Origin of the sequence: Blastococcus sp. CT_GayMR16, from assembly GCF_004570875.1 — a bacterium.
Lineage (GTDB): Bacteria > Actinomycetota > Actinomycetes > Mycobacteriales > Geodermatophilaceae > Blastococcus_B.
In genome coordinates this window covers 55,411-112,270 of the sequence record NZ_SPQK01000013.1, presented here as the reverse complement: position 1 = coordinate 112,270, position 56,860 = coordinate 55,411, and the positions used below count along the sequence as shown (strand labels likewise).

The window sequence follows — 56,860 nt, the reverse complement described above, 5'->3', positions numbered from 1 at the left end:
CCGAAGACGGGCTTGAGGGTGGCGAGCTTCTCCACCGTCGAGTCCGGCCGCAGGTTCTGGTCGCGGGTGAGCCCGAGGTACGGCGTCACCAGGTCGTCGAAGAAGCCGCGGTCGTAGGCGGCGGCCATGTTCTGGTGCGAGCGAACCGTGAGCTCGTCCTGGTCCTCGCGGCTGATCTCCCACTCCTTGGCGGTGATCGCCGCGTGGTCGCCCATCGCCAGGCCGGTGCGAGGCTCTGCGTTGCGCGGGATCTCCGGCACCAGCTGTCCGGGTCGGATCCTGGCCAGCGCCTTGAGCCGGTCCTGCAGCGTCTTGGCGTTGTTCAGGCTGATCAGCACGCGGCGCAGGTCGTCGCCCACGGCGAGCGGGGCGTCCGACGTGGTGTCGACGCCGCCGGCGATGCCGGACTCGATCTGCCCCAGCGCGATCTTGTTGGCGACGAGGATCGCGGCCTCGAGGCCGGTGCCGCAGGCCTGCTGGACGTCGTAGGCCGGCGTGGTCGCCGAGAGCTTGGAGCCCAGGACGCTCTCGCGGGTCAGGTTGAAGTCACGCGAGTGCTTGAGGACGGCGCCGGCGACGACCTCCCCCAACTGCGCGCCCTGCAGGCCGAAGCGGGCGACGAGCCCGTCGAGCGTCGCCGTCAGCATGTCCTGGTTGGACGCCTGGGCGTACGTGGAGTTGGAGCGCGCGAACGGGATCCGGTTCCCGCCGACGATCGCAGCCTTGCGGGTCTCGGGCTTCGGGCTGTTCGCCATCGGAACCTCCGGGGTCGATGAGTAGCCGGGTTGGCCGGTACTCAGAGTACGCGGTACTGTCGTTCACATGAAAGCCGAGGTGGTGAGACCTCCGTCGCACAAGATCGCTGAAACGCGCGATCGCCGCGACTCGAGATGGGACGAACACCGGCGCGTGCGCCGGGAACAACTCGTCGAGGCGACCCTCCTCGCGGTCGGCAAGCACGGCGCCGGCGTCGGCATGGACGAGATCGCCGCCGAGGCCGGCACCAGCAAGACCGTCGTCTACCGGCACTTCAGCGACCGCACCGAGCTCTACGTCGCGGTCTGCACCCGGGTGGCCGCGCAGCTGCTGCCGAAGCTCCGGGACGCGATCGAGAGCAGCGACCAGCCCCGGCAGATGGTGGCCGCAGCCATCGAGACCTACCTGGCCTTCCTCGAGGCCGATCCCGAGCTCTACCGGTTCGTCGTCCACCAGCAGGTTCTCGACCGCCCCGCCGACCGCGACCCGATCAGCAACCTCTCCGACCTCGTCGGCGACCAGGCGGCGGCGATCGTAGGTCTGGCGCTCGAGCGCGCCGGTCACGATCAGCAGGCCGCGGCCCCCTGGGGGCACGGCATCGTGGGGATGGTCCGTTCGGCCGCCGACTGGTGGCTGCGCGCCGATCGCCCCATGCTCCGCACGGAACTCGCAGCTCACCTGACCGATCTCGCCTGGGCCGGACTGTCCGGCGTCGTGACAACCGCACCCCCCAAGAGCATGGAGGAACTGTGACAACGAGCCTGCCCGCCTCCGTCGACCCGAAGGCGATCCAGGAGGTCCTGGACGGGCGATGGGCCCACGTCCGTCGCGACGCCCGCGAGAACCTGAACGACCCCGACTTCCTGCCGGTCTACGGGGAGAACGTGCAGGAGGCCCGCGAGCGGGTGACCCGCGCGGCCAAGAAGCTGGCCGACTCCGGCCGGGTCGGCTTCGGCTTTCCCAAGGAGTACGGCGGCGAGGACGACTCCGGCGGCTCGGTGACCTCGATCGAGATGCTCGCGTTCGGCGACCTGTCGCTCATGGTCAAGGCCGGCGTCCAGTGGGGGCTGTTCGGCGGCGCCCTGCAGCTGCTCGGTACCAAGCGGCAGCACGACAAGTACCTGCGCGACGTCATGAGCTTCGACCTGCCCGGCTGCTTCGCGATGACCGAGACCGGGCACGGCTCCGACGTCCAGCAGCTGCGGACGACGTGCACCTACGACCCCGCCACCGAGACCTTCGACATGCACACCCCGCACCAGGCCGCCCGCAAGGACTACATCGGCAACGCGGCCAAGGACGGCCGGATGGCGGTCGTCTTCGCCCAGCTGATCACCCAGGACAAGAACCACGGGGTGCACGCCTGGCTGGTGCCCATCAGGAACGCCGACGGCACGCCATGCACGGGCGTCACCATCGGGGACGACGGCCCGAAGGCCGGGCTCAACGGCGTGGACAACGGCCGGCTGACCTTCGACCACGTGACCGTCCCCCGCGACATGCTGCTCGACCGCTACGGCCAGGTCGCGGCCGACGGCACCTACACCAGCTCGATCGAGAACGAGACCCGCCGCTTCTTCACGATGCTCGGCACGCTGGTGCGCGGGCGGGTCAGCGTCGGCGGCTCGGCGGCTTCGGCGACCAAGCTCGCCCTCGACATCGCCGTCCGGTACGGCAACGTCCGCCGGCAGTTCGCCGCCCCCGGCGAGGAGCGCGAGATCGTCATCAACGACTACCTGGTCCACCAGCGCAAACTGCTGCCGGCGCTGGCCACGACCTATGGACTGCACTTCGCGCAGGGCGAGCTGGTCGGCACGATGCACGACGTCCAGAGCGCCGCGGAACTCGACGAGGAGGCCCAGCGCGAGCTGGAGTCCCGCGCCGCCGGGCTCAAGGTCGCCCAGACCTGGCACGCCACCAGCACGATCCAGATGTGCCGCGAGGCCTGCGGCGGCGCCGGCTACCTGCAGGAGAACCGGCTGCCGCACCTGAAGGCCGACACCGACGTCTTCACCACCTTCGAGGGCGACAACACCGTCCTGCTGCAGCTGGTCGCGAAGGGCCTGCTGACCGGCTACCGCGACACGTTCGGCTCCCTCGAGGGCTGGGGCAAGGTCGGTTTCATCGCCGACATGGTCCGCGAGACGGTCCTGGAGCGGACGGCGGCACGCGCGCTCATCGCCCGGCTGATCGACGCCGTTCCCGGCCGGGACGACGAGGTGCCGATGCTCGACCGCGGCTGGCAGCTGAAGATGTTCGAGTTTCGCGAGAAGCACAGCCTCGAGGGCGCCATCCGGCGGCTGCGCAAGAACTCGACGACCGAGGGCATGGCGCCGTTCGACATGTTCAACGACGTCCAGGACCACGTCCTGAAGACGGCGCAGACGCACATCGAGCGGGTGGTGCTGGAGGCTTTCGTGGCCGGCGTCGACCGCACGACCGACAGCGCCGCCAAGGAGCTGCTGGACAGGCTCTGCGACCTGTACGCGCTCTCGGCCATCGAGGCCGACAAGGCGTGGTTTCTCGAGCACGGACAGCTGACGCCCGCGCGCGCCAAGCTGCTGACCAGCACGGTGAACCAGCTGCACCGTGAGCTGCGGCCGCACGTCATCACGCTCGTCGACGCGTTCGCCATCCCCGCAGGATGGAAGGCGGCCCAGATCCTCGAGGAGGAGCCCGACCGCCAGGAGGCCATGGCCGCCCGCGACGCCGAGGTGCGCGGCGAGGCCGAGGGCGACCAGACGTCCGGCGAGAGCGCCACCGACCTGGAGGTCGCGCCCGCACAGTGAGACAGGTGCTCGGCGTGCCCCTCAGAAGTTGATCATCGTCTGCCTGCACTGAACACGGGCGGTCACGACTGGACACGCCGCCGCGGCGGCCACGCAGGCGATGATCAACTTCGCGGCACCGGAGAATGGGCGCCCGTGGAGATCCTCGCCGCGGCGGAGGCGCTGCCGATCCCGGCGGCCGTCGACCTCGCCGCCATCGTCATCGGCGCCCTCACCGGCGGCCTGCTCGCCGCCCGTGAGGGGTTCGCCGTCTCAGGCGTCCTGCTGCTGGCGGTGAGCGGCGGGCTCGGGGGCGGGCTCATCCGCGACGTGCTGCTGGCCGACGGCCCACCGGTGGCCCTCACCAATCAGGCGTATCTGCCGACGGTGGCCATCACCGCGGCGGTCACGTTCTTCTTCTCCGGCTGGCTGTCCCGGCTCACCGGGCTGCTCGTCGTCCTGGACGCCGCCACGCTCGGCCTGTTCACGGTCATCGGCGCCCAGAAGGCCCAGTTGGCCGGCCTGCCGAGTGCCTCGGTGGTCTTCATCGGCACGCTCACCGCCGTCGGCGGGGCGGTGATCCGCGACGTCCTGCTCGCCCAGCGCGCCGACATCGTGCAGCCCGGCCCCTACAACGCCGTGGCGGCGCTGATCGGCGCCGCGGCACTCACCCTCCTCGCCGGCCCGCTGGGGCTGGACCCGCTCCCGGTCGCCGCCATCGTGATCGTGCTCGTGGCCGGATTACGGGTGCTGTCGGTCTGGCGCGGCTGGGAGGCGCCCGTCGCTGTCGACCTGCCGCTGCGCGCACGCAACCGACTCGTCAGCCGCCGGACCCGCAAGCGGCCCTGACGTCAGGCCTCCGAGCCCGCCTCGGCGATGACCGCGGGCGTGGGCTCGATGTTCGGCGGAACCACCTGGGGCCCGGCCTCCGGCGGCCGCGGCCGGTCCTGCGGGTGCAGCCGGAGGCCGAGCATGGCCACGTCGTCCTGCGCGTCGGGCAGGAACAGCCGCTCGAGCACCTCGTCGCACAGGTCGTCGAGCGACAGGTCGGCGCACCCACGGAGCACCTCGAGCAGCTCGGCCGTGCCGGCGTCGAGGTCGCGGTCGCGGCGCTCGACCAGACCGTCGGTGTAGAGCAGCACCGTCGAGCCCACGTCGAGCACCGTCACGTGCTCACGCCGCTCCGTGTTCGGCGCGACCCCCAGGAGCAGCTCGGACTGCTCGTCGTCCAGCAGCATGGCCTTGCCGTCGGGCGTGAGCACCGCGGGCGGGGGATGACCGGCGCTCGACCAGCGGAGCCGGACCTGGCCGGCTCGCAGGTCCTCCTCGTCCTGCTCGAGGCGCGCAACCAGGGCGGTCGCCATGGTGTCGAGCGCCAGGCCCTCGATCGCCCGGTCGAGCTCGGTCAGCACCTCGGCCGGCGAGCCGCCGCTGGAGTACCCGATGCCGCGCAGCAGCCCCCGCACCTGGCCCATCGCCGCGGCGGCGCGGGTGTCGTGTCCGACGACGTCGCCGATCGCGATGACCGTGGCGCCGCTGGGCTGCAGGAAGGCGTCATACCAGTCGCCGCCGACCTCCGCCCCCGCGGCGGCCGGCACGTACCGGACCACGATCTGCGAGTGGTTCGGCTCCGGCGGCTCGGTGAGCATGCTGCGCTGCAACGCATCGGCGAGGTCGCGCTGTTGACCGAACAGTCGCGCGTGGTGCAGCGCCAGACCGGCCCGGAGGCCGATCTCGACGGCGGTGTCGACCTCGGCCGGGCTGAGCGGGCCCCGCTCCTCCCGGTTGAACAGGCCGAGGGCGCCGAGGGTCTGGCCCCGCGCGACCAGGGGGACGACGGACCCCGATCCGACGCCGAGCCGGGCCAGCGCCTCTCGCACACTCGCGTCCGGGAGCACGCGTTCCACGCGCGCCCAGTCGACCGTCGTCACGGTCATCGGCCTGCCGGTGGTGGTCACGACCCGCGCGGCGGCCTCGTCGGTCATCACGCTGACCATGCCCCGCACGAAGGCCGCGACCTCGTCGCGCCGGGACGGGTCCCGGTGGGCGCTGGCCATGTCGTACAGCCGGCCCTGCTCGTCGGTGACGATCAGCCAGCACCAGTCGGCAAGGTCCGGGACGACGAGCTCGGCCAGCTCGCGAACCTGCTGGTCGATCTCCAGGCTTCCGGACAGGATCCGGCCGGCCTCGGCGAGCACCTGCAGCCGCTGATTGGCCTCCCGCATCGCGGCGACCGCTGTGGCGCGCTCCGCGTCGGCCTGAAGTCGCGAGACGCTCAGCGCGATCTGTGCGGCGAGCGCCTCCAGGACCTCGACGTCGTCAGCAGGGAACGGGTGCTCGATCGCCCAGAGCGGGACGAACGCGCCGAGGATGCGACCCTCCACGCGAAGCGGCAGGGCGGCGATCGCGTTGATGCCGAGGACGTCCAGGCCCTCGCGCGTGGCCGGGAACCGGGCGAGAGCCTCCTCGCGGTCGGCGAGCAGCACGCGCCTGCCATGGATCGCGGCGTACTGGGTCGGTTGCGCCTCGTCCAGCTCGATCTCGATGCCGGCCACGGGGTCCTCGACGTGGGCCTGGACCTCATCGGTGAGCTGGTTGGTCATGTGCAGCCGCAGCGGTCCGTCGTCCGGGTCGAAGATGGCGAGCGCGCTCGACTGCGCACCCAGCACCTGGGCGCCGCGCTGGACGATCTCGGGCAGGTCCTCCATCTTCGCGGCGTTGGCCAGCTCGGCCGCGACCTCGGCGATCGCCGTCGCGCGCTGCATGGCCGACAGCCGCTGGGCGGACTGCCGCCGGGCATCGGTGACGTCGAGGATCGTGCCCAACAGGCGCACCGGCTCGCCCCGGGAGTCCGTCACGAGACGCCCCCGGGCGACCATCCAGCGCACACCCCCGCCGACCGGCAGCGCCCGGAACTCGGCGGTGAACTGGCCGTTCTCTGCCATCGCCTGCTGCATGGCCTCCTGCATGGGGGCGACGTCGTCCGGGTGGACGAAGCGCGACTCCATGGCGGTGGCCGACTCGAACTGGGTGCTGCCGTCGAGCCCGAACAGCGCGGCGCAGCGCTCGTCCCAGTCGATGACCCCGGTCTGCACGTCGCTCTCCCACGTGCCGATCGAGCTGGCCTCCAGCGCCACGTTCAGCCGGGCGAGGGAGGTGCCCACCGCGGATCGGGCGGCGGACAGCTCGAGCTCCGCCACGACCGATGCCGCCAGTTGCCGGAGCAGCTCCGTCTCGTCATGGGTCCACTGGCGCGGCTCGGGGTCGTAGACGGTGAGCGCGCCGACGACATGACCGGACGCCGCGACGAGGGGGGAGCCGAGGTAGGCGCGGACCTGGCCCGACGTCACTGCCGGCAGGTCGGCCACCCGGGGGTCGTCCCGGGCATCGGGCATGCCCAGCGGGGCGCCCTGGCGGACGACGATGGCCGAGAGCGCTCCGGTCAGCAGCGCCGGGCCGCCGATCACGCCGGGGGGCAGGCCGAATCCGCCCACCACGGTGTCCTGGTCGGTGAAGATGGTGACCTTGGCGTGCCCGATGTCGAGCAACCTGGCGGCGAGTCCGGACAGCCGGTCGAACGCGGCGGGCCCGTGGACCTCGACGATCAGGCGGCGGGCGGCCGCGATCCGGTGCGGGTCGCGCAGCGGATCGGGCTCATCGGGGACGAGCGCGGGCGAGGTGGACACACGTCCCCCTTCCTCGCCCCACGGCACGACCGGCAGGCCGCGCCTCAGCACAATGCTGACACGTCCGTCGAGACCCACCCGACCGGGTGAGGCAGGACTGGCCGGTTCAAGGACCGGGCCTCGCGGACCGATGGATCACCATGCTCGGCACGCGCACGGCGAGCTTGCCGGACTGCCGTCCGCTGCTCGCCGACCCCGACGACCTGACGCTGGTCTTCCAGCCGATCGTCGACCTGGCCGCCGCCACGGTGGCCGGGTACGAAGCGCTGGCCCGGTTCCCGGGTTCGGCCGGTCCCGATGTCTGGTTCGCCGCCGCTGCCGAGGCGGGTCGGGCCGCCGAACTCGAGGCCCTCGCCATCCACAAGGCGCTCGCCGCCGTGCCCTCGCTGCCCCCGAACACGTTCCTCACGGTCAACGTCAGCCCGCACATCCTGGGCTCGGCCCGTGTCCAGGAGGCCCTGGCGACCCGCCCCGGCCTGCAGCGCGTCGTCGTCGAGCTGACCGAACACACTCCCGTCCACGATCTCGCCACGCTCCGCCGGCAGTGCGACGAGCTGCGGGCCCGCGGGGCGCTGATCGCCCTGGACGACGCCGGCAGCGGCTACTCCGGCCTGCAGCAGCTCGCCGCGCTGCGCCCGCAGGTGGTCAAGCTCGATCGCGCGCTGGTCAGCGACGCCGACACCGACCCCGTGCGGGTGGCCCTGGCCGAGATGCTGGGCGAGTTCGCCGGCCGCATCGACGCGTGGCTGCTCGCGGAGGGGATCGAGACCCAGGCCGAGCTGGCCGCGTTCGCCAAGCTCGGCGTCCCGCTGGCGCAGGGCTGGCTGCTCGGCCGCCCGACCCCCGACTTCGCACCGCTGGCTCCCGAGACCGTCCGTCTCGTCCGCGCCCAGGTGGCCCGCGCCCAGCTGACCGACACCGTGGCCAGCCTGCTGCGTCCGGTACGCCAGTCCCCCCTCGGCGAGGATGCCGGCATCCCGCCCGCGGTCCTCCTCGGCCCTCAGGGAGAGCCGGCGGCGCTACTGCTCGCCGATCCCCGGACGGCGGAGGTCTACACCGCGCCGGTCTCGCTGCGGGTGCACCCCACGACCGGCATCTCCGAGACGCTCCAGCGCGCCCTCACCCGCGCACCGGCGCAGCGCTTCGACCCCGTCGTCTGCACCGACCAGAACGGTGACGTGGTCGGTCTCCTGCGCGTCGAGGACCTCGCGGCCGCAGCGCCGAAGGTTCGCTAGCCCCAGACCCCGGCCGCACCGGCGGCCGGTTGCTCCGCGCCACCCGACGACCGCCACCCGACGACCGCCACCCGACGACCCCGCCCGACGACAAGGAGTCCACCCATGAAGACCTTCGCCTGCGGAGACGTGATCCCCGGCTGCGGCGCCCGCTTCTCGGCTGCCGACGAGGGCGGGATCTTCGCCCAGGTCGCCGGCCACGCGGCCGCCGACCACGGCGTCACCGACATCACCCCGGAGCTGGTCCAGGCCGTCCGCGACCGCATCCAGTCCATCTGACGCGACTCGGCGTCCAGTGCACCAGCCGTCGCCCCTCCGGCGGCGGTTGGTGCACTAGTCGTCGCTGGCGTCGGTCAGCAGCTTCGTCTCCTCGTCGGTCAGGACCAGGTCCTGCATCGGCAGCAGATCGGCAAGCTGGTCGACCGACCGCCCGCTGGCGATCGGCGCGACCACGGTCGGCTGATCCGCCAGCCAGCGCAGCGCCACCGCGGCCCCGGTGACCCCGTGCGCCGAGCCCACCTCGGCCAGCGCGGCGAGCACCCGATCCCCCTTCTCCCCCACGTACCGCGACGCGCGAGCCGCACGCGGGGAGTCGATCCGCTCCCCGGCCCGGTACTTCCCCGTGAGGAAGCCGAGTGCCAGCCCGAAGTAGGGCAGCGTGCCCAGGCCACGAGCGGCCACGACGTCGCGCAGTTCCCCCTCGTACCGCGAGCGCTCCATCAGGTTGTAGTGCGGCTGCAGTGCGACGTACCGGGCGATCCCCAACCGGTCGGAGGTCTCCACGGCCTCCACCAGGCGTTCCGCGGAGTAGTTCGAGGCCGCGATGTGGCGCACCTTGCCCGCCCGCACGAGCTCGTCGAACGCCGTGAGGGTCTCCTCCAGCGGCGTCGTCTCGTCGTCGTAGTGCGCGTAGTAGAGGTCGATCGTGTCGACCCGCAGGTTCCGCAGCGAGCCCTCGGCCGCGGTCCGGATCTCGGCCGCCGACAGCGGGTGTTCCTTCTTGGCCGGGGACGCCTTGGTGGCGACGACGACGCGGTCACGCATCCCGCGCTCGGCCATCCAGGAGCCCAGGATCTTCTCGGAGGCCCCGTCGCCGTAGCTCTCGGCGGTGTCGACGAAGGCGCCCACCGTGCTCGGCGTCGCGTCGAGGAACCGGTCCAGGAGCGCGAAGGACGTCGGCTCGTCCGCCGTCCAGCCGAAGACGTTCCCGCCGAAGCACAGATCGCTGACGTGCAGGTCCGTACCAGTGAGCTGCGGCATGCCCTCACGCTAGGCGCGGACCGCGCTCGCCGCCGTCCCTGCAGTGGGACGGGTGGGGCCGACGTGTCGTCTTTGGGCCCTCCGGATACCCCCCGCTGGCCAGATCCCAGGCGGGCATGGCACGGTGCCCGGAGTCCGGCCGCCGAAAATCGGCCGGATGTGCCCGCGCCGTCCGCGCCCTGTGCGTGGATGCCGGGAGGTCCCCACCGGCTCCTGCCGCGTCCGGGGATGGAGCCGGCCGCCGTGCCGCTCCCTGGCACCAGCCACCACACACGAGAGGAACCTCATGAACAAGGCCGAACTGGTCTCCGCCATCGCCAAGCGCGCCGACGTCGCGGCCTCCACCGTCGACTCGGTGCTCGCCGGCCTCCAGGAGGAGCTCGTCGACGCGATCACCCGCGGCGAGAAGGTCGCCGTCTCCGGCCTGCTGACGGTGGAGCGCACCCAGCGTTCCGCGCGCACCGGCCGCAACCCGCAGACCGGTGAGTCGATCGACATCCCCGCCGCCAACACCGTCAAGGTGACCGCCGGCTCGAACCTCAAGAAGGCTGCGAGCTCCGTCCCCGTCTGAGTAAGGACCCCCTTGCCCCCCACCGCTCGCACGCTCGCGGCGGGACCCTGCAAGGGGGCCGTTCCGCCGTCGGGCGGCTGCCTGACCCGTGCGGTCCGGCCCACAGCGTCGTGGGTCAGGATGCGGGTGCAGGGGCCGTCCGGCGGCGGACGGCGTTTCGGCACCTCGAGCGACGGACAAGGGAGCCCCCGTGGGCAGTGACCTGACGATCAGCACCGACCCCGCGGAGGTCGGCGTCGACGCCGCCCGTCTGGAGCGGCTCGACCGCCGCCTGGCCCGGTGGGTGGACGACGGGCAGCTGCCCGGCTTCCTCGTCACGGTCGCCCGGCACGGCCGGCTGGTGCACGTCGGGAAGTCCGGCTCCCGCAACGTCGAGGCCGGCCTGCCGGTGGAGGACGACACCCGCTGGCGGATCTACTCGATGACCAAGCCGGTCACCTCGGTCGCGGCGATGATGCTGTACGAGGAGGGGGCGTTCGAGCTGAACGACCCGATCTCGAAGTGGCTGCCCGAGTTCGCCGAGACCCGCGTCTACGTGGCCGGGTCGGCGATGAAGCCGGTCACTGCCCCGCAGGTCGAGCCGATCCGGGTGTGGCACCTGCTCACCCACATGTCCGGGCTCACCTACGGGTTCCACCACGCCCACCCGTGCGACGCGATGTACCGGGCGATGGGCCACGAGTGGGGCACCCCGCCCGGCGCGGACTCCGCCGAGGTGGTCCGCCAGTGGGCCTCGGTGCCGCTGGTCTTCCAGCCCGGCAGCTCGTGGAACTACGGCGTCTCCACCGACGTCCTCGGCCGGCTCGTCGAGGTGCTGTCCGGGCAGTCGCTGGACGAGTTCTTCGAGCAGCGGATCTTCGCCCCCCTGGGCATGCGGGACACCTCGTTCGGCCTCCGCGAGTCCGACGACGTCGATTCGCTGGCCCGGCTCTACCTGGCCGCGCCGGGGCAGCCGGGGGGTCCCGCGACCGGGATGATGTTCAGCGAGGCGTTCGACTCCGCCGCGCACGCCAAGCCCGCGTTCCTGTCCGGCGGCGGCGGCCTGGTGTCGACCGCCGGTGACTACCTGCGCTTCGTCGAGCTGCTGCGCCGTGGAGGCGCCTACGACGGCGGCCGGCTGCTCGGGCCGCGGACGATCGCGCACATGGTCCGCAACCACCTGCCGGGGAACCAGGACCTGGAGAGCTTCGGCCGGCCGTTGTTCGCCGAGACGCCGCTGCGCGGCGTGGGTTTCGGGCTCGGGTTCTCGATGATCATCGACCCCGCGCGCTACGGCGTCGTCGCCAGCACGGGCGACTACAGCTGGGGCGGGGCGGCGTCCACGGCGTTCTACGTCGACCCCGTCGAGGACGTGACCGTCACCTTCTACACGCAGCTGCTGCCGTCGAGCACGCTGCCGATCCGCAACTACCTGCGCGCCCTGGTCAACCAGGCCCTCGTCGAGTAAGGACCCCCTGCCCCCCACCGCTCGCACGCTCGCGGCGGGTCCCTGCAGGGGGCCGACGCGGGTTACAGGTAGCGGCGGTAGACGACGGTGGCGACCATCGCCGGCTTGGTGCCGCCCTCGATCTCCATCGTGACGCCCATGTTCATCGCGATCCCGCCCTCGAACGGGGTCGCGGCCTCCAGCGTCGCCCCGGCCCGCACCCGGCCCCCGACCGGCACGGGTGAAGGGAAGCGCACCTTCTCGGTGCCGTAGTTGACCCCCATGCGAAAGCCCTCGATCTCGACGATCTGCGGCAGCAGCGAGGGGATCAGCGACAGCGTCAGGTAGCCGTGGGCGATGGGGCCGCCGAACGGGCTCTCCTTTTTCGCGCGCTCGGGGTCGACGTGGATCCACTGGTGGTCGCCGGTCGCGTCGGCGAACTGGTTCACCTGCTCCTGGGTCACCTGCACCCAGTCGCTGTAGCCGAGGTGTTGCCCGACCAGGCCCTGCACGCCCTCGATGCCCGCGACGGTGGTCTGCGCCATCTGCCCTGTCCCCTTCGACTCGGTCTGGTTGGCTGACTCCACCACACCTGCGTCGTCGAGGAGGGAACGGGTTGCTCCGGATCGGTGCACGGGACGTGCAACCCGGCGAGTTCGTCCTGATGGCGATCGTGAACCGGACACCCGACTCGTTCTACGACCGCGGCGCCACCTACGCCATGGCCGCCGCCGTCGAGCGGGTGGATCAGGTGGTCGCCGACGGTGCGGACATGGTCGACGTCGGCGGGGTCAAGGCCGCCCCCGGGGACGACGTCGACGCCGCCGAGGAGATCCGCCGGACCGTCGACCTGATCGCCGCGATCCGTGCGGCGCATCCCACCCTGCCCATCTCGATCGACACCTGGCGGGCGTCGGTGGCCCGCGAGGCGCTGGCCGCCGGTGCCGACGTCGTCAACGACGCCTGGGGCGGGGTGGACCCGGAGCTCGCGTCGGTCGCGGCCGAGGCGGGGGCCGGGATCGTCTGCACGCACGCCGGCGGGCTCCCGCCCCGCACCCGCCCGCACCGGGTCACCTACGACGACGTCGTCGCCGACATCGTCGCCCGGACGACGGCCCTCGCCGACACCGCCGTGGCTGCGGGCGTCGACCGCGACCGGGTGCTGATCGACCCCGGGCACGACTTCGGCAAGAACACCCGGCACTCGCTGGAGGCCACCCGGCGGCTCACCGAGCTGGTCGAGACCGGGTGGCCGGTGCTCGTGGCGCTGTCGAACAAGGACTTCGTCGGCGAGACCCTCGACGTCCCGCTGGAGGAACGCCTGACCGGCACGCTCGCCGCGACCGCGGTCAGCGCGTGGCTCGGCGCCCGCGTGTTCCGCGCCCACGACGTCGCGGCGACCCGGCAGACGCTGGACATGGTGGCGTCGATCCGCGGCGACCGCCCGCCGGTGCGCACGGTCCGCGGCCTCGCCTAGCCGCGGACCTGTCGCGCCGAAAGTCCACCGCCCGCGCCGTGACGAAGACCCTGGCCGCGCCCTCGCGCCGGGGCCTAGCCTCCCGGCGTCAGCACGGGTGAGCCGGAGAGGCGGGCGCCATGAGCGGTCGGGTCGTGCACTTCGAGATCCCTTACGACGACGGCGACCGCGCCCGTCGCTTCTACGGAGAGACCTTCGGCTGGCAGCTCCAGGAGATGCCGGGGATGGAGTACACGCTGGTCATGTCCGGGCCGAGCAGCGACACCGGCCCGAGCGAGGCCGGGTTCATCAACGGCGGCATGCTGGCACGGGAGGAGAGCGCGGCACCCGGACCGGTCGTGGTCATCGACGTCGACAGCATCGACGCGAAGCTGATCAAGGTCGAGGAGGCGGGCGGGTCCGTGCTCGTCCCGAAGCAGCCGGTCGGCGCGATGGGGTTCACCGCCTACGTGAAGGACCCCGAGGGCAACGTCGTCGGCCTCTGGGAGACCGCCGCGTCGACCTGAGCCACGGCTGCCCGACTCAGAACGTCAGGCCGTGCTGCTCGACGATGCGCCCGGTCCGTTCGGGGTCGACGTCGCACCGGTAGGGGGCGGCCATCTCGGCCAGCACCTCAGGCGTCGGGAACTCCGTCTGCGAGTCGACCCAGCGGAAGAACGTCTCGAGGCCGGCCGGCGAGATCAGCTCGAGCACCGCGGCGGGCTCGTCACCGGCGTTCCACAGGGTGTGCCACTGGTTTCGTGGCTTGAACACCAGGTCGCCGGGCTCGGCGAACACCTCCTCCTCGCCGAGGATTCCGCCGATGCGCCCGGAGAGGACGTAGGTGTACTCGTCCTCCAGGTGATGCAGGTGCACCGGCGCCAGCAGCGCCCTCGGCGGGAACAGGTGTTGCACGAGTGCGAACCGGCCGCCGGCGTCCTCGCCGTCGATCATGAAGCGGTCGCGCACCCCGGCGGGATCCCCCATCGCGTCCCCGTCGCTCGCCCGGAGGATCCGTACGGCCGCCGCAGCGGTCTCTTCGTCATCCATGTCGGCTCCCGACGGCGCAGGTGGGCGAGCAGGCTACCGCCGGTCGGCGCCCGTCCGACCGGGTTCGTGCGCCCACTACCGTCCCGACATGGCCGGCACCGGGTTCCACACCGCCGACGAGCTCAACGCGCTGCTCCCGGGCACGCTCCCGGGCCTGCTCGGGATCACGATCACCGCGCACGAGCCCGGCCGCCTGGACGCCGCCCTCGACGTCCGCCCGGACCTGCTTGCCCCGAACGGCTACCTGCACGCCGCGACGGTGGTGGGGCTGGCCGACACCGCGTGCGGCCTGGCGACGCGCGCGCTGCTGCCCGAGGGCTCGACCGGCTTCACCACGATCGAGCTGAAGTCCAACTTCCTCGGCACGGTCCGGGAGGGGCGGATCGCGGTGGTCGCGACCAATGCCCACGCCGGACGGACGACGCAGGTCTGGGACGGCGTGGTGACCGACACCGGTTCCGGCCGGACGATCGCGCTGTTCCGGTGCACGCAGTCGGTGCTCTGGCCGCGGTAGCCCGAAGGCCCGGCCGGTGCAGGGGCCCGCCGTGAGCGCGCGAGCGGTGGGGGGCCGCGGGGTCCTTACAGAACTCGCGAGTAACCCCCTTGTGGCAGGCGACACGCGGAATGTGAGACTGGCGCCACATCAGAACCGAGGAGGAGCACCCGTGGCACTGGCCAGCCCGTATCCCGACGTCGAGATCCCGAACCTGTCGGTGCCCGAGTTCGTCCTCGCCGCGGGCAAGGAGAAGCCCGACACCCCGGCCCTGATCGACGGCCTCAAGGGCGACACGATCACCCACGGTCAGCTCGCGGCCTACGTCGAACGCGTCGCTGCGAACCTCCACGCCCGAGGCCTCCGCAAGGGCGACACCGTCGCCGTCTTCTGCCCGAACACCCCCTGGTACCCGGTGGTCTTCCACGGCATCGCCGCGGCCGGCTGCGTGATGAGCCCGATCAACTCGCTCTATACGCCCGACGAGATCGCCTTCCAGCTGAAGGACTCCGGCGCGAAGATCCTGATCACGATCTCCCTGTTCATGGATCGCGCCTCGGCGGCCGCCGAGAAGTCGCCCCTGGACGAGATCGTCGTGCTCGACGGCATGGAGGGCCACGCCAACCTCTTCGATCTCCTGGGCGCCGACGCCCCGTCGGTGCAGGTCGACATCGATCCGGCCGAGGACCTCGTCACCCTGCCGTACTCCAGCGGTACCACCGGTCTCCCCAAGGGCGTCATGCTCACCCACCGCAACCTGGTGGCCAACGTGGCGCAGACGCGGGCGCTGATCGACCTGCAGGAGGACGAGAAGATCATCGCCGTCCTGCCGTTCTTCCACATCTACGGCCTGACGGTCCTCATGAACCAGGGCCTCCAGTGGGGCGCGACCGTCGTCACGTTGCCGCGCTTCGACCTGGAGGACTTCCTCCGGACGATCCAGGACTACAAGATCACCCGCGCGTTCGTCGCGCCGCCGATCCTGGTCGCCTTCGCCAAGCACCCGCTGGTCGGCTCCTACGACCTGTCGTCGCTGCGCTCGATCCTGTCCGGCGCCGCGCCGCTGGACGAGCAGCTCGCCCTCGCCGTGGAGCAGCGGCTGCGCAAGGGTGCCGACGACGGCGTGACGGTCGCTCAGGGCTACGGCATGACCGAGCTCTCGCCCGTCTCGCACACCACGCCCGACCCGGGCCACGAGCCGCCCGGCGCCGAGGGCTACGAGGTGCCGAAGGGGTCGGTCGGCTACGCGATCCCCAACACCGAGTGCCGGCTCATCGACCCCGCCACCGGTGAGGACGCCGCCGAGGGCGAGCGGGGCGAGCTGTGGATCCGCGGCCCGCAGGTGATGAAGGGCTACCTGAACAACGAGCAGGCCACCAACGAGACCGTCGACTCCGACGGCTGGCTGCACACCGGCGACGTCGCCATCGTCGACGACCACGGCGTCTACACCGTCGTCGACCGGGTCAAGGAACTGATCAAGTACAAGGGCTACCAGGTGGCCCCGGCCGAGCTCGAGGCCGTGCTGCTCGGTCATCCCGAGATCGCCGACGCCGCGGTCATCGGCGTTCCGGAGAAGGAGAGCGGCGAGGAGCTACCCAAGGCCTTCGTCGTCCGCGCGCCCGGCTCGGAGCTCACCGAGGACGCCGTCAAGGCCTACATGGCCGAGAAGGTGGCCCCGCACAAGAAGATCCGGTTGGTCGAGTTCATCGACACGGTGCCGAAGTCCGCGGCCGGGAAGATCCTGCGCAAGGACCTCAAGGCCCGCGCGTAGGAGTCTGTCGGCGGGGTTCTCAGCCGCGCACCAGGTCGCGACGGCGGACGTAGCGGCCCTCGGTGAGGCGCAGCAGGAGGACCAGCGGCCGGCCCGCCGACGCCAGTAGCTCGGCCCGCTCCTCCGGGGTGCACTGGTCGGCAACCCAGGGCAGCAGGAACGTCAGCTGGCCGATCGAGGTCCCCTTGCGGAACAGCTCCTCGCAGCGGGCGAAGTCCGCCGCCGAGACGTGCTCGCGAATGACCGGGAACACCTCCCGCTCCTCCTCCCCGATGTGCTCGTCGAGCAGGTCGGCCATCTCGGTCAAGACCGCGCCGAGCTCCGCCGCGCCCGTCCGCGGCTCACGGGCGAACGCCGGCAGCGCGCGCTGGGCCCGCCCGATGACGGCGTGCAGCTCGACGTGGTCTTCGGAGAGGTCCGCGAGCTCGACCGTGGTCGCCTCGGCGCCCTCCACCGAGGCCACGATGACCGGCCACAGGACGTCGTCCTCACGCTCGTGGTGCGTGGTGATCTCGTGCAGGACGGCGAGGGCCATCTGCACGAGCGCCCGCTGCCGCTCCCGGCTGCACGGCTGCCCCGCGGCGATGCCGCCGGCGGCGTCGGCCAACTGCCGCGTGCCCGAACGGAGGGCACGGTGGATGAGCGTGAAGCTGAGGAGATCGGCTTCGGGTTCGCCGGCGCGACGCGGGGTCACGGCGAAGGCCGGCCGGGGAGCGGGAGAGGTCGTCGTCATGACAGGAACCGTGCCCGGGCGCACTGGTAGCCCGCTCGCGGCCGACTTGGAGAGCCCGGTCAGCCGGGCGGCGCCTGCGGGGGCGCGCCCGTCCGCGTCTGGGCACCGGGCTGGGCGTCGGCGGCCGTGGTCCGGTCGACCGGCGGCGGAGGCGTCCAGTACGGCTTACCGGCCGGCATCTGGGCACCGGGGTACGGGCCGGAAGCAGCCGGCCGGGGCCGGGCGGCGACCAGGATCAGCACGCAGCCGACCACCAGCAGGACCGCGCCACCGGCGATCAGTCCCCACGCGAGGCCGTCGAGGGCGGGGGCGGTCGCGCCGATCCGGGCATCGATGGCGACACCGGACGATGCATCGTCATTCATGACGACGAACATCCATGCGCCGTCCTCGGGCACCCAGCTCACCTGCTGCGTCCCGGTGCCGCTGCTCTCGGCGACCCAGAACGTCTCGTCGGTCGGCGGACCGGATGGTGCGCCGCCGGGCACGACCGCCTGGGCGGGGTTGTCGAGCCCGAGGTCGTCGACAACGGAGTGCTCGACGCCGTCGAGGTAGCGGGTGCCGTCGGCCAAGGGCGCGATCCCGATGAAGATCGCCTGGTCCGGGTCGGCCGCGGTCACCTCGATGCGGGCGGTCCCCAGTGCGGCCGACAGCGGCACCCAGTCCGCCCCGGTGCTGAGGTCGACCTGCTCGCTGGCCAGGGCGTAGCCGTCGGTGGAGAAGGCGTCCTCCGCGGTGAACAGGAAGCCGTCGTCGTTCCGCTCGACCTTGTCGGCCCAGAGCAGTACCCCGCCTCCCAGCAACAGCCCGAGCGCGGGCAGCAGGAGGAGGACCCCGATCACGAGGGCGATGACCCGTCCCGGGCCCATGCGGGGAGCGGGCGGTGGCGGGTTCCAGGTGGGTTGCGGCGAGGGGGCCATGGCTCATCTCCTGGCGAACGCCGGGCCGCGGATCCCGCGGCGCGTGCCGGCGGACCCCTCGAGCGTGGCACCGTCGGCCGCCCGCACCGGTGGCTCGCTCACCGCGGGCACCGGCGCGCCGCCCGGCCCGGCGCGTCGGGCCAGAGCGTCGCCGTTCCTGTACAAGGACCCCTCCTCCACACGCCTCGCACGCTCGGGGCGGTGCCCTGGAGGGGGCCTTAGGGTCGGGGGATGCGTGCGGTCACGGTGACGGAGCCCGGCGGTCCCGAGGTTCTCGGCTGGGGTGAGGTGCCCGACCCGGTCTGCGGGCCGGGCGAGATGATCGTGGACGTCGCAGCGACCGCCGTGAACCGCGCCGATCTGCTCCAGCGCCAGGGCTTCTACCCGCCTCCGAAGGGCGCCAGCGAGATCCTCGGGCTCGAGTGCAGCGGCGTGATCAGCGAGGTGGGCGACGGCGTCGTCGGCTGGTCGGTGGGCGACGAGGTGTGCGCGCTGCTCTCCGGCGGCGGCTACGCCGAAAGGGTCGCCGTCCCGGCGGGGCAGTTGCTGCCCCGGCCCGCCGGCGTGGAGCTGGCCACGTCCGCCGCGCTCCCCGAGGTCACCAGCACCGTGTGGTCCAACGTGTTCATGCTGGCCGGGCTGCGGCGCGGCGACTGCTTCCTCGTCCACGGCGGCTCCAGCGGTATCGGCACGATGGCCATCCAGCTCGCGGCCCGCTCCGGTGCGCGGGTGTTCACCACCGCGGGGACGGCGGCCAAGCTCGACGTGTGCCGCGAGCTCGGCGCCGAGGTCGGGATCAACTACCGCGACGAGGACTTCGTCGAGCGGGTGAAGGAGGAGACCGACGGCGCCGGCGTCGACGTCGTCCTCGACAACATGGGCGCCAAGTACCTGGCCCGCAACGTCGACGCCCTGGCCGTCGGCGGCCGGCTGGTGTCGATCGGCATGCAGGGCGGCACGAAGGCCGAGCTCGACCTCGGGAAGCTGATGGCCAAGCGGGCCTCGGTGCACGCCACGACGCTGCGGGCCCGGCCGGCCACCGGACACGGCGGCAAGGCCGAGATCGTCGCCGCGGTCCTGCACGACGTCTGGCCGGACGTCGAACGCGGGGTCATCCGCCCGATCGTCGACCGCCGGCTCCCGATGTCCCGGGCCGGCGAGGCGCACGCGCTGATCGAGGCGAGCGAGCACATAGGCAAGGTGCTGCTGCTTCCCGAGGACTGACGCGGCTCAGAACGGCACGCGCACCAGCTCGCGGCCGCCGTCGCCCAGCAGGACGACCTCGGTCAGATCCGCACGCTCGACGTCGGCCCAGCCCCGCCACGTTCCGTCCCCGGCCGGCGATGCGGGCCACGTTCCCGCCGGGTGCAGAGCGCCGGTCGAGTCGACCGCGACCAGGCGGCAGGTCTCGCCCGGGTGCATCCCGGCGACGGTGACGACCAGCGCACTGCCGTCGTCGACGGTGCTAGCGGTCACCGTGGCCCGGACCGCCCCGGCCGACGCCGTGACGCTCTCCTCCCCCGATTCGGTGGCCCACACGGTGACACCGGCCCCGATGCCGAGCACGGCGAGCACGGCCGCCGCGACCAGCGCCATGACGCGCGCCCGGTGTTGCGGTGGTGGCGCGGCGGCCGCCGTCACGCGGGCGAACAGGTCAGGCGACGGCGTCACCGCGACCGGGCGGAGATCGCCCGGCCGCACCCGGTCCAGCACACCCGGCAGCGCCGCGAACTCGGTGAGCTCCCTCGCACAGGACGGGCAGAGCCGCAGGTGCTCGTCCACGCGCCGCCGCTCGTCGGGTTCCAGGGCTCCGAGCACGTAGGCGCCCAGATCGGTCGTGGCGACGGGGCAGGTCACGTCGTCACCCCTCGTTCGGCCAGTGCCAGCTTGAGCGCCCGGAGCGCGTAGTAGCAGCGGGACTTCACGGTTCCGGGCGGGATGCCCAGCACGCCGGCCGCCTCGGCCACGGTGCGGCCGCGGTAGTAGGTCTCGATGATCACCGCGCGATGCTCGTGGGAGAGCGAGTCGAGCGCGTCGGCGATGACGATGCGGTCCAGGGTGCCCTCGACCTGGTCCAGCTCCGGCACGTGGGCCAGCGCGGCGTCCCCCACCTCCGTCGGGCGGGCCCGCCGCGCCCGGTGGGCGTCGATGGCCAGGTGCTGGGCGACCGTGAACAGCCAGGGACGGACCGGTCCGGCGTCCTGGTCGAGGCGGTCGAGATTCCGCCAGGCCCGGAGCAGCGTCTCCTGCACGATGTCCTCGGCCCGGTTCCGGTCGCCGTCGGTCAGCCGCAGCGCGTAGGCCAGCAGCACGGGCGCGTGCTCGTCGTACAGGGCCCGCAGGCGCTCCTCGCGCACAGTTGCGCTCCGGGTCCTCATGGCATCAGTACCCCGGCACCGCTGCCGGTTCCGAGGTCGGTGCGGCGCTGACCTTCGTCCCGTCGGCGGCCACGACCCACCAGATGCCGCCGACTGCCTGTCCGGTCACGTCCCCAGCCTGCGAGTCGCCGGCGTACAAGTACAGAGGCATGCCGCTCAGCGTGACCTGCCGGGATCCGTCGTCCCGGGTGATCGTGCCGATCTCACCGGTCACCCCGTCGACGACAGGATCGTCGGACTCCGCCGGAACGGGCGGCCACTTCGCCAGGCACTCGCCACTGCAGGCGCTCTGCCCCGAGTCCGCCGTGTCCTTGTCGAAGACGTAGACGGTGCGACCGTCGGCGTCGACGACGATCTCCCCGAGGTCGCTGTCCGCGGTGGCGAGCACCGCGTTCGCCACCTCACCGCCGGAACCCTCCCCCGATGCCGTGCCGCTCCCGTCCGAGGAGGATCCGCAGCCGGCCAGCGCGAGCAGTCCCAGGGCGGCCGCAGCAGCCCGGATCTTCGTCGTCCTCACGGCGGAACCTCCTTCGGCGGGCGGGACCGGCTCCACCCGGTCCCCACACCTCCAGCACGGATCGGGTCATGGATCGGTTCAGCCACCGGGCGTTCGGCCGGTCGGTGCCTCGGGGCAGGATGGAGGCATGACTGCACCCGGACACGGCAGCGAGCGCTCCCAGCAGGTCGTCGTCGTCGGCCCCGACGGCCAGCCGGTCGGTGCCCTGGCGATGCCGCAGGGGGACGACGACGGTCAGGGGGGCCCGCTCGCGGACATGGTCGAGCAGCCCGCCAAGGTGATGCGGATCGGCACGATGATCAAGCAGCTGCTCGAGGAGGTGCGCGCCGCGCCCCTGGACGACGCCAGCCGCAATCGGCTGCGCGACATCCACGCGGCATCGATCCGCGAGCTCGAGGAGGGCCTGTCGCCCGAGCTGCGCGACGAGCTGGAGCGGATCACCCTGCCGTTCACCGAGGGCGAGACCCCGTCGGACGCGGAGCTGCGGATCGTCCAGGCCCAGCTCGTGGGCTGGCTCGAGGGTGTCTTCCACGGCATCCAGACCGCACTGTTCGCCCAGCAGATGGCCGCCCGGGCTCAGCTGGAGGAGGTCCGGCGCAAGGCGTTGCCCGGCGGACAGGGCACGCAGCAGCCCGACATGCGCCCCGGCGGCGGCCAGTACCTCTGACGATCCGCATGACCCTGTCGGCCTCCGGCCGACACCGCGGCCAGGTGCCGTCCCCCCGACGCTGAGCCGGATCCCGTGTCCACGGCGGGGACCCTTCGGGCCCACACCGGGTCCACGCGCCTGACCTGCGGTAACCCGGTCAGGTGAAACCGACCCCGCGCGGGCCACGCAGAGCGGGCAGAACGGCCTGGCGATCGCCTCGCTCGTCACCGGCATCGTGGGCGTCGTCTTCGCCGTGCTGTTCGCGATCATCGGGCTCGCGCTCGGCGTGGTGAGTGTCGCCCTGGGCGCCGTCGCCCGCCGCAACGGCACCCGGAGCGGGCAGGCGACCGTCGGCCTGGTCCTCGGCGTCGTGGCGATCATCGTGGCGATCGCGAACATGGTGATCGCCTACAACGTCCTCACCTGAGCCAGAACGCAGACGGCGCCGCCCCCGCTCGGGGACGGCGCCGTCTGCGTCGTCGGGCTAGACGGTGAAGCGGCTGACGGCGTCCTGCAGCTCCCCGCTCATCCGGGCCAGCTCGCCGGCTGCCCGCTGGGCGTCCGCGACCCGCTCGTTCGTCTCCTGCGTGCCGGCGGCCAGACCGGAGATCGCCGCGGCGATGTCCTGCGAGCCGCTGGCCGCCTCGGCGACATTGCGGTTCATCTCGTTCGTCGTCGCGGTCTGCTCCTCGACCGCCGCGGCGATGGTCGCCTGGAAGTCGTTGATCTCGCCGATGACCGTGCTGATCTGACTGATCGCGTCGACGGCACCCGCGGTGTCGGCCTGGATCGCCTCGACCCGCTTGGAGATGTCCTCGGTCGCCCGGGCGGTCTCCTGCGCCAGCTCCTTGACCTCGCTGGCCACGACGGCGAAGCCCTTGCCGGCCTCCCCGGCCCGCGCCGCCTCGATCGTGGCGTTCAGGGCCAGCAGGTTCGTCTGCTCCGCGATGCCGTTGATCAGCTTGATGACCGTGGCGATCTCCTGCGAGGAGTCGCCGAGCTTGCCGACGGTCTTCGTCGTCGTCTCGGCGACGGTCACGGCCTGACCGGCGACCCGGGCGGCCTCGGTGGCGTTGTGCGCGATCTCCCGGATCGCGGACTCCATCTGGGAGGAGCCGGTGGCGACGGTGTCGACGCTGGCCGCCACCGCGCTGGCGGAGGTCACGACCTCGTCGGCCTGCACCGCGGCGGTCTGGGCGTTCACCCGCATGCCCTCCGCAGCGCCGTTGAGCTGCTGCGAGGCCGCGGCGAGGCGGGTCGAGGAGTCGCTCACCAGGAGCAGCACGTCGCCGATGGCGTCGAGCGTGTCGTCCAGCGACTTCGCCATCTCGCCCAGCTCGCCGCCGCCGGTGCGCCCCGCACGGACGGTCAGGTCACCTGCGGCCACCTGGCCGAGGATCTCGCGGATCCGCTGCACGGGACGGGTCACGCCGCGAGCGACGAGCAGCGCCAGGACGACGGAGATCGCCAGCCCCACGGCGATGATGACGAGGGTCAGCGTCCGGCCGGTGGCGTAGGCGTCCTCCGCCTCGGCGGCGGTGGCTCGGGCCGTCACCGACGCAGCCGCAGCGGCCGCGACGAGGGACTCACCGATGGTGGTCTCGTGCGCGTTCATCTGGGTGATGATCGGGCCCATCTGAGCGGGCGTGAGCGTGCCCTGGGCCGAGATCAGCTGACCCAGCAGGGTCAGGTACTGCTCGGTGGCGCCGGCGAACTGCTCGAACGCGGCTCGCGTGTCGTCCGACAGCGGCAGTTCAGCAGTCGTGGCGATGTGCTCGGCCAGGAGCTGGGTGGTCGCGCCGGCCTTCTGCTGGGACGACAGCCGACTGTCCGCCGGAAGCGTGGGGATGTTCGCCCGGGCGGTGTAGGCCGACAGCTCCCACCAGTCGACCTGGAGCTGCTTGAGCGCCTCGACCGGGACCGTGCCGTTGTCGTAGACCTGCTGCGACTGGTCACTGAGCACCGACATCCGCTGGATCCCGAAGGCCCCGACGGCGACAGTGGTCAGGGCGACCACCAGGATCGCGCCGAGCAGCCGGCTGCGCAGACCCCACGACCGTCGTTCCCGGGATGCCGGGGTCTCCCCGGTCGTCTCGTGGTCGGGTTCCTGCGTCGGGTCCATGTGCGGCTTCCTCCTCGTATCGGCACCCGGCGTGCCGGCCGCATGGCCTTTCGGCAGATGCGGCCCGCAGTTGAGCCGGATCCCTCAGAGCGACCGTAGGAAGGCCGCGACCCCGTCGTCGTCGTTGGTGCCGGTGACGTCGGTGGCCACGGCCATCAGATCCGGATGGGCGTCGGCCATCGCCACCGCCCGCCCGCCGGCCCCGCGGACCCACTCGAAAGCCGCGATGTCGTTGGGCATGTCGCCGAAGACGACGACGTCCTCCGGCCCGACGCCGTGCTGTGCCGCCACCTTCGCCAGGCCCGACGCCTTGGTCACCCCGGCGGCAGAGATCTCGGCCAGCGCGTCGCTCGAGGAGTGGGTGACGGTTGCGCGGTCGCCGATGACCTCCTCGACCAGCGCGACGAACTCCTCCGAGGACAGGTCCTCGTGCCGGGCGAGCAGCTTGGCGACAGGCGCGGCCACCATCTCCTCGAGCGTCGCCTCGGCGACCCCGGGGGCGTCGACGTCCCATCGCGGCTTGTAGATCGGCTCGTGCCGGAACTCCAGCCCGTACTCGACCGCGAACCAGGTGCCGGGCTGACGTCGTCGCAGCTCGCTGGTGACCGACTCCAGGATCTCGGGGTGCAGCGGGTCCTCGTCGATCACCTCGAACCGTTCGAGGTCGAGCAGCACCGCACCGTTGCAGCAGACGGCGGTGCCGTGCCCCAGCACCTCCCGGATCCGGACCATCCAGCGCGGCGGCCGGCCGGTGGCCAGCACCAGCGGGACGCCGTCGGCCCGCCACCGTCCGAGCTCGGCGAGCGTGGCCTCGCTGACGGTGTCGTCCCAGCGCAGCAACGTGCCGTCCATGTCGCTGGCGATCAGTCTCGGGCGCCAGTCAGACATTCGTGCGGCCCTCGTCCAAGAAGAGGGCCTCCAGGTAGCTCGCGACGCCGTCGGCGTCGTGGCCGCCGGTCACCCCGGACGTCGCCGCCCGCACCGCGGGGTGCGCGTTGGCCACCGCGACCGCCCGGCCACCCGCCTCGGCGACGGCGGTGATCATCGGGAGGTCGTTGGGCATGTCGCCGAAGACCAGCACGTCCCCGAACCCGACGCCGTACCGCTCCAGCGCGATCGCCAGGCCGCTGGCCTTGGTGATCCCCGGCGGCAGCACCTCGATGAACCCCAGGCCCGCGTGCGTGACCTCCGCCTGCGCGGGGTCGGTGACCTGCCGGGCCAGGGCGAGCAGTTCGTCCTGCCCGAGCGTCGACGAGCGCAGGAAGGCCTTGAGCACGGACCCCTCGGGCAGCACCTCGTGCCGCGGGAGCAGGTGGGCAGGCTCCGGGTAGGGCCAGTTGAAGCCGTGCTGCACACGGAGCGGGCCGGAGATCTCGGTCTGCTCCGCGGCGTCCTCGACGGCGACGATGAGATCGCCGGCGACCTCCTCGATCCGGGCGATCACCGCGGCCGCCTGGTCACGGGGCAGGCCCACGGTGCGCAGCACCTCGTCGCGCTCCAGGTCGACGACGAAGCCGCCCTGCGCGAGGACGGCGATGCCGCGGCCGTCGAGGGCGGCCCGCACGCTGTCGAGCAGCCGGGGTCCGCGACCGGTCACGCCGACGACCGGGATCCCGGCGTCCCAGCAGGCCTCGAGCGCCGTGCGCGTGCGCGGGGTGACCTCGCCGGCAGAGTTGAGCAGCGTGCCGTCGAGGTCCGTGGCGACCAGCTTCGGTCGCCAGGTGCCGAGGTCGCCCAGCTCGACGACCGAGTCGGCGCCGGGGAGGGCCCCGTAGGCCTTGAGTACCTTCGGCGACTGACGGGTCATGCGGGGGGGACCGCGGCCGTCAGGCTCATGCCGGGCGTCAGTTGCTCGACGCCCCCGAGCCACGGGCGGAGCGCCTTGGGCACGTAGACGGCGCCGTCCGGGCGCTGGTGCACCTCGAGCAGGCAGGCGATGGTGCGGGCGATCGCGCACAGGGTGCCGTTGAGGGTCGCCGCCATCTGGGGCTTGCCGTCGCCGTCGCGGTACCGGATGTTCAGCCGGCGGGCCTGGAAGGTGCCGCAGTCCGACGTCGACGTCAGCTCGCGGTAGGCGCCCTGGCTGGGGAACCACGCCTCGATGTCGAACTTGCGCGCCGCGCTGGTGCCGAGGTCGCCGGCCGCGATGTCGACGACGCGGTAGGGCAGCTCCAGCGCCTGGAGGAACTCCTCCTCCCACTGCAGCAGCCGCAGGTGCTCGGCCGTCGTCTCCTCGGGCCGGCAGAAGCTGAACATCTCGACCTTGTCGAACCAGTGCACGCGGATGATGCCGCGGGTGTCCTTGCCGTAGGACCCGGCCTCGCGGCGGAAGCAGGAGGACCAGCCGGCATAGCGCCTGGGGCCGGCGGGGAGGTCGAGGACCTCCTTGGCGTGCATGCCGGCGATCGCCACCTCGGAGGTGCCGACGAGATAGAGGTCATCGCGCTCGATCCGGTAGACCTCCTCGTCGTGCTCGCCGAGGAAACCGGTGCCCTCCATCGCCTCCGGCTTGACCAGCGCGGGTGCGATCACCGGCGTGAAGCCGGCGGTGACGGCCCGGCTGATCGCCAGCTGGGCGAGCGCGAACTCCAGCAACGCCCCCGGGCCGGTGAGGAAGTAGAAGCGGGCCCCGGAGACCTTGGCGCCACGCTCCATGTCGATCGCGCCGAGCGCCTCGCCGATCTCGATGTGGTCACGCACGGGGAAGTCGTAGGCGGGCAGGTCGCCGACGGTGCGCAGCGTCACCGCGTCGTCCTCCCCGCCGGGCGGCACCTCGTCGGCCACGACGTTGGGGATCTTCAGGTGCGCCTCGCGCAGGGCGGCATCGGCCGACCGCTGGGCCTCCTCGGCCTCCTTGACCTCGGCGGCGAGGGCCTTGGCCCGCTCCAGGACGGCGGGGCGCTCGGTGGCCCGGGCCTTCTGCACCGCCTGGGACGCGGCCTTCTGCTCGGCGCGCAGGTTGTCGGCGCGGGAGACGGCCTCGCGGCGGGCTGCATCGGCGGCCAGGAGCTCGTCGACCAGCGACTCGTCGGCACCGCGGGCCCTCTGGCTGGCGCGGACGGTGTCGGGGTGCTCGCGCACGAGTCGAAGGTCGATCACCCCCCGATCGTAGGTGGCGGGTTTCGACGGACTCGCACGATTACGGGACCATGGGTGTCATGCGCTTCATCGGTGGCCGTCGTCCCGACCACGATCTGACCTATGCCGACGTGTTCATGGTGCCGAACCGTTCGGACGTCGGGTCCCGCCTCGAGGTGGATCTGACCACTCCGGACCGGGTGGGGACGACGATCCCCGTCGTCGTGGCCAACATGACCGCGATCTCCGGACGCCGGATGGCCGAGACCGTCGCCCGGCGCGGTGGCCTCGCCGTCCTGCCGCAGGACATCCCGGTCGACGTCGTCAGCGAGGTCGTGTCCTGGATCAAGTCGCGGCACCCGATCTACGACACCCCGATCACGCTCGGCCCGACGTCCACCGTCGGCGAGGCGCTGGCCTTGCTGACCAAGCGCGCGCACGGGATCGTCGTCGTGGTCGACGACGGTGCGCCGATCGGCATCGTCACCGACGGCCAGTGCCAGGGCGTCGACCGGTTCACCCAGCTCTCCCAGGTCATGACCGCCGACCCGCTGACCATCCCGGCCGGCACCGACCTGCCGAAGATCTTCGACGTCCTCTCCGACGCCCGGGTCTCCGCCGCCCCGGTGGTCGAGGGTGACCGGCTGGTCGGCGTGATCACCCGCAAGGGCGCCCTGCGCTCGGCGCTCTACCAGCCGGCCGTCAACGCCGACGGACAGTTGCTGACGTCGGCGGCGGTCGGCATCAACGGCGACGTCGCCGGCAAGGCGGGCGCCTTGCTGGCCTCCGGTGTCGACGTCCTCGTGGTGGACACCGCGCACGGGCACCAGGAGAAGGCGATCGAGGCGCTGCGCGCGGTGCGTTCCGTCGCCGGGTCGGCCCCGGTCGTCGCGGGCAACGTGGTGACCGCCGAGGGCACGCGGGAGCTGATCGAGGCAGGAGCCGACGTCGTCAAGGTGGGCGTCGGGCCGGGCGCCATGTGCACCACCCGGATGATGACCGGCGTCGGCCGCCCGCAGTTCTCGGCCGTCGAGGAGTGCGCGGCCGAGGCCCGGGCGCACGGCAAGCAGGTGTGGGCCGACGGCGGCGTGCGGCACCCGCGTGACATCGCCCTCGCGCTGGCCGCCGGGGCGGCCAACGTGATGGTCGGCTCCTGGTTCGCGGGCACCTTCGAGAGCGCCGGCGACGTGCACGACGACGCCGGCCGGCTCTACAAGGAGTCCTTCGGCATGGCGTCGGCCCGCGCCGTCAAGGCCCGGACAGCGAGCGCCTCGGGCTTCGAGCGGGCGCGGGCGTCGCTGTTCGAGGAGGGCATCAGCTCCTCGCGGATGTACCTCGACCCGGCCCGCCCGGGCGTCGAGGACCTGATCGACCAGATCGTCGCCGGCGTCCGGTCGTCGTGCACCTACGCGGGTGCGCGCACGATCGAGCAGCTCCACGAGCGCGCGGTGCTGGGGGTGCAGAGCGCGGCCGGGTACGAGGAGGGCCGCCCGCTGCCGACGTCCTGGTGAACCCGCTCCCGCTGGACGTCTTCGAGGAGCTGGTCGCCGACGCCCTCGACGAGGTGCCCGAGGAGCTGATGAAGCTGCTCGACAACGTCGTCGTCCTGGTGGAGGACCGCAATCCCGAGGATCCCTCGTTGCTGGGGCTCTACGAGGGGTTCGCGCTGACCGAGCGGGGCTGGCAGTACGGCGGCGAGCTGCCGGACCGGATCATGATCTACCGGGTGGCCATCTGCGACATCTGCGAGACCGAGGAGGACGTGGTCGACGAGGTGACGATCACCGTCGTCCACGAGATCGCGCATCACTTCGGGATCGAGGAGGAGCGGCTGCACGAGCTCGGCTGGGGCTGACTAGCGTTCATCGACGTGCCCGAGAACATCGCTTCCGCGGCGGGGAAGGCCGGCCTCCCGATCAAGATGCTGCACGACCGCCTGCTGGTGTCGCTGCGCAAGGAGGACGGCGACCGGCGCTCCACCGGCGGCATCCTCATCCCCGCCACGGCCCAGGTCGCGAAGCGGCTGGTGTGGGGCGAGGCGCGCGCCGTCGGCGGCAACGTGCGCCAGGTGAAGGTCGGCGACCAGGTGCTCTTCTCCCCTGAGGACCAGCACGAGGTCGAGGTGCACGGCGAGGACCTGATCATCCTGCGCGAGCGCGATGTGCACGCCGTCGCGGCCGAGCGCATCGAGGAATCGACCGGCCTCTACCTCTAGCACCCCACGACTGTGGCAGGCGGTTCGGGGCGGGAGTGGCGCTCGATCGCCCCCGTCATGTCGACCAGGAACCGGCGGACGACGGCCAGTTCGTCGTCCGAGTAGTCCGCCATCGCTGCGGTGAGGTCGCGCTGCAGCCCACCGAAGTGCTCCGCCCCCGCTGCCATCGCGGTGTCGGACATCTCCAGAACGACCCGGCGACGGTCCTCGGCGTCCCGGGTGCGGCGGATGTGCCCGGCCTTCTCCAGCCGGTCCAGCAGCGCGGTCACCGAGGCGGAGCTCAGGTCGACGGCCGCGCCCAGACGCCCCGCGGTCAGCGACTCTCCGCCGCGCGCCGCGTCCATGATCGCCACGAGGGCCCGCACGTCGGTGCGGTTGAGGCCGTGCACCTCGGCGAATCGCTGGCCCACCGCATCCAACTCAACGGTCAGCCGGCGAAGGAGCAGCGCCAGCTCCCGGTGATCGGTCACCTTCGCCTCCTCGCGCTATTCTCTCGACGATCGAGATAATCGACCAGCAAGGAAGATCATGCCTCGCCGCCGTCCGTCCGTCCGCTGGCTCCTGCCGGCGATCCTCGTCCTGCTCTGGCTGGGCGCCGCTGGACCCCTCGGCTCCCTCGGCGGGGGCCTCAGCGACGTGCAGGAGAACGACTCGGCCGCCTTCCTGCCCGACAGCGCCGAGTCCACGCGGGTCACCGAGCTGCAGCGCGGCTTCCAGACCAGCCGTGCGCTGCCGGTGATCCTGCTGTGGGAGGGCGACGGCACGCTCGACCAGCGGCAGCTGACCGAGATCGGCGACCGGATCGAGCAGGCCACGACGCTCGCCGGCAGCGCCCTTGTCGGGGAGGCGTCACCGCCGATCCCCTCCCAGGACGGCGCGGCGGTCCAGGTCGTCCTCCCGATCGAGCCGGATCTCGGCGACGCGCTCCCGGCGCTCGTCGCCGACCTCCGGGGCATCGACGGCGTCGACGGGACGTCGGCCTACGTCACCGGCCCGGGCGCCTCGTTCGCCGATTTCGCCGACGGCTTCTCCGGCATCGACGGCCTGCTGCTGCTCGCGGCGTTCGGCGTCGTCCTGCTGATCCTGCTGGTCGTCTACCGGAGCCCGATCCTGCCGTTCCTCGTCATCGGCACCGCCGGCCTGGCGCTCACGGCGTCGATGGCGGTCTCCTACCTGCTGGCGAAGGCCGGGTGGATCGCGGTCAACGGCCAGAGCCAGGGGATCTCCTCGATCCTGGTCGTGGGCGCCGCCACCGACTACGGCCTGCTGCTCGTCGCCCGGTTCCGCGAGGAACTGCGCGAGGAGCAGTCGAAGTACACGGCCATGGGGATCGCGCTCCGGCAATCGTGGGCGCCGATCGTCGCGAGCGGCGCGACGGTGATCCTCGGCGTCCTCTGCCTGCTGTTCTCCGATCTCGGCTCCAACCGTGGCCTCGGCCCGATCTCCGCGGTCAGCGTCGCGCTGGCCATGCTCGCCGCCCTCACCTTCCTGCCCGCGGTGCTCGTGCTGCTGGGCCGCGCCGCGTTCTGGCCGTTCCGCCCGCAGTACGGCTCCGAGCACCGGCACGGCCGAGGCTGGGAGCGGGTCGCGCAGATCGTCGGCCGCCGGCCGGGGCGGGTGCTGATCTGGAGCCTGGTCGCGCTGTTCGTCGCCGCTGCGTTCGCGCCCGCCTTCTCCGCCGACGGCATCCCGCTGAGCCAGGCGGTGCGCGGGGGCACCGAGTCGGCGGCCGGGCAGGAGGCGCTGGAGCGCCACTTCGACGCCGGCACAGCCGGCCCCGCGGTGATCATCACGCCGGAGGGCGACTGGCCGGCGGTCGCCGAGGCCGCGTCCGCAGTCGACGGCGTCGCTTCGGTCACCCCCTTCACGGGGTCGGGCCGCCCCGGACAACCGGGCGATCCGGTGGTCGTGGACGGACTGGTCCGGCTCGACGCCACCCTCGCCGAGGCGCCCGACTCCGAGCAGGCGCTCGACACCGTCCAGGCCCTTCGGACGGCGGTCAGCAGCGTCGACACCGACGCGCTCGTGGGTGGGACGACGGCGAGCGACCTCGACACCCGCGAGACCGGCGCCCGCGATCTGCGCGTGATCGTGCCCAGCGTGCTGCTGGTCATCACGATCGTCCTGGCCCTGCTGCTGCGCTCGGTCGTGGCCCCGCTGCTGCTGGTCGCGACCGTCGTCCTGAGCGTCGGCGCCACGGTCGGCGTGGCGGGCCTGCTGTTCGAGCACGTCTTCGGTTTCCCCGGCAGCGACCCCGGCATCCTGTTGGTCGGGTTCGTGTTCCTGGTCGCGCTGGGGATCGACTACAACATCTTCCTGATGACCCGCGCCCGCGAGGAGTCCGTCGAGAACGGCACGAAGGACGGCATCCTGCGTGCGCTGGCGGTGACCGGCGGGGTGATCACCAGCGCCGGGCTGGTGCTGGCCGCGACCTTCGGCGCCCTCGCGGTGCTCCCGCTGGTGCTGCTCAGCGAACTCGCGTTCCTGGTCGGCTTCGGCGTCCTGCTCGACACGTTCGTCGTCCGGTCGCTGGTGGTGCCGGCCGCCGTCCACCTGCTCGGCGACCGGGTCTGGTGGCCCAGCCGGCTCGCGAAGCGCGCGTCGGAACCCGAGCGCGAGCTGGAACGCGTCTAGCTCCCAGCACGGACCCTCAGGCCCATCGTGACTGTGCAGCTATCCACGCCTCGGGGGACGAATGAGGTGGATAGGTGCACAACGGTCATGGATCAGCTCGTCGTGCGGCCCGTGCGGATGTTCTCCAGCCAGGACGCGGCCTCGGCGAACGCCTCGTCGCCGGCCATCTCCGGGACCGGCCTGTTGTCCCGACCGTCGGCCCGCGGGTACGAACCGAGGAAGCGGACGTCGTCGCAGACCCGGTGCAGGGCCGCCAGCGCCTCCCCCACCCGCCGGTCGGCGATGTGGCCCTCGCAGTCGAGGGAGAAGGAGTAGACGCCGAGCCGCTCGCGGGTGGGGCGTGACTCGATGCGGGTCAGGGAGATCTCCCGGACGGCGAACTCCCGGAGCAGCTCGAGCAGCGCGCCGGTGCGATCGCCGACGACGGCCACCAGGGAGGTCTTGTCGTTGCCGGTCGGTGCGGTGGGCTGCCCCGGCGGGCTGACCAGGACAAACCGGGTGACCGCCCCGGGACGGTCGGCCAGGTCGCCGACCAGTGACACCAGGCCGTAGCGTTCGGCGGCGATCGGGGCGCAGACGGCCGCGTCGTACGTCCCCGCCGCCACGGCCTCGGCGGCCACCGCGGTCGACGTGAGCGGCAGCGGGCTCACGCCGGGAAGGAGCTCGGCGAGCCGGCCGGCGGTCTGGGCGAGGGCGTGCGGATGACTGGCCACCGAGCGGATGTCGGCGAGCTCGGTACCGGGCCGGACGGCGAGGGCGAACTCCACGTGCAGGAAGACCTCGCGGGTGATCACGAGGGGGTCGCCGTCGGCCAGACCGTCCATCGTGGCGGGCACCGAACCCTCGACGGAGTTCTCCAGCGGGACCAGCGCGGCGTCGGCGTCACCCGATCGAACGGCGGCCAGTGCCGCAGGAACACTCGGCTGGGGGTACCGGGCTCCCTCCGAGGAGGCAACTGCACTGAGGAGCGCCGCCTCGGCGAAGGTACCCTCGGGCCCGAGATAGGCGAACCGCGTCGGAGACGTACTGGGGGGCATCCCGGGCATCCGACGAGGGTAGTGCGGGCGGGTGGGGCCAGGTGCCTCACCCGGGGGAAGCTGCCTCGACTACTGGCAGCTCCGGCCCGCACGGGCCGGTCCATCCGGAAGTGAAGGGAGGCACGTGAGCCCCCGCCCGGCACGCGTCGCTCCCGGCGACCTCTTCGCCGTCCTGTGGCGTCTCCTGACGGCGAGCGCCCGCGAGGACGCCACCGCATTCATCGCCCTGCTGGACGAGGCCGGCGACACGCTCACCGAGAGCAGCGAGCCCCAGTGGATCGCCTGGCGACACGCGCTGACCGCCCGCCGCGCTCTCATCGAGAACGACCCGGACGCCGCCGTGGTCGACGTCGCGGCCGCCCGGGAGGCCCTCGACAAGTGCCTGCCCTCGGCCGACACCGCCCTGGTCATGGCCTTCCTGGCCCACGTCGAGGTGCTCGCCGACCACTTCGACGCCGCCATGCTGCTCGCCGTCGACGCCAGCCTGCTCACCGACGGGAAGGCGGCCGGCGAGCCGTCCCGTGCGCTGCTGCAGGCGCACCGCTGGCTGTCGCTGACCCTCTCCGGCCTGGACCTGGAAGAGCCCGCGGTCTCGCACGCGATGCGCGGCCAGCACGTCGCCGCCGCCCTGCGCGAGCCGGCCGACCAGTGGCGGCTGCGGCTGCTGTCGGCCCAGCAGCACACCGAACTGGCCCAGACGCTGCGCCGCCGCGGCGACCTCGACCGCTCCCGGGAGCTCGCCGTCGAGGCCATCGCCGGCGCCGTCGCCGCCCGCGACCTGGACTGGGAGCCCGAACCGGACGAGAGCGACCTGCTCGACGTCGTCCAGGCGTGGGCCCTGACCTGCGCCGACGACCTGGACGGCGCGCTCGGCCCGCTGCGCCGCGTCCGGCGCCGGGTGGAGGCCGAGGGCGGTCTCTGGCTGCGCGGCTACACCGGCCTGGCGCTCGCCCGCCTGCTCGTCCGGGTGCACGAACGAGACGACGACGTCGAGAGCGGCGACGAGGCGATCGAGCTGCTCGTGGACGCCGCGGGTGCCTTCGCCGCCGCGGGCGACCGCCGCCGCTACCGGCAGTGCCTGCTCGAGCTGGGCCAGCACGCGGCGGACCTGGGCCGCCCCGCGGAGGCGCTGCACTGGCTGGAGGCCTACCGCTCCGACACCGGCCGCGCGCACACCCGCAGCCGGGAGATGTGGGCGGACATGTTCGTGCAGCGCAGCCGCCTGCGCGAGGCCGAGCGTCAGGCGGTGCTGTTGCGCCGGCACGCGCTGGAGGACCCCCTGACCGGGCTCGGCAACCGCCGCAGTGCCGAGCGCAGGCTCGGTGCGATGCGCCTGGGCGAGGAGCCGCTGTCGCTGGCCGTCGTCGACGTCGACCGCTTCAAGGAGGTCAACGACGGCGCGTCGCACACGCACGGGGACGCCGTCCTCCGCCGGGTCGCCGACCTGCTGCGCGAGCACAGCCGCAACGGCGACGAGGTCTACCGCTGGGCCGGGGACGAGTTCCTCGTCGTCCTTCCGACGGCCACGCAGGCCCAGGCCGTCGTGGTGATGGAGCGCCTGCGCTCCGCCGTGGCCGCGGCCGACTGGACCGACCTCGAGGTCCGCGAGCCGGTGACCGTCAGCGTCGGCGTGGCCACCGCGCCCGCCGTCGACGGCGACTCCGTCAGCGTGGGCTGGCGGACGCTGTTCGACACCGCCGACCTCCACCTGTTCTCCGCCAAGCGCGGCGGCCGCAACCGGGTCCGCGCCCCGGGCACCGCATCCGGTGCGGAACCCGAGGGTGACGAAACCGGGGACGACGGCACACCCGGCAAGGCCGACGCGTGAGTTCCTCGGACGCGTGGGACGTATGGGACGGGGGACGGCGCGTTCCCGATGACGTGCTCGACAGTGCAGGGGACGACGTGCACAGTGCGCTCGTGCCACCCGGAGCCCTGCACCATCGGGTGACCGCGGCCCTGGCGAACTGGCAGCTCGACGATGCCGAGGAACTGCTCGCCGGCGTCGATCGGGATCCCTCTCCTTACGTCGCCGCCGATCCGGCCGCCGACGCGCCCGACGGCGCCCCCGTCTCCCTCGGCAAGGCCTGGGCCGACACCCTGCGTGCCGAGCTCCTGGTGCGGCGATTGCGCGTCGCCGGCTTCACCCTCGTCGGCGATCCGGTGACCGCGGACGCCTCGACCGAGCCTGCCCTCGACCTGCACGCCGGGGTGGCCGAGCTGATCGACGGATCCGGTGACGAGACCGACCCGCGCTCGGAGTCCGCGTCGCGGGCGGCCCTCGCCATCGCGCTGGTCCGCTCGGCCAAGGCCGCCTTCGACGCGAGCGACGACGACCTGCAGCGCGCCGCCGGGCTGGCCCGGCACGCCCGTATCGAGCTGCTCTCCCGCCGGATCGACGCGGCGATGGACGAGGCGGTCGAGGCCGCCAGCCTGCTCGACCCGTTGCTCGCCCCCAGCGCGCTGCTCATCGACACCCTCGGCACGCTCTCCGGCGTCCTCGCCGACCTCGAGCTCATGCCGCTGGCGCTGGACTACCAGCGCCGCGCCCACGAGTCGGCGACGGCCGCCGCCGCTGATCCCGGCTCGCTCGGCCCCGACGACGGCGATCCCGACGTGCTGGTCGCGTCGACCGCCACCTGCCTCGGGGAGCTCTGCGCCGAACTCGGGGAGGGACTGCTCGACGACGGCGTCCCGGAGTCCGCCGCCCCCTACTTCGCCGACGCCCGCCGGTTCGCCGAGGAGGCCCTGGCGCTGCTGCCGCCGGAGTCCTCGGGCGTCGTGACCGCGCAGGTCGTCCACGGGTGGGCGCTGGTCGGCCTCGGCGAGCACGCGGCCGCGATCGGCCCCCTGCGGGCTGCCGTCCGGATCACCTCCGCCACCGCCGATCGCGCGCAGCTGGCCTCGGCGCAGCTGGCGCTGGGTCGCGCGCTGCGCCGGCAGGGCGACGGCACGGCCGCCGACGAGCACCTGGTCTCCGCGCTCACCCTGGCCACCGAGCACGGCCTGCCGCGGCTGCGCCGCGCCGCGCTGCGGGAGCTGTGCACCCTGCACGCCGAGCTCGACGACGCCGGGAGCGCGCTCCCCTACCTGCAGGCCTACCTCTCCGACGAGTTGGACCGGGTCGACGAGCGGCGCACCCGCTGGGTCGAGCTGTTCGGCCGCCGCAAGAGCCTGCTGGAGACCGAGCGGGCCGCCGGTCAGCTGCGCCGCCAGGCCTACGAGGACCCGCTCACCCACCTGCCCAACCGGCGCTACGCCGAGGCCCGCCTGGACGGCCTGCTGTCGGCCGGCGCGGCACCGGCGCTGGCCGTCGTCGACGTGGACCGGTTCAAGTCGATCAACGACGCGATCGGCCACCCGGGCGGTGACTCGGTGCTGCGCACGGTCGCCGAACTGCTCATCGCCGGCGTCCGCGACACCGACGAGGTCTGCCGCTGGGCCGGCGACGAGTACGTGATCCTGCTGCCCGACACCACGGCCGAGCAGGCCGAGCGGGCCCTGGAGCGCACCCGCCGCAAGGTCGCGACCTACGACTGGTCGGAGTTCGGGCTCACCGTCCCCGTGACGATCAGCGTGGGCATCGCCTCGGCGGCTCGCGGCGACGACCGGCGGACGCTGTTCGCAGCGGCCGACGGCGTGTTGTACGACGCCAAGCGCAGTGGCCGCGACCGCGTCGTGCGACTGTCGGGTGTGACACAGACGAGGGCACCCGGCACGAGTCCCCTGGACGCCCTGTTCGGCCCACCGCCGTCGGACGCCGACGCCCCCGACGCGACCACGTCGGACTCCCCGGAGGACGACGAGGCCGCGGCTACCGTCGCGACCGTGCAGCCTTCCCCGCCGGACGACGACACCGCCTCGTCCGACGAGGCCGGTGGTTTCGCCCCGCTCCTGGTCGAGCCCGATCCTCCCCTCGGTCTCGGGAGCGCCGCCGAGCCGCTGCTGGGCCCGGTCCTCGACGCGACCGAGCCGATGCCCATCGCGATCGCACCGGTCGGCTCAGTCGAGCCCGAGGTCATCTGGGGCACCGGCCGCAGCACCGAGCAGATCCTCGCCCTCGTCCGCGAGGCCCGGCGCGAGCACCCCGACCGTCCGGCCCTGGTGCTGCGTGCGTCGGCCGAGACCCTCGTCGCGCTGGCCAGCGAGCACGACGCGTACACGACCATGGACGCCGCCGCGATGGCCGCCGCCGTCGGCCCGGTGCCCGACCCGGTGGGGCGCGTCCGCGTGCTCTGCGCCGGTGGCGGCGACACCCCGGTCGCCGCCGAGGCCGCGTTCGTCGCCCGGGTGACCGGCACCGAGGTGGCCCGGGTGGACGACATCGGCGGCAGCCGGATCCGCGGCCTGCTCGCCGACGGCACCCTGCTGGGCGACGTCGACTGCCTGGTGGTCGTCGCCGGCCTGGACGCCTCGCTCGCCACGATGATCGGCGCGATGACCGACGTCCCGGTGGTCGCGGTGCCGACCTCGACCGGCCAGCCCAGCGCGTTCGGCGGCCTCGGCGCACTGATGACGATGCTCAACTCGGCGGCGCCCGGCGTCGTCGTCAGCAACATCGACAACGGTTACAGCGCCGGGGTCTTCGCCGCCCGCGTGGCAAGGCGAAGCGCCCGCGGCTGAGCCCGTCCGCGGTCGATCATCGTCTGCGTGCCCGCCGCGGGGCGTGTCGCGGCGGGACGCTCCGCAGGAGCGTGCACGGAGACGATGATCAACTCTGCTGAGCCCTGAGCGATGATGTCCCGATGATCGGCTGGCTCGACCTCTCGGCGGGGGCTTCCGGCGACATGCTGCTGGGCGCGCTCGTCGATGCCGGGGTGCCCCTCGACGTCCTCGCCGCCGCCGTCGCCGCGCTGCCCGTCGAGGCCATCCGGCTGGAGACCGAGCAGGTCACCCGGCACGGCCTCGGCGCGACCCGAGTGCACGTGCACACAGCTGACTCCCCGCACCACCGCACCTGGCCCGACGTCCGCGCGCTGCTCGTGGACGCCGACCTGCCCTCCTCCGTGCGCGAGGGTGCCCAGGCGGTGTTCGAGCGGCTGGCCGTCGCCGAGGGCCGCGTGCACCGCATCTCCCCCGACGAGGTGCACTTCCACGAGGTGGGCGCGCTGGACGCACTGGCGGACGTCGTCGGGGTGGTCGCCGGCATCGAGCACCTGGGCCTTACCCGGCTGTTCGCCTCGCCGGTCGCGCTCGGCAGCGGCTCGGCCCGCAGCGCCCACGGCGTCGTCCCGATCCCCGGGCCGGCCGTCCTCGAGCTGCTGCGCGGCATCCCCGTCGTCGCGGGGGCCGTGCCCGCCGAGATGTGCACCCCCACCGGCGCCGCGCTCGTGGCGCACCTCGTGGACGAGTGGACGACGCTGCCGCCGATGCGGGTCGACCGCGTGGGCGTGGGCGCCGGTGGGCGTGACCCGGCCGAGCTGCCGAACGTCGTCCGGTTGGTGCTGGGTTCGGCCGACGAGCCGAGCACGCCCGGCCCCGTCGTCCTCCAGAGCCCTGTCGTCCTGGAGAGCCCTGTCGTTCTGGAGACCAATGTCGACGACCTGGACCCGCGGCTGTGGCCCGGCGTCCTCGACGCGCTGTTCGCCGCCGGCGCCTCCGACGCCTGGCTGACCCCGATCCTGATGAAGAAGGGCCGTCCGGCGCACACGCTGTCCGCGCTGTGCCGGCCGGAGGCGGTGCCCGCCGTCCAGGCGGCGATGTTCGCGACGACGTCGACCATCGGGATGCGCATCGTGCCGGTGGGCAAGACCGCCCTGGAGCGGACGTCGGCCTCGGTCGCCGTGCTCGGCGGGCGGGTGGGCGTGAAGGTCGCCGTCCACGACGGCCGGGTGGTCAACGTCAGCGTGGAGTACGAGGACGTCGCCCAGCTCGCGCGCGAGCTGGGCCTGCCGGTCAAGGAGGTGCTGCGGGCCGCCACGGCCGCAGCGGAGCACGCCCACCGCGCGGGCTGACCAGGCCACTGACTCGATTGGCCTGCCGGCGGCGGGCCGGCCGTCAGTCATGCTCGATGCGTGTTCCAGGATCTCCGACGCCCCGGCCGCCGGCTGCCCCACCGGCTGATCCAGCTCTATGCCGGGCTCGCGCTCTACGGCGCCTCGATGGCGCTGATCATCCGCTCGACGCTCGGCAACATGCCGTGGGACGTCCTGCACCAGGGGCTGGCCCACCGGATCGGCTGGTCCATCGGCGCCGTGTCGATCCTCGTCGGCGCCCTCGTGCTGCTCGCCTGGATCCCGCTGCGCCAGCGGCCGGGGCTCGGCACGGTGAGCAACGTCGTGGTCATCGGACTCGCCGTCGACGCCACGCTTGCCGTCGTGACGACCCCGTCGTCCCTCCTGCTGCGCACCGGGCTGCTCGTGGCCGGGGTCCTGCTCAACGCCGTCGCCACCGCGGCCTACATCGGCGTGCACCTCGGCCCGGGACCGCGGGACGGGCTGATGACCGGCCTGGTGCGCCGCACCGGCGGGTCGGTGCGGCTGGTGCGCACGTCGATCGAGGTCGCCGTCGTGGCCACCGGCTGGTTGCTCGGCGGCACGCTGGGCCTCGGCACCGTCCTCTACGCGCTGGCGATCGGCCCGCTGGTGCAGCTCCTGCTGCCCCGGATGTCGGTCACCCTTGCGTCGACGCCCACTCCGACAGCCGGCGCTCCGACTCCTCCGGGCTGACCTCCTCGACCTTGGTCATGACCGCCCAGCGGTGGCCGAACGGGTCGTAGATCGAGGCGAACCGGTCGCCGGTGACGAAGGTGTCGGGCTTCTCGCGGACCGTCGCGCCGCGCTCGACCGCCGTGGCGAAGACGGCGTCCACATCGGCGACGTAGATGCACGTCGAGCCGCTGACCGCATCGCTCGAGCGGTCCGGGACGACCAGGCCGTACTGCTCGTTCGGGTCGCTGAGCTGCAGGCGGCCGTTCCCCAGGTCGAGCTCGGCGTGCATGACGGTGCCGTCGGGGCCGTCCATCCGGCCGACGACGGTCGCGCCGAACACCTCCTCGTAGAAGGTGATCGCGTCGCGCGCGGGCGAGCAGACGAGGAACGGGGTCAGGGTGGTGTAGCCCTCGGGCTTTCCATTCGTGATCGCCATGTCCGTGATCCTGCCTAGGCTGCGACCGTGGCGTCTTGGAAGAACGCGACAGGTGCGCTCGATCGCGCCGCGACGCTGCGCGGCATCCTGCGCCCGACCGAGGTGGCCGAGCAGGCGAACCTGCGCCGCGACGCCCGCGTGGCCGAGCCGCTGCGGCCGTTCATCGAGCGCTACTGGTCCGTGCGATGGGACCTCACCGGACAGCCGCCGTTCCGCTCCGAGGTGCTCAGCCATCCGAGCGTGAACCTGTCGGTGGAGCAGGGCACCCACCCGCGCTTCGGCCACGACCTGCCCGCCGTCCTGCTGCACGGGATCGTCACCCGGCGGTTCACCGTCGACTTGGTCGGCGCGGGCCGGGTGACCGCGGCGAAGTTCCGGCCGGGCGGCTTCGCCGCGCTCACCGGCGTCCTCCCGGGGAACGACAGCGTGACCCGGCTGGGCCCGCAGCTCGGGCTGTCGGCCGACCGGCTGCTCTCCGCCGTCCTGGCCGAGGACGAGGACGACGACCGCTCGGCCGTTCTCGACGCGGCACTGGAACCGCTGGCCCCCGAGCCGCCGGGGCCCTACCTGGATCTGCTCGGGCTGGTCGCGGAGATGATGGACGACCGGGCGCTCGTGCGGGTCGACCAGGTGGCCGCGCTCGGGGCGATGAGCGTCCGGTCGCTGCAGCGGCTGTTCGCGACGTACGTCGGGGTGAATCCGAAGGCGGTCCTGGCGCGGTACCGGCTGCAGGACGCCGCCGCGGCAATCGACGCCGGCGAGGTCGACGACCTGGCCGGGCTGGCCGCCTCACTGGGCTGGTTCGACCAGGCGCACTTCAGCCGCGACTTCCGTTCCGTCGTCGGCGTGACACCGTCGGCCTACCTGCAGCGGTCCCGGGGCTAGACGGTCTCCCGTGTCCGCAGGCCGGCGCGGACGACGGGGACGACCGCCACGACGAGGACGGCGACCGCGACCGGACCGCCGAACGCCCAGGCGGCGAACACCAGGAGCGAGGCCAGCTCGATGCCGAGGCCCGCCACCGAGGTGATCGTGGCCCGGTGCACGCTGGCGATCCGGTCCTGGAGCCGGGCCTCGGCGACGACGAGAACCGCTAGGTAGAGCGCGTAGAACACCGCGACGACCGCGAGCGCGGCCGGCTGGGCCCACAGCGTGGCCGCGGTGAGGCAGCCGGCCGCGACGACCAGCAGTGCGAGCAGTGCCCCTCCACGCAGGTGGTCGGCCCGGCCCCCGAGTGCGGCGCCCGCGGCCCCCGCGAGGGCAATGACGAGGACCGCGAGCGGGACGGCCTCGGTCGCCACACCCCAGTCGCCGGCGAGGACGGGGAAGTACTCCTCGATCGCGTCCAGGCCGCCGATCAGTGCCACGGCGAGCACCAGGACGCGCAGCGCGGGGCTGTGCAGCGCCTCGGAGACGCCCTCCCGCAAGGTGCTGCCCAGCGACTCGTCGTCGTCCGCTGTCCGTGGCGCCTCGGGGAACCGCAGCGCCAGCGCGGCCGCGGCCAGGCAGGCCGCGACGCTGGCCCACCCGACGAGCGCGTAGCCGCCGATGGCGTACAGCGCGCCGGCGGCGAACGCCGTCGGCACCTGGACCAGCAGCTCGGCGGCGGTCATCCAGCCGTTCACCTTGACGTAGCTGTCCGCTGCGCCGACCGCGGCCATCCCGTCGTAGACGAGGGCCTCGCTGGCACCCGAGACCAGCGCGCCCGAGACGCCCCACACCACGAATCCGAGCGCGAAGGCCCACGCCTGCGGAGCCGCCGTCCAGATCACGAAGGCGACCGCCTGCAGGACCCCGGCCAGCACGACGACACCACGCCGCGACCACCGGTCGGCGAGTGCGCCGGAGGGAACCTCGGTGATGAAGCCGGTCACCGACCAGATCGCGAAGAGCGCCGAGATCTGCGCGTCCGAGAGACCGGTGTCGAGGAAGAGCAGCGCGTAGAGCGGGTAGTAGGGAACCAGCTCGGACAGCGCGGCCCAGCCCACCGCCAGGCGGGCGAGCGGCCGGGCAGCGGGCGGAAGCGCGTTCGGGGAAGGGCGTCAACGGAACGGCATGGCCCGGACCGTAGCCGGGATCACCGCCGCCCGCACCGCGTTTGCACAGCGCCGTCGGCTACTCTCGCCGACGAAGGGGAGTAGCCCCCCGTCCGCTGGTCGACATGCTGGCGCGCCTTCACCGGCCGCCCGGTCAGCGGGTCCACGCCTCGGCGTGGATGGGCGAGACCTTCGACTGATGCAGCCTGCGCTGCCGGTCGGAGGCTGCCCGCACCCGCCCGGCACTGCCGAGTGGAAGAGGAATCCTGTGGTCCTGTCGGTCATCGCGGCCGCGTTCATCCTGGTGCTCCCTGTGGAACTGCCGGACAAGACGCTGTTCGCCACGCTCGTGCTCGCCACCCGGTTCAGGCCGCTGCCCGTGTTCGTCGGCGTCGCGACGGCATTCGGGCTGCAGGTGGCGATCGCGGTCACCGCAGGCTCGCTGCTCACACTGCTGCCGGACGCCGTGGTGAGCAGCATCGTCGCGGTGCTGTTCGTCGTCGGCGCGGTCATCCTGTGGCGCAGCGTCCGCAGCGGCGCCGAGGAGGAGGACGACCTCGACGAGACGCCCGCTGACCCGTCGTTCCTCAAGGCGGCGGCCATCTCCTTCGGGGTGCTCTTCGCCGCGGAGTGGGGTGACCTCTCCCAGCTGGCCACGGCCGGCCTCGCCGCCCGCTACGACGACCCGCTGTCGGTGTTCATCGGTTCCTGGGCCGCTCTGCTGGTCGTCTCCGGGCTCGCTGTCTTCCTGGGCCGGAAGCTGGCGGACAAGCTGCCCATCCGGTTGATCCGGCTGGTCGCCGCGATCCTCTTCTCGGTGTTCGCCGTCATCGCAGTCCTCGAGACGATCCGGCTGCTCACGGCCTGAGAAAATCGCCCTTGACCCTGACGTAGCGTCAGGCTGCAATCTCCTCTCCGTCAACGGAAGGGAGGAACCCCGTGAACGTGGGTGAGGTCGCGGCGCTGGCCGGCGTCACGGTGCGCACGCTGCACCACTACGACCGGATCGGGCTGCTGTCGCCGTCCGGACGGACGGCGGCCGGCTACCGGCAGTACGCGCCGGCCGATCTGGACCGGCTGCACCAGGTCTTGCTGTACCGCGAGCTCGGGTTCCCCCTCGAGGAGGTCGCGACCCTGCTGGACGCGCCTGATGCCGACCCCGAGGCGCATCTGCGCCGCCAGCACCGACTGCTGCGGGCCCGGCTCGAGCGCACCCAGGCCATGGTCGCGGCCGTCGAGAAGGAGATGGAGGCACGCAGCATGGGGATCTCACTGACCCCGGAGGAGCGGTTCGAGGTGTTCGGCGAGCACGACCCGGCGCAGTACGAGGCCGAGGTCGAGGAGCGCTGGGGCGAGACCGACGCCTACGCCCAGTCGAAGCGGAAGACCGCCGCGTACACGAAGGACGACTGGGTGCGAATCAAGGCCGAGGGCGCCGACATCGAAGCCCGGTTCGCCGCCGCGATGACGGACGGCGTCCCGGCGGATTCCGACCGCGCGATGGACGTCGCGGAGGAGCACCGGCAGCAGATCTGCCGGAACTTCTACGACTGCCCGGCCGAGATGCACGCCGGGCTCGGCCGGATGTACGTCGAGGACGAGCGGTTCACCGCGCACTACGAAGAGATAGCGCCCGGTCTGGCGCAGTACGTGAGCACCGCCGTCCAGGCCAACGCAGCCCGCCAGGGCTGATCCGGCGTCCCTGCGGGTGCTAGAGGTCGCGCCACGTGCTCGGCAGCGCGGCGATCGCGAGGTCCGGATCCCACCCTGCGGGACGATCCTCGGGATGCCGCCACGCGCGCCCGCGCTCGATCCACTCGCGGCGGCCGCGAGCGACCTGCTGTGCGCTGACGTCGTCCACACCCGACTCGGTGTCGCAGCACCGGCAGATCACGTACTGGGGCACGCCACCGATGAACCGCTCGTCGCCGTCGTCGTAGCCGCAGACCCGGCACGCGCTCTCCACGTCGCCGAGAACCCACAGGTCCACGGCGTTCAGGCGGCGACACAGCGCTTCCAGCTCGGACTCGCTCCGTCGCAACGGCCGCAGCACGCGCTGCACCCAGCTCCGCTGCACTTCGACGGAGACCACACCGGGCGACACCTGCCGCGCTCCAGCGGGCAGCGGTCCAGGAAGCTTCGAACCGAGGTCGAGGACGTCCCACACGACACCCTCGCGCCGCAGGTCTCCGGTCCGTCGGACCCGCACCCCGTCACGCTCGGCCTCCACCTCGAAGAACCACGCGTCGACCGTTCCGCGCACCGCACCATCGGGGCCATCAGGCCAGAGGTCGGCCAGGACCCGGCTGGCAACCTTCGCGCTGCTCCGGACCAGCAGCAACCGCTTGGCCTCGTCCACAGCCCGACCCTCTCGCACCGACCCGACCGGCGTCCGCACGTAGTGAGCTGACGTCCGGCTTCAGGGGCAGGGAAACCGGCGCCAGCGTTCTGCGTTCGGATCGTCGGTCAGATCCGGATGAGCACCTCGCCATGCAACATCCCGAGCCAGCCGTCGTCGGCGTCGCGCCAGCGCAACCACGCGGCGGCGATCTCCTCCAGGTCCGCCGACGTGGCCAGCCCGTAGGCGACCGCCTGCTCCGCGAACGCCGAGGACGTCGCCCGGCCGGCCCACGAGTTGCCCCACCACTCCCGCTCGGCAGACGAGGCGTAGCACCAGGACGACGCCGTGGCCACCACGTCGCGGAACCCCGCCGCGTGCGCCCACGCCACCAGCCGACGCCCGGCCTCCGGCTCGGCACCGTTGCGCCGGTGGACGGCGAAGTACAGCTCCCGCCACCTGTCCAGGCCGTCGTCGGCCGGGTACGTGACGAACGCCCCGTAGTCCACGTCGCGGACGGCGATCACCCCGCCCGGCCGGCACACACGAGCCATCTCCCGCAGCGCCGCTCCCGGATCGGTCAGGTGCTGCAGCACCTGGTGGGCGTGGACGACGTCGAACGAGTCGTCCTCGGCCGCGAGCGCGTAGACGTCGCCGACCTCGAAGGCGACCTCGACACCGGCTCGTTCGGCTGCGGCACGCGCCTCGGGCAACGGGTCCGGCGAGACGTCCAGCCCGACCACTCGGCCGGGCGCGACGCGGGCAGCGAGGTCGACGGTGATCGTCCCGGGACCGCAGCCGACGTCGAGCAGGTCCAGACCGGGCCGCAACGACGGCAGCAGATATGCGGCGGAGTTCTCGGCGGTCCGCCAGCGGTGCGACTGGAGCACCGAATCGGCATGGCCGTGGGTGTAGGTATCCACGCGGCGATCCTGCACCTCTCCTGGTCAGACCCGGCGCCCGGAGCCGGAGCCCAGGGACGGAGCCCCATGCCCCTCGCACTCGACTTCCCCGCCCCGGCCGGTCCGATGACGGCAGTTCCCGCGCTCGACCTCCTGGCCCGGATCACCGAGGAGACCGACCTGGACGACGGCGTCCGCGTCGCGGGCGACCTTGTCGCGGTCCCGCGCGGCCCCGGTCGGCTGATGACCACGGCGCTCGCCGACGCCCTGCACGCGCGCTACTTCCGCGGCATCGCCCGGGCGTCCGGCGCCGAGAGCCCGGGAGGACGACGGGGGGATGCGTTCTGCCGGCGACTCGCCGACGCCCTGCGGCCCGACTTCCTCCGTCGCGACGGCTGGCGGTTCAGCTACCGGACCGCCGCCGGAGTGCCCTCCTTCGTGATCACGGTCGGCGCGGCGGCCCCGGACCGCGCCAGCTGCTTCCTGCACCTGCAACCGAGCACCGCGCCGGAGGTGTTCGCCCGGCTCGTGACCGCGCTCGACGGCTACGGCGTGGGCTTCCGCGCCGAGCTCGCGGGCGATCCGGCCGCCTGCGCCCCCTCCGACACCGCCGTCGTCACCGTGGCCCGGAGCGACGCGTCGGCCCTCGCCCGCGTCGCCCTCCGGGTGCACCAGCGGTCGCCGTTCGTCCTCGCCGCGGCCGTGCCCGGGTTCACCCGGCAGCTCGCTCCCGGCATCGCCCTCGCCGACGAGCCCGGAACGGGCACCCCGTTCGGGCGGCACCGCTGCCGGCTGGTGGCCGCCGGTATCGTCGCCGCCGGCCACGGCGCGGGCCCGGCGGCACGACGGGAGTCCGTCCTCCGGACCCTCAGCGCCGCATGCCTCGACCCGGTCGCGCTGCACCTCAACCCGGGCGCCTGCGACGTCGACCTGAGCCGCTAGAGCTCCTCGGCCAGCACCTGCTCGGCGACGGCGACCGCTCGGGCACGGTCGGCCGGCACCAGGCCGATCCGGGTGCGGCGGTCCAGCAGGTCGGCGACAGTGCGGGCGCCCTCGTGCCGGGCGGCGAACCGCAGCTCCCCCACCGTCTCCAGCCGGCCGGCCACCACCGCGGCCGGCCCCAGCGCCTCGACCACCGGCGCCTCCGTGCCGTACCGGCCCACCAGCCGGGTCGCGGCACGCACGCGGTCCAGTGCCGCGCGCGGCGCCGCCCCCATCAGCGGCAGCCGCCCGGTCAGCGAGCGGAGAGCGCCGCGGCCGAGGCGGGCCACCACGGCGTCCACCGTCTCCTCGGCCATCGCCCGGTAGGTCGTCAGCTTGCCGCCGACCACCGTGAGGACCGGTCCGTCCCACTGGAGCAGGTGCTTGCGGGAGAGGTCCGCGGTGGCGTCGCCGGGGCCGGCTCCGGCGGACGCGGGCAGCACCAGCGGTCGCAGCCCGGCGTAGGCGCCGACCAGATCGGCCCGCGTCAGCGGCTCGGTCAGCACCTGGTTGACCGTGTCCAGGAGCTGCTGCACCTCGGCGTCGCTGGGCACCGGATCGGCGTCGGGCACCGGCCCGTCGACCGGCTCGTCGGTCAGCCCGAGGTAGACCAGCCCGTCGGCCTGCGGCAGCGCGAACACGTAGCGGGACCGCGAGCCCGGCAGCGGCACGGTCAGCGCCGCGGACGGCGACCCGAGCCGGTCACCGCGCACGACCAGGTGCGAGCCCCGCGACGGCTGCAGCCGGATGCCAGGCGCCAGTCGCTGCGCCCAGACCCCGGCGGCGTTGACCACCACCCGGGCCCGGATGGTCACCGCCTCGGAATTGTCGACAATGGCGTGCACGTCGGACCCGTCGACGGCGGTCACCGCGGCCCCGGTCAGGATGCGTGCGCCGTACGCCGCGGCCGTGCGGGCGATCGCGACCACGAGCCGGGCGTCGTCCACCAGCTGCCCGTCCCAGAACACGACGCCACCGCGGCCCGGCCGGACCCCGGGCGTCAGCCGCGCGACGTCGTCCGGGCCCACCCGCCGGGTCGAGGGCAGCGACCCCCGCCCCCCGGGCACGGACAGCCGGACGGCGTCCCCGAGGTGCCCGCCGGCCGCGGCGAGGGCCGTCACGTCCCGCCCGGCCTCGTCGGGCACGAGGAAGGGCAGCTTCCGGACGAGGTGCGGCGCGGTCGACCCCATGAGGACCGCGCGTTCGCGGGCGCTCTCCCGCGCCAGTCCGATCTCTCCGTGCGCGAGGTACCGCAGACCGCCGTGCACGAGCTTCGACGACCACCGGCTGGTGCCGGCGGCGAGGTCCGTGCGCTCGAGCAGGACCACCGACAGGCCCCGGCTGGCCGCGTCGAGCGCGACACCGGCGCCGGTCACACCGCCCCCCACGACGACCACGTCGACCTCGGCCCCGGCGACAGCGGCGAGGTCCTCGGCACGCCGTCCCGGGGAGAGCGTCCCCGGTAGGGAGGTGGTCACCGTGATCGTTCCGAGCGGAGCACCGGCAGACTGTAGCCGTGCCCGAGCAGCCGGAACTGACGATTCAGGGGTGGGGCCCGGCCGGCCCCAGCACCACCGCAGCGCCCGACGACGACCTGAGCAGCGCGCTGCCCAAGGTCGCCCGCCGCTACCTGTCGAAGGAGCTGGGGTGGTCGCCGCGGGCGACGCCGCCGGTCGCCGTCGCGGACATCTCGCTGGCGCCGTCCCGGTTGCCGGAGGAGGCCCGCACCCGGTTCGTGGAGCTGCTCGGCGAGGAGAACGTCCGCACCGACCGGGAGTCGCGGCTGCGCCGGGCCGGCGGCAAGAGTTACCTGGACCTGCTCCGCCGGCGCGAGGGCAATGCCTCCGACGCGCCGGACGCCGTCGTGCTGCCGGGCACCACCGAGGAGACCGCCGCCCTGCTGGCCGCCTGCAGCGAGCTCGCAGTGGTCGTCGTCCCGTTCGGCGGCGGGACGAGCGTCGTCGGCGGCCTCGCGGGCGTGGACCCCGACGACCGCCCGTCGGTCGCACTGGACCTCGGCCGCATGTCGTCGGTGCAGTCGCTCGACATCCCGTCGTCCATGGTCACCGTCGGCCCCGGGATGCGCGGCCCGGCGCTGGAGGAGGAGCTCGCCCGCGACGGCCTCACCTTCGGCCACCTGCCGCAGAGCTGGGAGTTCGCGACCCTCGGCGGGTACGCCGCGACCCGCTCGGCCGGCCAGAACTCGACCGGTGTCGGCCGCTTCGACGAGCTCGTCACCGGGCTGACCCTCGCCACGCCGTCCGGAGTGCTGGAGCTGGGCCACCCACCGGCGACCGCCGCCGGCCCCGACCTGCTCGGCCTCGCCCTGGGCTCCGAGGGCACGCTCGGGGTGATCACCGAACTGACGCTCCGGGTCCGGCCGAAGCCGACGAGCTGCTCCTACGAGGGCTGGTCGTTCCGCTCGTGGCCGGCCGGGCTCGCCGCGCTCCAGCACCTGGCGCGACACGACCTGCTGCCCGACATCGTGCGGCTCTCCGACACCGACGAGACCCGCGCCAACCTGCTCATGGCCTCCGGCACGGGTGCCCGTGCGCTCCGGGGCACCCTGCGGACCCGGGGTCACGGGGACGGGTGCCTGCTCGTGCTGGGCTGGGAGGGGCTGCCGTCCCTGGTCCGGGCCCGGCGGAAGGCTGCCGCATCGCTCCTGCGGGACGGCGGGGCAATCCGGCTGGGCCGCCGCGTGGGCGAGTCGTGGAAGAGCCACCGGTTCGCCGCCCCGTACCTGCGGGACAAGCTGCTGGACGCCGGCCTGCTCGTGGAGACGCTGGAGACGGCGGCGACCTGGTCGAAGCTGCCCACGGTCTACGACGCCGTCCGCCGGGCCCTGCGGGAGACGCTGACCCGCGACGGACGGCGGCCGCTGATCATGAGCCACGTGTCGCACGGCTACCCCACCGGCGCCTCGCTCTACGTGACGGTGCTGGCCGACCGCGACGACGACCTGCCCATCCAGCAGTGGCTGAGCGCCAAGCGGGCGGCCACCGACGCGCTGCTGGGCGCCGGCGGCACGCTCACCCACCACCACGCCGTCGGCGCCGACCACCGGCCCTGGATGGACCGGGAGGTCGGGCCGCTCGGCGTCGAGGTGCTGCGCGCGGTCAAGGAGCGGCTGGACCCGAAGGGCATCTGCAACCCCGGCGTCCTGCTCCCCGAGTAGTTCTCCCAATGATCAGGTCACCTGATCGTTAAGGGTCCTGGCTCACGATCAGCGGTGAGCCAGGACCCCCGTTGATCAGGTCTCCTGATCAACATCTCAGAGCGCGTAGCCGAAGGTGAAGACGCCGCCCGGGTCGACCCCGTGCTTGAGCTCCCTCAGCCGCTGCCGGGTGGCCGGCGGGTAGGCCGCGGCGACCTCGTCCGGCCCGGACACGTCACCAAGGAAGTTGATCATCGACTCCGGCGCCTTCCACGGGGCGAGCGCAGCCAGCACGCCCCTGCCGATGGCCGGCACGACCTGGGCCAGCTCGGGGATCCCCGGGCCGAGGACCAGGACGGAGAAGGCGCCGCTGCGACCGGGGACGGCGTTGGGCACCTTCGCCGGACGACTCAGCGCGCCACCCATGAGGCGGACCTCGGCCATGATCAGCGGAATGTCCAGCTGCGGGCCCGCGGTCGCCAGGAGCACGTCAACGGCGTCCTCGGTCAGTTCGCTGAGCAGCATCCCCTTCTCCCAGCCGGGCATGGGCTCCTTCGGGTCCATGTGGATGCCGTCCATCTCGTCGGTCCGCATCGGGCCGACGAAGCCGAGCAGGATCGTGCCGGCGGCCTTCATCGGCGAGAGCAGGCGCTCGGCCTCGGCGTGGTCGTCGCCCGCGTAGGCGAACCGCAGGTGGACGGCGGTCTGCCCGCGCAGCGGCGGAGGCAGCTCCTCCATGTCGGGGATCCGCAGGATCGCGATCGACGTGCTGACCTCCTCCGGCAGCATGGGCGCCCACTGACGGAACCGGTGCAGCAGCGCGGGGGCGTCGTCGCCGTCGAAGAAGATGCCGCCGCCGAACAGCGAGGTCACCGGGATCAGCTCGAACTCCAGCGCCGTGACGATGCCGAAGTTGCCCTTGCCGCCGCGGACGGCCCAGAACAGCTCGGGCTCGGAGTCGGCGCAGATGCGGTGCATCCGACCGTCGGCGGTGACGATCTCGACGGCGGTCACGTGGTCGGCCGCGAAACCGTGCAGGCGCCCGAGGGAGCCCATGCCACCACCGAGGGTGTAGCCCACGACCCCGACGTCGGACGACGAACCGCACAGCCCGGCCAGCCCGAACTCGGCGGCGGCCTCCATGACGCGGATCCACCGGACGCCTGCCTCGACGCGGGCGATGCGCCGGTCGGGGTCGATGTGCAGGCCCTGCATCCGGCGGGTGGTGATCATCAGGGAGCCGGCGGCGTTGCGGACCGGGCCGTGGCCGGTGGCCTGGACGGCGACTCGAAGGTCGTGGGCGACCGCCCAGGAGACCGCGGCGGCGACGTCGGCAGCGCAGGTGGCCCCGACCGCGACGGCGGGGGTGTGCTGGATGGCGATGTTCCAGGTGTCCACCTCCGTGGCCAGCCCGTCGTCACCGGCGGCGTAAACGGGACCGTGGACCTGGCTGCGGAGGTCGTCGACGTCGGCCGCCGGGATCGCCGGGGCCAAGGTGTCGAGGACGTCGTCCTCGAATGCGACGGAGGTGAACTCAGGCTCGTCGTGGAGCTCGGTGAGGCTCATCAGGGGGCTTCCTCTGGGCGCTGCCGCGGCGGCGCCGCGGGTCTGAACTGGACGGGAGCCAGAGTCGCCGTCCCCCCTTGCCGGATACTTGCAACGCACTAGTAAAAGGACCCCCTGCCCCCCAACGCTCGCAAGCTCGCGCCGGGACCCTGCAGGGGGCCGACGTGAAAGGGGTTCCGTAGCGACGCGCGTCCTGGGAGCATCCGCCGGTGCGCTACCGAGTCCTCGGCCCGCTCGAGGTCACCGGTCCCGACGGGAAGGCCCTCGACGTCGGCGGCGCCAAGCCCCGGGCACTGCTGGCCCTGCTGCTGGCCGACGCCGGCCGCGTGGTCGGCATCGACCGGATCGTCAGCACCCTGTGGGGCGACGACCCGCCGGCGACGGTGACCGGCACTCTGCAGGCCTACGTCTCCCATCTGCGCCGGGTGCTGGAGCCCGAGCGCGGGCCGCGCGAGGCGCCGTCCGTGCTGCTCACCCGCCCGCCGGGCTACCTGCTGCGCGTCGACGCCGCCGACCTGGACCTCTTGCGCTTCGCCGAACTCGTGGAGGAGGGCGACCGGGCGGTGACCTCGGGCGATCCCACCGGAGGGATCGCCCTGCTCGACCGTGCTCTGGACCTGTGGCGGGGTGAACCGCTCGCCGAGCTGGGCGACCTGCCGACGGCGACCACCGACCGGCTCCGGCTGTCCGAGCTCCAGGTCCGGGCGCGCGAGCGGCGCTGCGACGCACTGCTCGCCGTCGGCCGGGCCGACGCGGCCGTCACCGACCTCCAGCACCTGGTGGCCGAGCACCCGCTCCGGGAGCGGCTGTGGGCCCGGCTGGTCACCGCGCTGTACGCCGCCGACCGGCAGGCCGAGGCCCTGGACGCCCTGCGCCGGTGCGCGGAACTGCTGCGCGACGAGCTCGGCATCGATCCCGGCCCGGAGCTCCGAGACCTGGAGCGGGCCGTGCTCCGCCAGGACCCCACGCTGCTCGACCGAATCCCGCGCCCCCGCATGCCGGTCACACCCCCACCGACGCCGTCCCTCGCCCCGGGCACCGAGCTGCTGGTCGGCCGGCGGGCGGAGCTGGCCCACCTGCGGGCGGTGGCCGAGCAGGTGACCGCGGGACGGGCGGCCGTCGTGGTCCTCGAGGGCGAGGCCGGGATCGGCAAGACCCGGCTCGCCGAGGCCGCCGCCGAAGCCGGCCGGGCCGCCGGCTGGTCGGTCGCCTGGAGCCGCTGTGCCGACGACGCCGGCGCACCGGCGCTGTGGCCGTGGACGCAGGTGCTCGAGCAGCTCGGCCAGGAAGAGCTGACCCCCGCGGGTGGGGACGACGCCGACGCCGCGCGCTTCCGGCTCTTCCAGGACCTGCGCGGCCGATTGACGTCCGCCGCCGCCGCGACGCCGGTGCTCGTCGTCCTCGACGACCTGCAGGGCGCCGACACCACGTCGGTGCAGCTGCTGGGTCTGCTGGCCCGGCACCTGCCTCGGGCACCCGTGCTGCTGGTGATCACCGCCCGGACCGTCGGCGAGCAGCTGCCCGAGGCCGTCACCGACTGCCTGGCCCGGCTCGCCCGGGAGCCCAGCGCCACCATCCTGCGGCTCGGCGGACTGGGCAGCGAGGACGTCGCGACCCTGCTCACCGCGCAGCTGGGTTCCCCCGGTGACCGGTCGCTGGCCTCGGCCGTCCACGACCGCACCGGCGGCAACCCGTTCTTCGTCGTCGAGCTGTCGCGCTGGATGGTCGGGGCGCACGACCTGCACCTGGACTCGGTGCCGGTGCCGCCGTCGGTGGGTGAGGTCCTGCGCACGCGTCTCGAGCGGCTGCCGACCCCGACGCGGGCGGTGCTGGAGCTCGCCGCCGTCTCCGGCCGGGAGGTGACGCTGGACCTGCTGGAGGCCGCCGGCACCCCCGCGGAGGACGCGCTGACGGCGCTGGACTCCGCGGTCGCGGTCGGCCTCGTCGTGGAGGGCGCGCAGCCCTGGAGCTGGCGGTTCACGCATGCCCTCGTGCAGGAGGTGCTGGTCAGCGGCCTGTCGGCGCTGGCCCGCGCCCGGCTGCACGCGCGACTCGGCGCGGCTCTGGAGCGGCGCGGCCCCCAGGACGACGCCCTCGTCGAGCGGCTGGCCCACCACTTCGTCGAGGCCCTGCCGGTGGCGGGACCCGTGCCGGCCCGCCGCTACCTGGCCGGGGCCGCCCAGGCGGCGCGGGCACGACTGGCCCACGGAGAGGCGGCCGCGCACACCCGACAGGCCCTCCAGCTGCTCGACCCCGCCGAGCCGGGCGCCCCGCGCACCCGGCACGACCTGCTCACCGCCCTCGGCAACGACCTGCTCCGCAGCGGGCAGCTGATGGAGGCCCGGGAGGTCGTCGGCGAGGCCATCACGGTGGCCCGCCAGCTCGACGACCGCGAGTGCCTGGCCCAGGCCGCCGCGGTCTGGGGCAGCGTGACGGTCTGGAACTGGCGGCCGCACGGCATGGTGGACGACGACATGGTCGCCCTGCTGGAGGACCTGATCGCCGAGCGGTCCGCCGACGACGACGCGGTGACCGCCCGCCTGCTCGGCACCCTGGGCATCGAGCTCGCCTTCGGTCCGGACGACCGCGGTGTGCGCGCCGCCCAGCGGGCCGTCGACATGGCCCGGCGGATCGGCGATCCCGAGTTGCTCGGCCGGACGCTGAACAACTTCAGCATCGCCGTGTGGGGGCGGCCCGGCGCCGCGGAGGTGCGCCTCGCGGCCGCCGACGAGTCGCTGGAGCTGGCCGGCCACGGGCTGCCCCGGCGCACCGAGTTCGTCGCCCACCTGCACCGGGCGGCGCTGCGGCTGCACCTGGGCGACCTATCCGGATTCGAGGCCGACCACGACCAGGCCCGCCGGCTCGCCGTCTCGCTCAGCGGCCCGGAGGTGCGCCCGCACGTGCTGTGGCAGGCCGGCGGGCTCGCCTGGCTGCGGGGGAACGCCGCGCTGGCCGAGGAGCTCACCACCGAGGCGTACGAGCTGTTCCGGAAGGTCACCCCGCACGCGCGGCACGCCTACGCCGCCCACCAGTTCACCCTGCGCCGGGCCGACCACCGGCAGGCCGACGCGATCCCGCTGCTGGTCGAGACCGGCGACGAGGGCAGCCCGCTGCTGCAGGAGATGGCGGTGCTGGCGGCGGCGGAGTCCGGGGACGTCGCCGAGGCACGGCGGCTGCGCGCCCGCTGGGGCAGGACGCTGGTCCGGGACTGGGCGAGTGACGTCGCGCTCTACCTGCAGGCGGAGTCCGCGCTCTGGCTCGGCGAGGAACCGGAGTGGGCCGCGGCCGCGGAGTCGCTGCTGCCCTACCGCGGGCGGCAGGCGGTGCTCGGGACGCCGTCGCTCACGCTGGGCGCCTACGACGAGCTGCTCGGCCGGATCGCCGAACGACGCGGTGACCTGGCCGGCGCGCGTGACCGGTGGCGGTCGGCCCGCGCGCAGGGAGTGCTCGTCGGCTCACCGCACCAGGTCGCGCTCGCCGACTCGCACCTGTCCCGGGTCGCCGCCGCCCGCGTGTGAGGTCGACGTCCCCGAGTTGATCATCGTCCAGGTGCAGGCCCCACCGGCGTGTCCGGCCCCTTCCGACCCTGTCCCGAGCACCGATCCGATGATCAACTTCGCCCGCCAGCCGGTTACCGGGTGGTGGCGATGCCGCCGTCCACGGGGATGACGGCGCCGGTGATGTAGGAGGCGCCCCGGCTCGCGAGGAAGACGACGACGCCGGCCATGTCGTCGGGGCGGCCGATCCGGCCCAGCGGCGAGCGGGCGGCGATCTCCTTGCCGAAGGCGTCGAGGGTGGCGGCCATCATCTTCGACTCGAACGGCCCGGGGGCGACGGCGTTGACCGTGACGTGGCGCGGGCCGAGCTCCTTGGCCAGCACGCGCGTCAGGTGGTGCAGCGCCGCCTTGCTGGTCGAGTACGAGTAGGTGTGCATCGGCGGCACGTGCAGACCGTCGATGCTGCCGACGTTCACGATGCGGGCCGGGTCGTCCTGGGTCCCGGCCTCCTCCAGCAGCGGCAGAAACGCGCGGGTGAGGAAGAACGGCGACTTCAGGTTCAGGTCGAGCACCTTGTCCCACGCCGACTCGGGGAAGGACTCCAGCGGCTCGCCCCAGGTGGCGCCGGCGTTGTTGACCAGGATGTGCAGCTCGTCCTCGCGCTTGCCGACCTCCGCGGCCAGCCGCACGCACTCCTCCTCCAGGGAGAGGTCCGCCGGAACCGAGGTGACCTTTCCGAAGGCGGCCAGCTCGGCGACGGCGGCGTCCCCGGCCTCGGCCTTGCGCGAGCTGATGTACACCCGTGCGCCCGCCTGGAGGAGGCCGCGGGCCATCATCAGGCCGATGCCGCGGGTCCCGCCGGTGACCACGGCCACCTTGCCGGTCAGGTCGAACAGGTCCACGGCGATACCTCCGAGACGTTGGCCCGCCTCGCTGCGGGCCGACGTCGGCAGGGTATCCAGCGGACACGACCCACTGGCGGGCGCGGCTGCGGCACCCTGTGCCAGCCTCTGACCATGATCCCGCCCCTGCCCGACGCCCCCGTGATGGGCGCCACCAGCGAGGTCGGCCCGCTGCGCACCGTGATGCTGCACCGCCCCGGGCCCGAGCTGCGCCGCCTCACGCCGCGCAACAACGACCAGTTGCTCTTCGACGGCGTCCCGTGGGTGGCCCGGGCGCAGGAGGAGCACGACGCGTTCGCCGCGGCCCTCACCGAACGCGGTGTCGAGGTGCTCTACCTGGACCAGCTGCTGACCGAGATCCTGTCCTTCCCGTCGGCGCGGGCCGAGCTGATCGGTGCCGCGGTCGACGACCCTCGGCTCGGCGCGACGCTGCAGCGGGCGGCCACCACCCACCTCGCCTGGCTCTCACCGGAGGACCTCTCGGCGACGCTGATCGCCGGCCTCGCCCACGACGAGCTGCGCGGCGGCCGGGGGCTCGCCTACGAGGTCATGCAGCGCGGCGACTTCGTCGTCCCCCCGTTGCCGAACCTGCTGTTCACCCGCGACTCCTCGGTCTGGGTGGCCGACGAGGTAGCCGTGACCTCCCTCGCCATGCCCGCCCGGCACCGCGAGAGCACGATCACCGCCGCCGTCTACACCCACCACCCGCGGTTCGCCGGAGTCGAGCAGCTCTACAGCGCGCGCCTGGAGCACCTCGAGGGTGGCGACGTCCTGCTGCTGGCCGCCGGTGTGGTGGCGGTCGGGGTCGGCGAACGGACGACGCCCGGCGGGGCGGAAAGGCTCGCGCGGCGGCTGTTCGCCCGCGGCCTGGCGCACACGGTGCTCGTCGTCCCGATCGCGCAGCAGCGGGCGACCATGCACCTGGACACCATCGCGACCATGGTCGACGTCGACGCGATGGTCATGTACCCGGCGGTCGCCGACTCGCTGATGGCCTGGACCGTCACCGCTCCGGAGGGGGTGGACGACGACGCCGACGCCGTCGAGCTGACCGTCACCGGCCCGGAGCCGTTCGTCGTCGCGGCCGCCGCGGCGATGGGGATCGACCGGCTCCGCGTGATCGACACCGGCCTGGACCCCGTGACCGCCGAACGCGAGCAGTGGGACGACGGCAACAACACCCTCGCGCTGGCCCCGCGGCTGGCGGTGGCCTACGAGCGGAACACCGTCACCAACGAAGCGCTGGAAACCGCCGGCATCGAGGTCCTGCGGATCGCCGGGTCGGAACTCGGCAGTGGCCGGGGCGGCCCCCGATGCATGTCCTGCCCGGTGGCCCGCGACCCGCTCTGAACGGCGGACCGCGACGGACCGCAACTCTGCGTGGCGGCGCGCGGCCGCGTGACGAACCGGTTCTCCCCGATACCTGTGAATCGTGGTAGAGCTCACATCCACATTTGCTGTGAGCACCGGGGGATCTTGATGTTGATGCGCTTGCGCTCACCGCTGACAATGTGCGCCGTCGCGGTGCTCCTGTTCTTCGGCCCCGGCGTGGCCGCAGCCGGTGACGGTGAGACGCAAACAGCCGCGGACTCCGCCGGCGACGCAATCGAGGTCGTACCGAGCGCCGGGAAGGTGAT

At 73.2% G+C, this 56,860-nt stretch carries 53 protein-coding genes (2 of these 53 running past the window's edge); 30 read left to right on the top strand and 23 right to left on the bottom strand.

All coding sequences use genetic code 11. The features are described from left to right. Nucleotides 1–755 carry the 5' portion of an acetyl-CoA C-acetyltransferase gene (locus E4P38_RS14845; RefSeq protein ID WP_135132605.1) on the bottom strand. It extends 541 nt beyond the left edge of the window, so the window shows 755 of its 1,296 coding nt (coding positions 1–755); it begins with the start codon at nt 753–755; its stop codon lies off the left edge, out of view. A 154-nt stretch (nt 756–909) separates the two neighbouring features. Here E4P38_RS14845 and E4P38_RS14840 point away from each other — a divergent pair, with 154 nt between their 5' ends. From E4P38_RS14840 to E4P38_RS14830, 3 genes are all read left to right on the top strand, one after another. After that, entirely contained in the window at nt 910–1,509 is a 600-nt protein-coding gene (locus E4P38_RS14840) for a TetR family transcriptional regulator (protein ID WP_245161045.1), read from the top strand. Further along, on the top strand, nt 1,506–3,545 hold the full coding sequence (locus E4P38_RS14835; protein ID WP_135132601.1) for an acyl-CoA dehydrogenase: 2,040 nt from the start codon (nt 1,506–1,508) through the stop codon (nt 3,543–3,545). The genes E4P38_RS14840 and E4P38_RS14835 overlap by 4 nt, the downstream gene beginning before the upstream one ends. A gap of 135 nt (nt 3,546–3,680) precedes the next feature. Then, the gene (locus E4P38_RS14830; RefSeq protein ID WP_135132599.1) at nt 3,681–4,373 is read left to right on the top strand and encodes a TRIC cation channel family protein; all 693 of its coding nucleotides are present in this window, start codon (nt 3,681–3,683) and stop codon (nt 4,371–4,373) included. A 2-nt stretch (nt 4,374–4,375) separates the two neighbouring features. On the opposite strand, the gene E4P38_RS14825 is transcribed toward E4P38_RS14830, so the two are convergent. Next, a complete protein-coding gene (locus E4P38_RS14825; RefSeq protein WP_135132597.1) occupies nt 4,376–7,210 on the bottom strand; it encodes a SpoIIE family protein phosphatase in 2,835 nt (944 codons plus the stop codon). 140 nt (nt 7,211–7,350) lie between these two features. Here E4P38_RS14825 and E4P38_RS14820 point away from each other — a divergent pair, with 140 nt between their 5' ends. Beyond that, nucleotides 7,351–8,445 carry an EAL domain-containing protein gene (locus E4P38_RS14820; RefSeq protein WP_135132596.1) on the top strand — a complete coding sequence of 365 codons (1,095 nt, stop codon included), beginning with the start codon at nt 7,351–7,353 and terminating at the stop codon, nt 8,443–8,445. Nucleotides 8,446–8,550: 105 nt separating this feature from the next. Beyond that, entirely contained in the window at nt 8,551–8,724 is a 174-nt protein-coding gene (locus E4P38_RS14815) for a DUF1059 domain-containing protein (RefSeq protein ID WP_135132594.1), read from the top strand. Between the two features lie 54 nt (nt 8,725–8,778). Here the strand turns inward: E4P38_RS14815 and E4P38_RS14810 are convergent, their stop codons facing one another. After that, entirely contained in the window at nt 8,779–9,705 is a 927-nt protein-coding gene (locus E4P38_RS14810) for an aldo/keto reductase (RefSeq protein ID WP_135132592.1), read from the bottom strand. Between the two features lie 286 nt (nt 9,706–9,991). Here E4P38_RS14810 and E4P38_RS14805 point away from each other — a divergent pair, with 286 nt between their 5' ends. Together E4P38_RS14805 and E4P38_RS14800 are read left to right on the top strand one after the other, a co-directional pair. Beyond that, nucleotides 9,992–10,276: an HU family DNA-binding protein gene (locus E4P38_RS14805; protein WP_135132590.1), complete on the top strand. Its 285-nt coding sequence runs from the start codon at nt 9,992–9,994 to the stop codon at nt 10,274–10,276. Nucleotides 10,277–10,466: 190 nt separating this feature from the next. After that, on the top strand, nt 10,467–11,723 hold the full coding sequence (locus E4P38_RS14800; protein ID WP_135132588.1) for a serine hydrolase domain-containing protein: 1,257 nt from the start codon (nt 10,467–10,469) through the stop codon (nt 11,721–11,723). A 62-nt stretch (nt 11,724–11,785) separates the two neighbouring features. On the opposite strand, the gene E4P38_RS14795 is transcribed toward E4P38_RS14800, so the two are convergent. Next, nucleotides 11,786–12,247 (bottom strand): MaoC family dehydratase, encoded by a 462-nt coding sequence (locus tag E4P38_RS14795; protein WP_135132586.1) that lies wholly within the window; start codon nt 12,245–12,247, stop codon nt 11,786–11,788. Nucleotides 12,248–12,342: 95 nt separating this feature from the next. Here E4P38_RS14795 and folP point away from each other — a divergent pair, with 95 nt between their 5' ends. Then, nucleotides 12,343–13,179, top strand: coding sequence for a dihydropteroate synthase (gene folP, locus E4P38_RS14790; protein ID WP_245161044.1), 837 nt, complete (start codon nt 12,343–12,345; stop codon nt 13,177–13,179). A gap of 119 nt (nt 13,180–13,298) precedes the next feature. Then, nucleotides 13,299–13,685 carry a VOC family protein gene (locus E4P38_RS14785; RefSeq protein ID WP_135132583.1) on the top strand — a complete coding sequence of 129 codons (387 nt, stop codon included), beginning with the start codon at nt 13,299–13,301 and terminating at the stop codon, nt 13,683–13,685. A 16-nt stretch (nt 13,686–13,701) separates the two neighbouring features. On the opposite strand, the gene E4P38_RS14780 is transcribed toward E4P38_RS14785, so the two are convergent. Then, nucleotides 13,702–14,208, bottom strand: a complete 507-nt coding sequence (locus tag E4P38_RS14780) for a cupin domain-containing protein (RefSeq protein ID WP_135132581.1) — start codon at nt 14,206–14,208, stop codon at nt 13,702–13,704. An 88-nt stretch (nt 14,209–14,296) separates the two neighbouring features. On the opposite strand from E4P38_RS14780, the gene E4P38_RS14775 reads away from it, so the two are divergent. Continuing rightward, nucleotides 14,297–14,722 (top strand): PaaI family thioesterase, encoded by a 426-nt coding sequence (locus E4P38_RS14775; protein WP_135132579.1) that lies wholly within the window; start codon nt 14,297–14,299, stop codon nt 14,720–14,722. Between the two features lie 151 nt (nt 14,723–14,873). Next, complete coding sequence (locus tag E4P38_RS14770; RefSeq protein ID WP_135132577.1) at nt 14,874–16,475, top strand: 4-coumarate--CoA ligase family protein; 1,602 nt, start codon at nt 14,874–14,876, stop codon at nt 16,473–16,475. A gap of 19 nt (nt 16,476–16,494) precedes the next feature. Here E4P38_RS14770 and E4P38_RS14765 read toward each other — a convergent pair whose 3' ends face one another. Together E4P38_RS14765 and E4P38_RS14760 are read right to left on the bottom strand one after the other, a co-directional pair. Then, complete coding sequence (locus tag E4P38_RS14765; RefSeq protein WP_135132575.1) at nt 16,495–17,208, bottom strand: hemerythrin domain-containing protein; 714 nt, start codon at nt 17,206–17,208, stop codon at nt 16,495–16,497. A 59-nt stretch (nt 17,209–17,267) separates the two neighbouring features. Then, nucleotides 17,268–18,128 (bottom strand): hypothetical protein, encoded by an 861-nt coding sequence (locus E4P38_RS14760; protein ID WP_135132573.1) that lies wholly within the window; start codon nt 18,126–18,128, stop codon nt 17,268–17,270. Between the two features lie 231 nt (nt 18,129–18,359). On the opposite strand from E4P38_RS14760, the gene E4P38_RS14755 reads away from it, so the two are divergent. Next, nucleotides 18,360–19,352 carry an NAD(P)H-quinone oxidoreductase gene (locus E4P38_RS14755; protein ID WP_135132571.1) on the top strand — a complete coding sequence of 331 codons (993 nt, stop codon included), beginning with the start codon at nt 18,360–18,362 and terminating at the stop codon, nt 19,350–19,352. A 6-nt stretch (nt 19,353–19,358) separates the two neighbouring features. Here E4P38_RS14755 and E4P38_RS14750 read toward each other — a convergent pair whose 3' ends face one another. The 3 genes from E4P38_RS14750 to E4P38_RS14740 are packed head-to-tail and all read right to left on the bottom strand — an operon-like array spanning nt 19,359 to nt 21,023. Next, complete coding sequence (locus tag E4P38_RS14750; RefSeq protein ID WP_167760572.1) at nt 19,359–19,985, bottom strand: zf-HC2 domain-containing protein; 627 nt, start codon at nt 19,983–19,985, stop codon at nt 19,359–19,361. Further along, nucleotides 19,982–20,506, bottom strand: coding sequence for a sigma-70 family RNA polymerase sigma factor (locus E4P38_RS14745; protein ID WP_135132568.1), 525 nt, complete (start codon nt 20,504–20,506; stop codon nt 19,982–19,984). The genes E4P38_RS14750 and E4P38_RS14745 overlap by 4 nt, the downstream gene beginning before the upstream one ends. A gap of 4 nt (nt 20,507–20,510) precedes the next feature. Then, nucleotides 20,511–21,023, bottom strand: a complete 513-nt coding sequence (locus tag E4P38_RS14740) for a hypothetical protein (protein ID WP_135132567.1) — start codon at nt 21,021–21,023, stop codon at nt 20,511–20,513. A gap of 127 nt (nt 21,024–21,150) precedes the next feature. On the opposite strand from E4P38_RS14740, the gene E4P38_RS14735 reads away from it, so the two are divergent. Then, nucleotides 21,151–21,690 (top strand): bacterial proteasome activator family protein, encoded by a 540-nt coding sequence (locus tag E4P38_RS14735; RefSeq protein ID WP_135132566.1) that lies wholly within the window; start codon nt 21,151–21,153, stop codon nt 21,688–21,690. Nucleotides 21,691–21,877: 187 nt separating this feature from the next. After that, on the top strand, nt 21,878–22,099 hold the full coding sequence (locus tag E4P38_RS14730) for a DUF4190 domain-containing protein (protein WP_135132565.1): 222 nt from the start codon (nt 21,878–21,880) through the stop codon (nt 22,097–22,099). Nucleotides 22,100–22,156: 57 nt separating this feature from the next. Here E4P38_RS14730 and E4P38_RS14725 read toward each other — a convergent pair whose 3' ends face one another. The 4 genes from E4P38_RS14725 to serS all read right to left on the bottom strand — a co-directional run bounded on the left by E4P38_RS14725 (nt 22,157) and on the right by serS (nt 26,893). After that, the gene (locus E4P38_RS14725) at nt 22,157–23,794 is read right to left on the bottom strand and encodes a methyl-accepting chemotaxis protein (RefSeq protein WP_135132564.1); all 1,638 of its coding nucleotides are present in this window, start codon (nt 23,792–23,794) and stop codon (nt 22,157–22,159) included. 84 nt (nt 23,795–23,878) lie between these two features. Continuing rightward, nucleotides 23,879–24,682: an HAD family hydrolase gene (locus E4P38_RS14720; RefSeq protein WP_135132563.1), complete on the bottom strand. Its 804-nt coding sequence runs from the start codon at nt 24,680–24,682 to the stop codon at nt 23,879–23,881. Continuing rightward, a complete protein-coding gene (locus E4P38_RS14715; RefSeq protein ID WP_135132562.1) occupies nt 24,675–25,601 on the bottom strand; it encodes an HAD family hydrolase in 927 nt (308 codons plus the stop codon). Before E4P38_RS14715 ends, E4P38_RS14720 begins: the two co-directional genes overlap by 8 nt. Continuing rightward, on the bottom strand, nt 25,598–26,893 hold the full coding sequence (gene serS, locus E4P38_RS14710) for a serine--tRNA ligase (protein WP_135132561.1): 1,296 nt from the start codon (nt 26,891–26,893) through the stop codon (nt 25,598–25,600). Before serS ends, E4P38_RS14715 begins: the two co-directional genes overlap by 4 nt. 59 nt (nt 26,894–26,952) lie before the next feature. Between serS and E4P38_RS14705 the strand changes: the two genes are divergently transcribed. The 3 genes from E4P38_RS14705 to E4P38_RS14695 are packed head-to-tail and all read left to right on the top strand — an operon-like array spanning nt 26,953 to nt 29,087. Further along, nucleotides 26,953–28,383: a GuaB1 family IMP dehydrogenase-related protein gene (locus E4P38_RS14705; protein ID WP_135132560.1), complete on the top strand. Its 1,431-nt coding sequence runs from the start codon at nt 26,953–26,955 to the stop codon at nt 28,381–28,383. Next, the gene (locus E4P38_RS14700; protein ID WP_135132559.1) at nt 28,380–28,727 is read left to right on the top strand and encodes a metallopeptidase family protein; all 348 of its coding nucleotides are present in this window, start codon (nt 28,380–28,382) and stop codon (nt 28,725–28,727) included. The genes E4P38_RS14705 and E4P38_RS14700 overlap by 4 nt, the downstream gene beginning before the upstream one ends. A gap of 15 nt (nt 28,728–28,742) precedes the next feature. After that, a complete protein-coding gene (locus E4P38_RS14695) occupies nt 28,743–29,087 on the top strand; it encodes a co-chaperone GroES (RefSeq protein ID WP_245161042.1) in 345 nt (114 codons plus the stop codon). Here the strand turns inward: E4P38_RS14695 and E4P38_RS14690 are convergent. Beyond that, nucleotides 29,084–29,557, bottom strand: coding sequence for a MarR family transcriptional regulator (locus E4P38_RS14690; RefSeq protein ID WP_135132558.1), 474 nt, complete (start codon nt 29,555–29,557; stop codon nt 29,084–29,086). The genes E4P38_RS14695 and E4P38_RS14690 overlap by 4 nt on opposite strands. 58 nt (nt 29,558–29,615) lie before the next feature. Here E4P38_RS14690 and E4P38_RS14685 point away from each other — a divergent pair, with 58 nt between their 5' ends. Continuing rightward, nucleotides 29,616–31,721 carry an MMPL family transporter gene (locus tag E4P38_RS14685; protein WP_135132557.1) on the top strand — a complete coding sequence of 702 codons (2,106 nt, stop codon included), beginning with the start codon at nt 29,616–29,618 and terminating at the stop codon, nt 31,719–31,721. Between the two features lie 92 nt (nt 31,722–31,813). Here the strand turns inward: E4P38_RS14685 and pheA are convergent, their stop codons facing one another. Then, nucleotides 31,814–32,767, bottom strand: a complete 954-nt coding sequence (pheA, locus tag E4P38_RS14680) for a prephenate dehydratase (RefSeq protein WP_135132556.1) — start codon at nt 32,765–32,767, stop codon at nt 31,814–31,816. 115 nt (nt 32,768–32,882) lie between these two features. Here pheA and E4P38_RS14675 point away from each other — a divergent pair, with 115 nt between their 5' ends. The 4 genes from E4P38_RS14675 to E4P38_RS14660 all read left to right on the top strand — a co-directional run bounded on the left by E4P38_RS14675 (nt 32,883) and on the right by E4P38_RS14660 (nt 39,426). Then, nucleotides 32,883–34,586: a GGDEF domain-containing protein gene (locus E4P38_RS14675; RefSeq protein WP_135132555.1), complete on the top strand. Its 1,704-nt coding sequence runs from the start codon at nt 32,883–32,885 to the stop codon at nt 34,584–34,586. After that, nucleotides 34,583–37,381 carry a diguanylate cyclase gene (locus E4P38_RS14670; RefSeq protein ID WP_135132554.1) on the top strand — a complete coding sequence of 933 codons (2,799 nt, stop codon included), beginning with the start codon at nt 34,583–34,585 and terminating at the stop codon, nt 37,379–37,381. The genes E4P38_RS14675 and E4P38_RS14670 overlap by 4 nt, the downstream gene beginning before the upstream one ends. Nucleotides 37,382–37,503: 122 nt before the next feature. Then, nucleotides 37,504–38,712, top strand: a complete 1,209-nt coding sequence (larC, locus tag E4P38_RS14665) for a nickel pincer cofactor biosynthesis protein LarC (protein WP_135132553.1) — start codon at nt 37,504–37,506, stop codon at nt 38,710–38,712. A 60-nt stretch (nt 38,713–38,772) separates the two neighbouring features. Next, nucleotides 38,773–39,426, top strand: coding sequence for a hypothetical protein (locus E4P38_RS14660; protein WP_209309116.1), 654 nt, complete (start codon nt 38,773–38,775; stop codon nt 39,424–39,426). Here E4P38_RS14660 and E4P38_RS14655 read toward each other — a convergent pair. Beyond that, nucleotides 39,371–39,844 carry a VOC family protein gene (locus E4P38_RS14655; RefSeq protein WP_135132552.1) on the bottom strand — a complete coding sequence of 158 codons (474 nt, stop codon included), beginning with the start codon at nt 39,842–39,844 and terminating at the stop codon, nt 39,371–39,373. The two genes, E4P38_RS14660 and E4P38_RS14655, sit on opposite strands and share 56 nt — an antisense overlap. Before the next feature lie 27 nt (nt 39,845–39,871). On the opposite strand from E4P38_RS14655, the gene E4P38_RS14650 reads away from it, so the two are divergent. Further along, a complete protein-coding gene (locus tag E4P38_RS14650; RefSeq protein ID WP_135132551.1) occupies nt 39,872–40,729 on the top strand; it encodes a helix-turn-helix transcriptional regulator in 858 nt (285 codons plus the stop codon). Here the strand turns inward: E4P38_RS14650 and E4P38_RS14645 are convergent. Beyond that, a complete protein-coding gene (locus E4P38_RS14645) occupies nt 40,726–41,832 on the bottom strand; it encodes an MFS transporter (RefSeq protein ID WP_135132550.1) in 1,107 nt (368 codons plus the stop codon). The genes E4P38_RS14650 and E4P38_RS14645 overlap by 4 nt on opposite strands. 247 nt (nt 41,833–42,079) lie before the next feature. On the opposite strand from E4P38_RS14645, the gene E4P38_RS14640 reads away from it, so the two are divergent. Next, nucleotides 42,080–42,748 carry a TMEM165/GDT1 family protein gene (locus tag E4P38_RS14640; protein ID WP_245161041.1) on the top strand — a complete coding sequence of 223 codons (669 nt, stop codon included), beginning with the start codon at nt 42,080–42,082 and terminating at the stop codon, nt 42,746–42,748. Nucleotides 42,749–42,819: 71 nt separating this feature from the next. Further along, nucleotides 42,820–43,572, top strand: coding sequence for a MerR family transcriptional regulator (locus E4P38_RS14635; RefSeq protein WP_135132549.1), 753 nt, complete (start codon nt 42,820–42,822; stop codon nt 43,570–43,572). Between the two features lie 19 nt (nt 43,573–43,591). On the opposite strand, the gene E4P38_RS14630 is transcribed toward E4P38_RS14635, so the two are convergent. Both E4P38_RS14630 and E4P38_RS23880 read right to left on the bottom strand, forming a co-directional pair. Next, the gene (locus tag E4P38_RS14630; RefSeq protein ID WP_135132548.1) at nt 43,592–44,239 is read right to left on the bottom strand and encodes a hypothetical protein; all 648 of its coding nucleotides are present in this window, start codon (nt 44,237–44,239) and stop codon (nt 43,592–43,594) included. A 107-nt stretch (nt 44,240–44,346) separates the two neighbouring features. Further along, nucleotides 44,347–45,141, bottom strand: a complete 795-nt coding sequence (locus E4P38_RS23880; RefSeq protein WP_135132547.1) for a methyltransferase domain-containing protein — start codon at nt 45,139–45,141, stop codon at nt 44,347–44,349. 66 nt (nt 45,142–45,207) lie between these two features. Between E4P38_RS23880 and E4P38_RS14620 the strand changes: the two genes are divergently transcribed. After that, entirely contained in the window at nt 45,208–46,062 is an 855-nt protein-coding gene (locus E4P38_RS14620; RefSeq protein WP_135132546.1) for a T3SS effector HopA1 family protein, read from the top strand. On the opposite strand, the gene E4P38_RS14615 is transcribed toward E4P38_RS14620, so the two are convergent. Beyond that, the gene (locus E4P38_RS14615) at nt 46,059–47,579 is read right to left on the bottom strand and encodes a glycerol-3-phosphate dehydrogenase/oxidase (protein ID WP_135132545.1); all 1,521 of its coding nucleotides are present in this window, start codon (nt 47,577–47,579) and stop codon (nt 46,059–46,061) included. The genes E4P38_RS14620 and E4P38_RS14615 overlap by 4 nt on opposite strands. Before the next feature lie 38 nt (nt 47,580–47,617). Between E4P38_RS14615 and E4P38_RS14610 the strand changes: the two genes are divergently transcribed. Further along, nucleotides 47,618–49,279 (top strand): FAD-binding oxidoreductase, encoded by a 1,662-nt coding sequence (locus E4P38_RS14610; RefSeq protein WP_135132544.1) that lies wholly within the window; start codon nt 47,618–47,620, stop codon nt 49,277–49,279. 96 nt (nt 49,280–49,375) lie between these two features. Here the strand turns inward: E4P38_RS14610 and E4P38_RS14605 are convergent, their stop codons facing one another. Further along, nucleotides 49,376–50,824, bottom strand: a complete 1,449-nt coding sequence (locus E4P38_RS14605; RefSeq protein WP_135132543.1) for an FAD-binding oxidoreductase — start codon at nt 50,822–50,824, stop codon at nt 49,376–49,378. 209 nt (nt 50,825–51,033) lie between these two features. Between E4P38_RS14605 and E4P38_RS14600 the strand changes: the two genes are divergently transcribed. Then, on the top strand, nt 51,034–54,342 hold the full coding sequence (locus E4P38_RS14600; RefSeq protein WP_135132542.1) for an AfsR/SARP family transcriptional regulator: 3,309 nt from the start codon (nt 51,034–51,036) through the stop codon (nt 54,340–54,342). Between the two features lie 113 nt (nt 54,343–54,455). Here the strand turns inward: E4P38_RS14600 and E4P38_RS14595 are convergent, their stop codons facing one another. Beyond that, the gene (locus tag E4P38_RS14595) at nt 54,456–55,223 is read right to left on the bottom strand and encodes an SDR family oxidoreductase (protein ID WP_135132541.1); all 768 of its coding nucleotides are present in this window, start codon (nt 55,221–55,223) and stop codon (nt 54,456–54,458) included. 114 nt (nt 55,224–55,337) lie between these two features. On the opposite strand from E4P38_RS14595, the gene E4P38_RS14590 reads away from it, so the two are divergent. Further along, nucleotides 55,338–56,573, top strand: coding sequence for an arginine deiminase (locus E4P38_RS14590; protein WP_245161040.1), 1,236 nt, complete (start codon nt 55,338–55,340; stop codon nt 56,571–56,573). Nucleotides 56,574–56,747: 174 nt separating this feature from the next. Continuing rightward, nucleotides 56,748–56,860, top strand: partial view of an excalibur calcium-binding domain-containing protein gene (locus E4P38_RS23225; protein ID WP_209309115.1) — the start only. The gene runs 865 nt beyond the window's last position; only the first 113 of its 978 coding nucleotides appear in the window; it begins with the start codon at nt 56,748–56,750; the stop codon falls past the right edge of the window.

Coding starts and splice junctions, on each gene's coding strand:
- E4P38_RS14780 (WP_135132581.1), bottom strand. CDS start 14,208: ATGGATGACGAAGAGACCGCTGCGGCGGCCGTACGGATCCTCCGGGCG.
- E4P38_RS14590 (WP_245161040.1), top strand. CDS start 55,338: ATGATCCCGCCCCTGCCCGACGCCCCCGTGATGGGCGCCACCAGCGAG.
- E4P38_RS14620 (WP_135132546.1), top strand. CDS start 45,208: ATGCCCCTCGCACTCGACTTCCCCGCCCCGGCCGGTCCGATGACGGCA.
- E4P38_RS14760 (WP_135132573.1), bottom strand. CDS start 18,128: ATGGCCCCCTCGCCGCAACCCACCTGGAACCCGCCACCGCCCGCTCCC.
- E4P38_RS14655 (WP_135132552.1), bottom strand. CDS start 39,844: ATGGCGATCACGAATGGAAAGCCCGAGGGCTACACCACCCTGACCCCG.
- larC (WP_135132553.1), top strand. CDS start 37,504: ATGATCGGCTGGCTCGACCTCTCGGCGGGGGCTTCCGGCGACATGCTG.
- E4P38_RS14745 (WP_135132568.1), bottom strand. CDS start 20,506: ATGAGGACCCGGAGCGCAACTGTGCGCGAGGAGCGCCTGCGGGCCCTG.
- E4P38_RS14605 (WP_135132543.1), bottom strand. CDS start 50,824: ATGAGCCTCACCGAGCTCCACGACGAGCCTGAGTTCACCTCCGTCGCA.
- E4P38_RS14820 (WP_135132596.1), top strand. CDS start 7,351: ATGCTCGGCACGCGCACGGCGAGCTTGCCGGACTGCCGTCCGCTGCTC.
- E4P38_RS14725 (WP_135132564.1), bottom strand. CDS start 23,794: ATGGACCCGACGCAGGAACCCGACCACGAGACGACCGGGGAGACCCCG.
- E4P38_RS14795 (WP_135132586.1), bottom strand. CDS start 12,247: ATGGCGCAGACCACCGTCGCGGGCATCGAGGGCGTGCAGGGCCTGGTC.
- pheA (WP_135132556.1), bottom strand. CDS start 32,767: ATGCCCGGGATGCCCCCCAGTACGTCTCCGACGCGGTTCGCCTATCTC.
- E4P38_RS14720 (WP_135132563.1), bottom strand. CDS start 24,682: ATGTCTGACTGGCGCCCGAGACTGATCGCCAGCGACATGGACGGCACG.
- E4P38_RS14785 (WP_135132583.1), top strand. CDS start 13,299: ATGAGCGGTCGGGTCGTGCACTTCGAGATCCCTTACGACGACGGCGAC.
- E4P38_RS14815 (WP_135132594.1), top strand. CDS start 8,551: ATGAAGACCTTCGCCTGCGGAGACGTGATCCCCGGCTGCGGCGCCCGC.
- E4P38_RS14775 (WP_135132579.1), top strand. CDS start 14,297: ATGGCCGGCACCGGGTTCCACACCGCCGACGAGCTCAACGCGCTGCTC.
- E4P38_RS14755 (WP_135132571.1), top strand. CDS start 18,360: ATGCGTGCGGTCACGGTGACGGAGCCCGGCGGTCCCGAGGTTCTCGGC.
- E4P38_RS14685 (WP_135132557.1), top strand. CDS start 29,616: ATGCCTCGCCGCCGTCCGTCCGTCCGCTGGCTCCTGCCGGCGATCCTC.
- E4P38_RS14640 (WP_245161041.1), top strand. CDS start 42,080: ATGCAGCCTGCGCTGCCGGTCGGAGGCTGCCCGCACCCGCCCGGCACT.
- E4P38_RS14805 (WP_135132590.1), top strand. CDS start 9,992: ATGAACAAGGCCGAACTGGTCTCCGCCATCGCCAAGCGCGCCGACGTC.
- E4P38_RS14735 (WP_135132566.1), top strand. CDS start 21,151: ATGACTGCACCCGGACACGGCAGCGAGCGCTCCCAGCAGGTCGTCGTC.
- E4P38_RS14810 (WP_135132592.1), bottom strand. CDS start 9,705: ATGCCGCAGCTCACTGGTACGGACCTGCACGTCAGCGATCTGTGCTTC.
- E4P38_RS14705 (WP_135132560.1), top strand. CDS start 26,953: ATGCGCTTCATCGGTGGCCGTCGTCCCGACCACGATCTGACCTATGCC.
- E4P38_RS14765 (WP_135132575.1), bottom strand. CDS start 17,208: ATGACGACGACCTCTCCCGCTCCCCGGCCGGCCTTCGCCGTGACCCCG.
- E4P38_RS14715 (WP_135132562.1), bottom strand. CDS start 25,601: ATGACCCGTCAGTCGCCGAAGGTACTCAAGGCCTACGGGGCCCTCCCC.